46 protein-coding genes and 2 tRNA genes (2 of these 48 cut by a window edge) are annotated in these 57,671 nt (G+C 70.6%); 13 read left to right on the top strand and 35 right to left on the bottom strand.

Annotated elements, in window-relative coordinates:
• The 5 genes in view from D9T14_RS05240 to D9T14_RS05220 are tightly spaced (each overlapping or abutting the next) and all read left to right on the top strand, a layout consistent with a single transcriptional unit that may run on beyond the window.
• Nucleotides 1-484, top strand: the final stretch of a protein-coding gene (locus D9T14_RS05240) for a GDP-L-fucose synthase family protein (RefSeq protein WP_119161231.1). 530 nt of this gene lie to the left of the window's left edge; the window shows 484 of its 1,014 coding nt (coding positions 531-1,014); the start codon falls outside the window, past its left edge; the stop codon is at nucleotides 482-484.
• Nucleotides 481-2,082, top strand: a complete 1,602-nt coding sequence (locus D9T14_RS05235) for a class I adenylate-forming enzyme family protein (protein ID WP_119161230.1) — start codon at nucleotides 481-483, stop codon at nucleotides 2,080-2,082. The genes D9T14_RS05240 and D9T14_RS05235 overlap by 4 nt, the downstream gene beginning before the upstream one ends.
• Nucleotides 2,079-2,489: a holo-ACP synthase gene (locus D9T14_RS05230; RefSeq protein ID WP_119161229.1), complete on the top strand. Its 411-nt coding sequence runs from the start codon at nucleotides 2,079-2,081 to the stop codon at nucleotides 2,487-2,489. Before D9T14_RS05235 ends, D9T14_RS05230 begins: the two co-directional genes overlap by 4 nt.
• Entirely contained in the window at nucleotides 2,486-2,728 is a 243-nt protein-coding gene (locus D9T14_RS05225) for a phosphopantetheine-binding protein (RefSeq protein WP_119161228.1), read from the top strand. Before D9T14_RS05230 ends, D9T14_RS05225 begins: the two co-directional genes overlap by 4 nt.
• Nucleotides 2,725-3,630, top strand: a complete 906-nt coding sequence (locus D9T14_RS05220) for a class-II aminoacyl-tRNA synthetase family protein (protein ID WP_119161227.1) — start codon at nucleotides 2,725-2,727, stop codon at nucleotides 3,628-3,630. Before D9T14_RS05225 ends, D9T14_RS05220 begins: the two co-directional genes overlap by 4 nt.
• Before the next feature lie 33 nt (nucleotides 3,631-3,663).
• On the opposite strand, the gene D9T14_RS13285 is transcribed toward D9T14_RS05220, so the two are convergent.
• From D9T14_RS13285 to D9T14_RS05205, 4 genes are all read right to left on the bottom strand, one after another.
• Nucleotides 3,664-4,098, bottom strand: a complete 435-nt coding sequence (locus D9T14_RS13285; RefSeq protein WP_126464239.1) for a hypothetical protein — start codon at nucleotides 4,096-4,098, stop codon at nucleotides 3,664-3,666.
• Complete coding sequence (locus D9T14_RS05215) at nucleotides 4,091-4,501, bottom strand: helix-turn-helix domain-containing protein (RefSeq protein ID WP_182482048.1); 411 nt, start codon at nucleotides 4,499-4,501, stop codon at nucleotides 4,091-4,093. The genes D9T14_RS13285 and D9T14_RS05215 overlap by 8 nt, the downstream gene beginning before the upstream one ends.
• Nucleotides 4,502-5,203: 702 nt before the next feature.
• Nucleotides 5,204-9,103 (bottom strand): ATP-dependent RNA helicase HrpA, encoded by a 3,900-nt coding sequence (gene hrpA, locus D9T14_RS05210; RefSeq protein WP_119161225.1) that lies wholly within the window; start codon nucleotides 9,101-9,103, stop codon nucleotides 5,204-5,206.
• Between the two features lie 59 nt (nucleotides 9,104-9,162).
• Nucleotides 9,163-10,116 carry an AEC family transporter gene (locus tag D9T14_RS05205; RefSeq protein WP_119161224.1) on the bottom strand — a complete coding sequence of 318 codons (954 nt, stop codon included), beginning with the start codon at nucleotides 10,114-10,116 and terminating at the stop codon, nucleotides 9,163-9,165.
• A gap of 131 nt (nucleotides 10,117-10,247) precedes the next feature.
• On the opposite strand from D9T14_RS05205, the gene D9T14_RS05200 reads away from it, so the two are divergent.
• Nucleotides 10,248-11,198: a sugar-binding transcriptional regulator gene (locus D9T14_RS05200; RefSeq protein WP_119161223.1), complete on the top strand. Its 951-nt coding sequence runs from the start codon at nucleotides 10,248-10,250 to the stop codon at nucleotides 11,196-11,198.
• 14 nt (nucleotides 11,199-11,212) lie between these two features.
• Here D9T14_RS05200 and D9T14_RS05195 read toward each other — a convergent pair whose 3' ends face one another.
• From D9T14_RS05195 to glpA, 3 genes are read right to left on the bottom strand one after another with little or no spacing between them, the layout of a single operon-like run.
• On the bottom strand, nucleotides 11,213-12,574 hold the full coding sequence (locus D9T14_RS05195) for an anaerobic glycerol-3-phosphate dehydrogenase subunit C (RefSeq protein WP_119161222.1): 1,362 nt from the start codon (nucleotides 12,572-12,574) through the stop codon (nucleotides 11,213-11,215).
• Nucleotides 12,574-13,872 (bottom strand): glycerol-3-phosphate dehydrogenase subunit GlpB, encoded by a 1,299-nt coding sequence (gene glpB, locus D9T14_RS05190; RefSeq protein WP_119161221.1) that lies wholly within the window; start codon nucleotides 13,870-13,872, stop codon nucleotides 12,574-12,576. Before glpB ends, D9T14_RS05195 begins: the two co-directional genes overlap by 1 nt.
• Entirely contained in the window at nucleotides 13,869-15,527 is a 1,659-nt protein-coding gene (gene glpA, locus D9T14_RS05185) for an anaerobic glycerol-3-phosphate dehydrogenase subunit GlpA (protein WP_119161220.1), read from the bottom strand. The genes glpB and glpA overlap by 4 nt, the downstream gene beginning before the upstream one ends.
• A gap of 272 nt (nucleotides 15,528-15,799) precedes the next feature.
• On the opposite strand from glpA, the gene D9T14_RS05180 reads away from it, so the two are divergent.
• On the top strand, nucleotides 15,800-16,714 hold the full coding sequence (locus D9T14_RS05180) for a patatin-like phospholipase family protein (RefSeq protein WP_232012283.1): 915 nt from the start codon (nucleotides 15,800-15,802) through the stop codon (nucleotides 16,712-16,714).
• A 187-nt stretch (nucleotides 16,715-16,901) separates the two neighbouring features.
• Here the strand turns inward: D9T14_RS05180 and D9T14_RS05175 are convergent, their stop codons facing one another.
• The 3 genes from D9T14_RS05175 to D9T14_RS05165 all read right to left on the bottom strand — a co-directional run bounded on the left by D9T14_RS05175 (nucleotide 16,902) and on the right by D9T14_RS05165 (nucleotide 21,296).
• Entirely contained in the window at nucleotides 16,902-19,775 is a 2,874-nt protein-coding gene (locus D9T14_RS05175; RefSeq protein ID WP_119161219.1) for a vitamin B12-dependent ribonucleotide reductase, read from the bottom strand.
• 130 nt (nucleotides 19,776-19,905) lie between these two features.
• A complete protein-coding gene (gene nrdR / locus D9T14_RS05170) occupies nucleotides 19,906-20,376 on the bottom strand; it encodes a transcriptional regulator NrdR (RefSeq protein ID WP_119161218.1) in 471 nt (156 codons plus the stop codon).
• Between the two features lie 371 nt (nucleotides 20,377-20,747).
• Nucleotides 20,748-21,296: a hypothetical protein gene (locus D9T14_RS05165; protein ID WP_119161217.1), complete on the bottom strand. Its 549-nt coding sequence runs from the start codon at nucleotides 21,294-21,296 to the stop codon at nucleotides 20,748-20,750.
• A gap of 475 nt (nucleotides 21,297-21,771) precedes the next feature.
• On the opposite strand from D9T14_RS05165, the gene lexA reads away from it, so the two are divergent.
• A complete protein-coding gene (gene lexA / locus D9T14_RS05160; protein ID WP_119161216.1) occupies nucleotides 21,772-22,572 on the top strand; it encodes a transcriptional repressor LexA in 801 nt (266 codons plus the stop codon).
• Nucleotides 22,573-22,584: 12 nt separating this feature from the next.
• Here the strand turns inward: lexA and D9T14_RS05155 are convergent, their stop codons facing one another.
• From D9T14_RS05155 to recA, 8 genes are all read right to left on the bottom strand, one after another.
• Nucleotides 22,585-24,537: an ATP-dependent DNA helicase gene (locus tag D9T14_RS05155; protein WP_119161280.1), complete on the bottom strand. Its 1,953-nt coding sequence runs from the start codon at nucleotides 24,535-24,537 to the stop codon at nucleotides 22,585-22,587.
• A 128-nt stretch (nucleotides 24,538-24,665) separates the two neighbouring features.
• On the bottom strand, nucleotides 24,666-26,075 hold the full coding sequence (gene hflX, locus D9T14_RS05150) for a GTPase HflX (protein WP_119161215.1): 1,410 nt from the start codon (nucleotides 26,073-26,075) through the stop codon (nucleotides 24,666-24,668).
• Nucleotides 26,072-26,947: a diaminopimelate epimerase gene (dapF, locus tag D9T14_RS05145; RefSeq protein WP_119161214.1), complete on the bottom strand. Its 876-nt coding sequence runs from the start codon at nucleotides 26,945-26,947 to the stop codon at nucleotides 26,072-26,074. Before dapF ends, hflX begins: the two co-directional genes overlap by 4 nt.
• A gap of 64 nt (nucleotides 26,948-27,011) precedes the next feature.
• Complete coding sequence (miaA, locus tag D9T14_RS05140; RefSeq protein WP_119161213.1) at nucleotides 27,012-27,944, bottom strand: tRNA (adenosine(37)-N6)-dimethylallyltransferase MiaA; 933 nt, start codon at nucleotides 27,942-27,944, stop codon at nucleotides 27,012-27,014.
• Nucleotides 27,941-29,449 carry a tRNA (N6-isopentenyl adenosine(37)-C2)-methylthiotransferase MiaB gene (gene miaB / locus D9T14_RS05135; protein ID WP_119161212.1) on the bottom strand — a complete coding sequence of 503 codons (1,509 nt, stop codon included), beginning with the start codon at nucleotides 29,447-29,449 and terminating at the stop codon, nucleotides 27,941-27,943. Before miaB ends, miaA begins: the two co-directional genes overlap by 4 nt.
• Before the next feature lie 433 nt (nucleotides 29,450-29,882).
• Nucleotides 29,883-31,604 carry a ribonuclease Y gene (gene rny, locus D9T14_RS05130; RefSeq protein ID WP_119161211.1) on the bottom strand — a complete coding sequence of 574 codons (1,722 nt, stop codon included), beginning with the start codon at nucleotides 31,602-31,604 and terminating at the stop codon, nucleotides 29,883-29,885.
• Nucleotides 31,605-31,808: 204 nt separating this feature from the next.
• Nucleotides 31,809-32,339: a regulatory protein RecX gene (locus D9T14_RS05125; RefSeq protein ID WP_170175724.1), complete on the bottom strand. Its 531-nt coding sequence runs from the start codon at nucleotides 32,337-32,339 to the stop codon at nucleotides 31,809-31,811.
• A gap of 5 nt (nucleotides 32,340-32,344) precedes the next feature.
• A complete protein-coding gene (gene recA, locus D9T14_RS05120; protein WP_119161209.1) occupies nucleotides 32,345-33,403 on the bottom strand; it encodes a recombinase RecA in 1,059 nt (352 codons plus the stop codon).
• Between the two features lie 209 nt (nucleotides 33,404-33,612).
• On the opposite strand from recA, the gene D9T14_RS05115 reads away from it, so the two are divergent.
• Both D9T14_RS05115 and D9T14_RS05110 read left to right on the top strand, forming a co-directional pair.
• The gene (locus tag D9T14_RS05115; protein ID WP_119161208.1) at nucleotides 33,613-33,807 is read left to right on the top strand and encodes a DUF3046 domain-containing protein; all 195 of its coding nucleotides are present in this window, start codon (nucleotides 33,613-33,615) and stop codon (nucleotides 33,805-33,807) included.
• A 44-nt stretch (nucleotides 33,808-33,851) separates the two neighbouring features.
• On the top strand, nucleotides 33,852-38,483 hold the full coding sequence (locus tag D9T14_RS05110) for an Lhr family ATP-dependent helicase (protein ID WP_119161207.1): 4,632 nt from the start codon (nucleotides 33,852-33,854) through the stop codon (nucleotides 38,481-38,483).
• 95 nt (nucleotides 38,484-38,578) lie between these two features.
• Here D9T14_RS05110 and D9T14_RS05105 read toward each other — a convergent pair whose 3' ends face one another.
• From D9T14_RS05105 to leuC, 10 genes are all read right to left on the bottom strand, one after another.
• Nucleotides 38,579-38,878, bottom strand: coding sequence for a helix-turn-helix domain-containing protein (locus D9T14_RS05105; RefSeq protein ID WP_119161206.1), 300 nt, complete (start codon nucleotides 38,876-38,878; stop codon nucleotides 38,579-38,581).
• A gap of 142 nt (nucleotides 38,879-39,020) precedes the next feature.
• Nucleotides 39,021-39,509: a CinA family protein gene (locus tag D9T14_RS05100; protein ID WP_119161205.1), complete on the bottom strand. Its 489-nt coding sequence runs from the start codon at nucleotides 39,507-39,509 to the stop codon at nucleotides 39,021-39,023.
• A gap of 16 nt (nucleotides 39,510-39,525) precedes the next feature.
• Nucleotides 39,526-40,161, bottom strand: a complete 636-nt coding sequence (gene pgsA, locus D9T14_RS05095) for a CDP-diacylglycerol--glycerol-3-phosphate 3-phosphatidyltransferase (protein ID WP_119161204.1) — start codon at nucleotides 40,159-40,161, stop codon at nucleotides 39,526-39,528.
• Entirely contained in the window at nucleotides 40,158-41,636 is a 1,479-nt protein-coding gene (gene rimO, locus D9T14_RS05090) for a 30S ribosomal protein S12 methylthiotransferase RimO (RefSeq protein WP_119161203.1), read from the bottom strand. Before rimO ends, pgsA begins: the two co-directional genes overlap by 4 nt.
• Before the next feature lie 92 nt (nucleotides 41,637-41,728).
• Nucleotides 41,729-44,323, bottom strand: coding sequence for a DNA translocase FtsK (locus tag D9T14_RS05085; RefSeq protein WP_119161202.1), 2,595 nt, complete (start codon nucleotides 44,321-44,323; stop codon nucleotides 41,729-41,731).
• A gap of 63 nt (nucleotides 44,324-44,386) precedes the next feature.
• Nucleotides 44,387-45,367, bottom strand: coding sequence for a thiamine-phosphate kinase (locus tag D9T14_RS05080; RefSeq protein WP_119161201.1), 981 nt, complete (start codon nucleotides 45,365-45,367; stop codon nucleotides 44,387-44,389).
• A 64-nt stretch (nucleotides 45,368-45,431) separates the two neighbouring features.
• The gene (locus D9T14_RS05075; RefSeq protein ID WP_119161200.1) at nucleotides 45,432-46,553 is read right to left on the bottom strand and encodes a D-alanine--D-alanine ligase family protein; all 1,122 of its coding nucleotides are present in this window, start codon (nucleotides 46,551-46,553) and stop codon (nucleotides 45,432-45,434) included.
• 79 nt (nucleotides 46,554-46,632) lie between these two features.
• Nucleotides 46,633-47,421 (bottom strand): lysophospholipid acyltransferase family protein, encoded by a 789-nt coding sequence (locus D9T14_RS05070; RefSeq protein WP_119161199.1) that lies wholly within the window; start codon nucleotides 47,419-47,421, stop codon nucleotides 46,633-46,635.
• A 51-nt stretch (nucleotides 47,422-47,472) separates the two neighbouring features.
• On the bottom strand, nucleotides 47,473-48,117 hold the full coding sequence (gene leuD / locus D9T14_RS05065) for a 3-isopropylmalate dehydratase small subunit (protein WP_119161198.1): 645 nt from the start codon (nucleotides 48,115-48,117) through the stop codon (nucleotides 47,473-47,475).
• A 15-nt stretch (nucleotides 48,118-48,132) separates the two neighbouring features.
• Nucleotides 48,133-49,533: a 3-isopropylmalate dehydratase large subunit gene (leuC, locus tag D9T14_RS05060; protein ID WP_119161197.1), complete on the bottom strand. Its 1,401-nt coding sequence runs from the start codon at nucleotides 49,531-49,533 to the stop codon at nucleotides 48,133-48,135.
• A 53-nt stretch (nucleotides 49,534-49,586) separates the two neighbouring features.
• Here leuC and D9T14_RS05055 point away from each other — a divergent pair, with 53 nt between their 5' ends.
• Nucleotides 49,587-50,312 (top strand): IclR family transcriptional regulator, encoded by a 726-nt coding sequence (locus D9T14_RS05055; protein ID WP_119161196.1) that lies wholly within the window; start codon nucleotides 49,587-49,589, stop codon nucleotides 50,310-50,312.
• Between the two features lie 18 nt (nucleotides 50,313-50,330).
• On the opposite strand, the gene D9T14_RS05050 is transcribed toward D9T14_RS05055, so the two are convergent.
• The 7 genes from D9T14_RS05050 to D9T14_RS05020 form a co-directional block, all read right to left on the bottom strand.
• A complete protein-coding gene (locus D9T14_RS05050; RefSeq protein WP_119161195.1) occupies nucleotides 50,331-50,900 on the bottom strand; it encodes a DUF2284 domain-containing protein in 570 nt (189 codons plus the stop codon).
• A gap of 92 nt (nucleotides 50,901-50,992) precedes the next feature.
• Nucleotides 50,993-51,068, bottom strand: a tRNA-Glu gene (locus D9T14_RS05045).
• Nucleotides 51,069-51,165: 97 nt separating this feature from the next.
• Nucleotides 51,166-51,240 (bottom strand) — tRNA-Gln (locus D9T14_RS05040).
• Nucleotides 51,241-51,305: 65 nt separating this feature from the next.
• Nucleotides 51,306-52,283 carry a CPBP family intramembrane glutamic endopeptidase gene (locus D9T14_RS05035; protein WP_119161194.1) on the bottom strand — a complete coding sequence of 326 codons (978 nt, stop codon included), beginning with the start codon at nucleotides 52,281-52,283 and terminating at the stop codon, nucleotides 51,306-51,308.
• Nucleotides 52,284-52,372: 89 nt separating this feature from the next.
• Entirely contained in the window at nucleotides 52,373-53,215 is an 843-nt protein-coding gene (locus tag D9T14_RS05030) for a fumarylacetoacetate hydrolase family protein (protein ID WP_119161193.1), read from the bottom strand.
• A 93-nt stretch (nucleotides 53,216-53,308) separates the two neighbouring features.
• A complete protein-coding gene (gene cimA, locus D9T14_RS05025) occupies nucleotides 53,309-54,910 on the bottom strand; it encodes a citramalate synthase (protein ID WP_119161192.1) in 1,602 nt (533 codons plus the stop codon).
• 49 nt (nucleotides 54,911-54,959) lie between these two features.
• The gene (locus D9T14_RS05020) at nucleotides 54,960-56,045 is read right to left on the bottom strand and encodes a branched-chain amino acid aminotransferase (protein WP_119161191.1); all 1,086 of its coding nucleotides are present in this window, start codon (nucleotides 56,043-56,045) and stop codon (nucleotides 54,960-54,962) included.
• Nucleotides 56,046-56,215: 170 nt separating this feature from the next.
• Between D9T14_RS05020 and D9T14_RS05015 the strand changes: the two genes are divergently transcribed.
• Both D9T14_RS05015 and D9T14_RS05010 read left to right on the top strand, forming a co-directional pair.
• Nucleotides 56,216-57,274, top strand: a complete 1,059-nt coding sequence (locus D9T14_RS05015) for a 3-isopropylmalate dehydrogenase (protein ID WP_119161190.1) — start codon at nucleotides 56,216-56,218, stop codon at nucleotides 57,272-57,274.
• A 40-nt stretch (nucleotides 57,275-57,314) separates the two neighbouring features.
• Nucleotides 57,315-57,671: the 5' portion of a metallopeptidase family protein gene (locus D9T14_RS05010; protein ID WP_119161189.1), read on the top strand. 81 nt of this gene lie beyond the right edge of the window; 357 of the gene's 438 nt are visible here — the first part of the coding sequence; its start codon is at nucleotides 57,315-57,317; its stop codon lies off the right edge, out of view.

Below are 57,671 nucleotides of genomic sequence, written 5' to 3'. Positions count from 1 at the left end.
GTACGGCCCGGGCGACAACTTCGCGCTCGTCGGCTCGCACGTGCTCCCGGCCATGATCCGCCGCTACGACGAGGCCGTCACCAGTGGCGCCACGAGCGTCACGAACTGGGGCACCGGAAGGCCCCGCCGCGAGTTCCTGCACGTCGACGACATGGCCGACGCCTGCCTGTACCTCATGGACCACTACGACGGTCCCAGCCAGGTCAACGTGGGCACCGGCAGGGACTGCACCATCGCCGAGCTCGCCGAGCTCGTGGCCGAGGCGACCGGCTACACCGGAGAGGTCGTCTGGGACGACTCCAAGCCGGACGGCACCCCGCAGAAACTGCTCGACGTGAGCCTGCTGACCGGCATGGGCTGGCGGCCCCGCTACGACCTGCGTGAGGGCGTCGCCGACACGGTCGCCTGGTACCGGGACCACCGGCAGAGCTTCCGCGACCTCGACGCGGAGAACCAGGAGCGGGCCGGCGAGGGGCGGGCATGATCAACGGCCCATGGGTCGACCGCTACCCGCCGGGAATCGCCCACGTGCTGCCACCGGTCACCGATGACGTCGTGACCCATCTCGGGCTGACGGACATCGATCCCGACCGGGTCGTGCTGCGCAGCGGCGGGCGCGCCCTCAGCTACGGCCGGCTCGGCGAGGCGTATCCGCGCCTCGCCGCCGGCCTGGTCGCCGAGGGGGTGCGGCCCGGTGACCGGGTCGCCGTCATCGCCGAAATCGTCCCCGAGCATCTCATCGCGCTGCTGGCTGCCCTGCGCATCGGCGCGGTGGTCGTCGAGCACGACGTGGCGGCAACCGCCCACGAACTGGCAGGCCTCTTCGAGAACCACGGCGCCCGCTTCGCGGTCGTCGAGGCCGGGCTCGCCGACCGGCTGCCGGACGGCGTGCGGGCCGTCGCCATCGACGGGGCCTCGCCGGCCGGGAACAGCCCGGACTGGCACCGGCTGCTCACGTACGGGCCGCTCGCCGCGGATCATCCCAGGCCGGCGCCCGAGGACACCGCTGCGCTGCTGTACACCTCCGGGACGACCGGCAGGCCCAAGGGGGTGCCGGTCACGCACCGGATGATCGGCCACGCGCTGGACCAGAACCTCAACTTCTTCCGCAACCAGGGCCGCGGTGACGGCGTGCACTACCTGACGCTGCCGCTCCACCACGTCTTCGCGCTCACCGACCAGCTGTTCAGCGGGTTGTCCCGCGCCGTCGAACTCGTCGGCTTCCGGAAGGGGGACGTCGCCGCGGTCCTGGCGGCCGCGGCCGAGCGCCCGCCCCGCAAGATGTCCACGGTCCCGCCGCTGCTGGACGCGATCGCGGCCGGGGCGGCCAGGGCCGGTGTGCGTTTCGACGATCTCTACGTCGCCACCGGCGGCCTGCCCCAGTCCCAGCGCACCGTCGAGGCGTGGCTGCGGGTCAGCAACTGCCCGCCCGCCAACGGCTGGGGCATGACCGAGTCCTGCGGTTACGGGCTCATGCCGCTGCCCGATCCCGAGCAGGTGCCGGCCGGCAGCTGCGGGGTGCCGCTGCCCGGCCTGGACGTGCGGGTCTGCGACCCGGCCGATCCGGCACGTGAGCTCGGCCCGGGCGAGCAGGGCGAGTTGCAGCTGCGCGGGCCCCTGGTCTTCGGCGGCTACTGGAACGACCCGCGGGCCACGGCCGAGGCCTTCACCGCCGACGGCTTCCTGCGCACGGGTGACCTGGTGAGCATGGACGAGCAGGGTTTCTTCTACGTCCACGGGCGGCTGAAGGAGATCATCTCGATCCAGGGCGAGAACCTCTCCCCCGTCGAGGTGGAGCGAGTGCTCGAGACCGTGCCGGGCATCGGACGGGCCTTCGTCTACGCCCGTGAGACGACACCGGGCGTCAACATCCTCCTAGCCGCCTTCACGGCCTCCCCCGACGCGGAGGCCGATCCGGCAGCCGCCCTGGCCCTGTGTGCCGAGCGGCTCACGGCGTACAAGGTGCCGATGCGCCTGACCCGGGTCGACGCCCTGCCGCTGACCCCGGCCGGCAAACTGCGGCGTGACGTCGACGGTCAGGCCTGGACCCGCGAGCACCGGGTGAGGACGGTGGCACGATGAGCATCGGCATCGACATGGTCGAGATCTGCGAGGTCGCGGACGCCCTTGAGCGTCACGGCAGGCATTACCTCGACCGGGTCTACGCGCAGGCCGAGCAGGCCGAGACGGCGCCGATGAGCCCGCGGCGCATGCGCGAGTACCTGGCCGGGCGTTTCGCGGCGAAGGAGGCCGTCCTCAAGGCGCTGCGGCCGCCGCCCAGCGCGGCCGCGGCGCTGACGCAGATCGTGGTGACCGGTGTCGGAGGGCCGCCCCGGGTCGAACTCACCGGGAACCTGCTCGCCTGGTGGCGGTCATCAGGGCACGGGCCGGTCGAGGTGTCCATCAGCCACGCGGGCGCTGCGGCAGTGGCCGTGGCCAGAACGGATGAGGGGCCGGCGGGCCCGAGAACAGACAGGGATGAGCAATGAGCGGTACGGAACGGACGGTACGTGAGGCGCTTGCCGCGGTGGGCAACCTGGACGAGGACGCGATGAGCCTCGCCGCGGACGCCTCGCTGGCAGACGCGGGACTGACCTCGCACGCGGCGGTCAGCCTGCTGCTGGAGATCGAGGACCGGCTCGACATCGAGTTCCCGCCCGAGCAGATGACACCGGAGACCATGGCCTCCATCAGCGCCATCACGGCCCGGATCGAGGCGCTGTCATGAGCCTGGTCGCCGGCGAGGCCGAGCTGCGCGAGGCACTGCGCGACGCCGGACACCTGCTCCCCGGTCCCCGCCCGGGGATCGACGGCCACGGCCCGGAGTTCGAGGCCGTCGTCGACGGGATCTGGCGCGCCTACTTCGACAAGGCGCCCGCCGGGACCCCGGTCATGGCCTTCGGCCCGCTCATCGACGCGGCCCAGTTCACCGCCACGGACTACCCGCGCTCGTTCCCGCACCTGGTCGGCGAGGTCGAGGTCTTCGGCGGCGGTGACGCCGAGCACCGTGCCCTCGTCCGGGACGTCGACGCCGGCGCCGACTGGACCGGACACTTCACCCCGAGCGGCATGACGCTCGTCCCGGCCACCTGCGAGAACGTCTACCCGCGTTACGCGGGCACGCTCGCCGGCCCGGTGATCGTCGCCTGCCGCAGCTGGTGCTTCCGCCACGAGCCCAGCGAGGACCCGATGCGCATGGTGAGTTTCCGGATCTGCGAGTACGTCTACCTCGGGTCGGCCGAGGGGGCCGAGTCCTTCCGCGCCGACTGGCTGGAGCTGCTCATGGGGTTCTTCGGCGAGCTCGGCCTGGACGTCGCCAGCGACCGGGCGAACGATCCCTTCTTCGGGCGGATCGGCGTCATGCTGGCGGCCAACCAGCGCCGCTCCGGCATGAAGAACGAGATCAGCATCGCCCTCTACCCGGACCGCCGTACGGCGATCTCGAGCGCGAACGCGCACCGCACGCACTTCGCCGACAGCTTCGGCATCCGCCAGACCGACGGCGAACCCGCCCACACCGCCTGCGCGGGCTTCGGCATCGAACGGGTCGCGATCGCCCTGTTCGCCACGCACGGCATGCGCACAGTGGACTGGCCCGCCCCGGTGCGCAGGATGCTGCAGCTGAACTGAACCAGACGACGACCAGTTCTTCAATCGTCCAACTCACCCAATGTCGTCAAGGAGCTCTTCATCAACCACCTCAGACGTGGCGTTCTGTACTCGGAACGGTATGCGCCTGAACTGCCCGCCGAGCGTACACGAAACAAAATAATGATCATTTTCAACTCGCCCTTCGGGGAATGGGGGCAGGGGCAGAGCTATTGGTACAGTCACCAGCCCATCACCTTGAGCGTCACCGTTGAATGCCAGTTTGGCTTCTAACAGTACTTTGTCATCCCATGTCACAATAGCAAGCTCGGCGGGTTCGTTGACCACATCAGCCAGCGACCCGACATAAACTCCGGCAAGATACCATCTACCAGGACCGGGGTAGACGCTCAGGCCACCGCCAACAATTGTTACCTCGCCGCCAGTGTCCTGAGCATAAGAACACAACATGAGATCCAGAGAAGAATCAAAGGCGAAGTTATCAGGCAATGCTAACACCTCGATGAATCACCTGCTTCTTCGATGAGAGCACTGGGACACCAAAGGCCTTGGGGTTGAGACGTTGCACGGGCTCGGGCTGAGATCGTGCGCCGTGGGGCGCATCCAGCGTGAGCCGCTCATGGGTGTCACGATCAACGAGCTCCATCCGCACGTCATAGCCGAGTTGATAGAGGGTCGCCGCGAGTTTGCGGATCGTCATGTTCGAGCGGCCGTCAAGACGTTGCGTGATAGCACCCGGTGTGACCCCGCACCGCTCGGCAAGTTCAGCCCGTGATACGCCCTTCCGCTCCATTGCCAATGCAATCAGCTCACCAACATCGCCAACAACAGACTCCTCTGCGTACACCGCATCGTACTCGGGATCACCATGACCCCAGTAGTAATCAGTCACACCAGTCATTGAACAATGTCCTCGCCTTCCTTATTTCTTTGACCACCTGCCGGTCCTTTGGTTTCTTCGATCCGTGCGTCAAATAAATGTGACTACCAGCCCTGATCCCATAGATCCGATAGCCGGGACCATTGTCAATTTTTATCTCGACAACCTTGGGACGATCGGAACTGTTAAGCACTCGATACTGATCAGGTGTCCGCAATTTTCCCAGCCGAGCAAGCGAGTTGAATCTTTTCTCAAACTTTGCCCTCTCGCGCAAACCCAAGGATTCGAGCAACTTTACGACTTCATTTGTCCCTGCCACCTCGATCGCCCAGACGGTCAACTCGGCCCCCTGAGCAAGCCTCGCTCGGGGACCATCCCTGTTCGATGCTTTAGCCATATCTAAACACTCTCGGGTTCTCCGCACAAGTCCGATCCAGCAGTTCCACGTCTGCTTCAGCTTCCGGCTTCATCAACTCGTCCAGCTAGTCAGCGAGGTAGCCGCAGCCTGCTGGCTCAGCATCTGACCGATGGGCCAGCAGGCGTCAGGGGGTCGGGAAACGCCAACAGCGTAAACAATCCCGCCACCAAGGCTCACCTTACTACGCAGAAGGATCGTCCGCGTCATGCTGTTCGTCGGCGCCCCAACACTGGGAAGAAAGCCTGCTTCTTCGCCAAGTGCAGCGGCTGACCCGTCGGTGCCCGTCTCCGGCTCGATCATCCCTGGTCGGCGGCCCGGGCGATGGCCCGGCGGATGCGCTTGGGCGAGACCGTCTGGCTCGTGCCGAGGCGCTGGGCGAACAGCTGCACCCGGTACTCCTCGAGCAGGAAGCCGATGTCGTCGATTCGCCGGCTCAGCGGCCCCGGCGGCTGGGCCTCGCACAGCTCGTCGTACTCGGCGGCGAGTTCGTCGAACCCGGCCATCAGGTCCTCGTCCCTGGCCGGGTCGGCACGGGCCGAGTCCAGGCGCATCGAGGCGGCCTGCAGATAGCGGGGCAGGTGCTGGTACCAGGGGTCGGTGGTGAACGAGATGAAGCCGGGGAACACCAGGTTCTCCAGCTGGGCCGTCACGTCCTCGGCGGTGGCGGCGGGCGAGCCGGGCAGATCGGCGCGGATCTGGCGGGCCCAGCCGATCGCGGCAGCGGCCGTGGCGACGACGTCTCGCATGACGTCGGCCTGCTCGGCGCGCACCTGGGCCGCCAGCGCGGTGAACTGCGCCTCGTCCCGCACCTGGGCCGGATCGGCGTGGGCGCGGGCGGCCCGGTCGACGGCCTTGAGCCGGGCATCGGCGAGCAGCTCGGGCACGCTCTCGTAGGGGTTGTTGCCGAGCCAGAGCCGCTCCTGCCGGCCGAGATGGGAGACCACCCAGCGCGTCGGGTCGGGGTTGACCAGCACGAGCAGTCGCCTGATGCCGCGCTCGTGCGAGCTCGCGGCGGCCTGCGCCGTGTCGGCCAGGAAGAGGGCGACGGAGTCGCCGTCGTCGCGCAGGGCCGGGTGTCCGACGGCCTGCAGGCCCCCGCGGCGGATCGTCCTGGTCGGCTCGATCGTCCCGAACTCCCAGCCCGTGGCCCCGGTCCGGGCGGTGTCGCGCGAGACCCTGGTGAGGGTGTCCGAGACGCGTTCGGCCAGGTCCTGCTGCAATGCGGCGAGATCCTTGTCCTGCCGGGCCACCCGGTCCTTCTCGACGACCTGGAAGCGCACGCGCAGGTGTTCGGGGACGGCGCCGGGATCCCACTGGCCGGGTTCGACGACGACGCCGGTCAGGGCGTGCAGGGCCCGGCCGAGCTCGTCGTGGAGGAAGCGCTCGTGGTCGGCCCCGTTGGCCTTGAGCCAGCGCAGTGCGGCACGGGCGTGGTCGGGGGCCGGGACGAAGCTGGTGCGCACCGTCTTGGGCAGGGCCCGGATCAGTTCCGTGGCGAGCTCGGTGCGCAGGCCCGGAACCTGCCAACTGAAGGGCTCCGGGCGCAGCTGGTTGAGTTCGGCGAGCCTCACCCGCACGGTCACGCCGTCGGCTCCCGAGCCGGGATCGAAGACGTAGCTGACGGGCAGGCGCAGCTCGCCGACGCGCCAGCTGTCGGGGAAGGCGCCGGCGTCGACACCGTCCGCGTCCTTGCGCACCAGATCGTCCATGGACAGGTCGAGCAGGTGCTGGTCGGGTTCTCGGGACCACCAGCTGTCGAAGGTGGCGCCCGAGTGGACGGTGGCGGGGATACGGGCGTCGTAGAAGTCGAAGATCGTCTGGTCGTCGACGAGCAGGTCGCGGCGCCGGGTGCGTTCCTCCAGTTCGGCGACCTCGTCGCGCATCCGCTGGTTGTGCTCGATGAAGTCGTGCCGGACCCGGCCGCGGGCCGGCTGCCAGCCGTTCTCGACGAGGCCGGTACGGATGAAGATCTCGCGCGCCTCGGCGGGATTGACGCGCCCGTAGTCGACGAGGCGGCCGGACACGAGCGGCACACCGTACAGGGTGGCCCGCTGGCTGGCCAGGACAGCTGCCGAACTGCTCGACCAGTGCGGCTCGGAGTAGCCGTACTTGACGAGCGGTCCGGCGACCGATTCGACCCACTCGGGTTCGATCCGGGCGCAGGTGTGCGCCCACAGGCGGCTCGTCTCGACGAGCTCGACGGCCATGACCAGCGGCGGGTTCTGCTTCGCCAGCGCCGAGCCGGGGCTGATGGCGAACCGGGTGCCCCGGGCCCCGAGGTACTCGCGGGGACCGCGGCCCCTGCGCCGGCCGCGGTGGCGCGCGCCCCCTGCCCCGGTCTCGACCTCGAGCAGGCCGATGTGCGAGAGCAGGCCCGACAGGACCGACTGCAGGACGGCCTCGGTGCTCCCGGGACGGTCGTTGCGTCTCAGGTGCAGGTCGGCGCCGATGCCGGACAGCTGGCTGCGCAGGTCCTGCCATTCGCGCACCCGCAGATGGTTGATGAACTCGGCCCGGCACAGGCGCCGGAACTGGTTCCCCGACAGGCGCCTGCGCTGGGTCCTCAGATAGCACCACAGGCGCCAGATGGCCATGACGTCGCCGCCGGGGCCGACCGTGACCGGCTCGTCGAACTCGCCCTTGCGGCCGGTCTGCGGGGTGTAGCGGGCCGGCCGGCCGTCGGGTTCCGGGGCGGACGCGCCGGAGGGCTCGGTCAGGATCTCGTCGGTGAGGAAACGGCGGTGCAGCCGGTCGGCCTGCTGACGTTTCTCGGCCGGCCGCTCGCGCACGTCCTGCATGGCCAGGGCGGCGGCGATCACCTCGACCTCGCGCAGGCAGCCCCGGCGGGATGCCTCGATGAGCATGCGCCCCAGGCGCGGGTCGACGGGCATCTCGGCGAGCCGGTGGCCGGTGCTGGTCAGACGCGGGGTGCGGCGGTCGGAGCCCTTGAGGGCACCGAGTTCGCCGAGCAGGCGCAGGCCGTCGGCGACCTGCGCGTGATCGGGGGGCTCGACGAACGGGAAGTCGTTGATGTCGCCCAGCTCGGCGCTGGCCATCTTGAGGATGACCGAGGCCAGGTTGGTGCGCAGGATCTCCGGCTCGGTGAACTCGGGGCGCGTCAGATAGTCCTCCTCGGAGTAGAGGCGGATGCAGACGCCGGGTCCGAGCCGCCCGCACCGCCCGGCCCGCTGGTCGGCGCTGGCCCGGCTGACGGGCTCGACGGGCAGACGCTGCACCTTGGTGCGGGCCGAGTACCGGGAGATGCGGGCCAGGCCGGTGTCGATGACGTAGCGGATGCCCGGCACGGTCAGTGAGGTCTCGGCGACATTGGTGGCCAGGACGATGCGCCGGGTGCGGTGCGGGGCGAAGATGCGGCGCTGCTCGGCGGCCGACAGGCGCGAGAACAGCGGGAGCACCTCGGTGCCGGCGCCAAGGCCGGCGTCGTCGAGTGCCGCGGCGGCGTCGGCGATCTCGCGTTCGCCGGACAGGAAGACGAGGACGTCGCCGCTCGGCCCCAGCTCGCGCACGGCCGACACGATGGCGCCGGGCATGTCGGGATCCTCCTGGGCCGGGGGCCGGTAGCGGACCTCGACCGGCCAGGTGCGCCCGGAGACCTCGACGACCGGCGCGGGAGTGCCGTCGGGGGCGGCGAAGTGCTCGGCGAAGCGGACGGTGTCGATCGTCGCCGAGGTGATGATGACCTTCAGCTCGGGCCGGGCGGGCAGCAGCTGCTTGAGGTAGCCGAGCAGGAAGTCGATGTTGAGGCTGCGCTCGTGGGCCTCGTCGATGATGATCGTGTCGTAGCGGCGCAGCTGCCGGTCGTGGTTGATCTCGGCGAGCATGATGCCGTCGGTCATGACCTTGACGCGGGTCTGCTTCGTCGCCGCCCTGGTGAAGCGCACCTGGTAGCCGACGAGTTCGCCGAGCGGCACGCCCAGCTCGTCGGCCATCCGTTCGGCGACGCTACGGGCCGCGATGCGGCGCGGCTGGGTGTGGCCGATGCGGCGGCGCCCCAGCGCCAGGGCGATCTTCGGCAGCTGGGTGGTCTTCCCCGAACCGGTCTCGCCGGCCACGACGACGACCTGGTTGTCCCGCACGAGCTGGGTGATCTCGTCGACGTGCGCACTGATCGGCAGGCTGGGGTCGACCTCGATGAACGGTTCACCGGAGGCCGGGGTCTCGAACGTGTCAGGCATGTCGGGTCAAGCATAGGTGTGCCCCGGAGGCCCGCACAGGTCCTGCCCCGGCGCCGCCGTCAGCCGAGGGCGTGGATGCCGGAGGCATAGCAGGTGATCGCCGGGATCGAGCAGACCGTCGTGATGAAGATGACGTCCCTGGCCAAGGACACGTCGGTGTCGTAGCGGGTGCTGAACACGAAGACGTTCTGGGCGGTCGGCAGGCCGGCCATGACCACCACCGCGAGGGTCGTGGCGAGGTCGAGACCGAAGGCGCGGGCCAGCACCCAGGCGGCCACCGGCTGGCCGACGAGTTTGAGCAGGCAGATGAACAGGGTCTCGCCCCTGTTCTCGCGCCCGGGCAGCGGGCCGAGACGCAGCGAGATGCCGAAGCTGATGAGCATGGACGGCACGGCGACACCGCCCAGCAGATCGAGGGTGTCGGCGAGGAGCACCGGGGGCCTCCAGCCGAGCAGATTGGCGGCCAGTCCGAGCAGGACCGCGATCGTCAGCGGGTTGCGGAAGGGCATCGAGACGTTGTGCAGCACCGAGGTGCGCCGGCCGGTGCGCCGGGCGCTGTCGACGTCGAGCAGGCTCAGCCCCAGCGGCTGCAGGATGATCATCTGGGTCATGAGCACCGGAGCCACCCAGCTGGTGTCCTTCATGACATAGGCGGCGATGGGCACGCCCATGTTGTTGGCGTTCACGTAGGCGGCGCAGAAGGTGCCGATGGTCAGGTGGCCGAGACCGGGGCGTTCACCGCTGCTCAGCCGGGTCCGCAGCAGGCTCGCGCCGAGGTAGGCGCCGGCCGAGACGAGGATCGCCAGGACCGAGACGATGACATGGCGGCCGAACACGCGGCCCAGGTCGGCCCTGGACATCATCATGAACATGAGCGGCGGCAGCCCGACGAAGAAGGCGAAGCGGCTGAGCAGCCGCTGGGCCTTCTGGTCGAAGAGCCTCAGGTGGGCCACGAGGACGCCGACGCCGATCACCATCCAGATCGTGGCGAACCCGCTGAGCACGTCACGCACGGGCCGAGCCTACGCCGCCGAGGATCCTTCTCACAGTGCAGGCCGGAGGACGGCACGGCAGGATGAATCCGATCGCTCGTTGAACATAAAATCTTACTGGAAGCTGGTGCCTGGTGGAAGGACGAGCGAGGGTGTCGGATCGTGACGACGAGATGTACCGGGCCGCCGTGCTCTACTACGTGCAGGGCGAGTCGATGGACGCCATCGCCCGCCAGCTCGGTGTCTCGCGTTCGACCGTCTCGCGCAGCCTCAAGCAGGCTCGTGACACCGGTATCGTCCGCATCAGCCTCACCCATCCCCAGGATGCCTCCTCCGACGTCGAACGGGAGTTCGCGGAGCACTTCGGGGTGCAGGCCCAGGTGGTCTCGGTGCGCGAGTCGGTCTCCGACATCGCCCGGCTCGACCGGGTCGCCAAGGTTGCGGCCAACGCCATCGGCGAGGCGATGGAGGACAACACGATCCTCGGCATCGCCTGGGGCACGACGATCGACGCCGTCGCCGCCCACCTGCTGGCCAAGCCGCTGCGGGGCTGCACCCTGGTCCAGCTCAACGGCGCCGCCAACGACTCGACGACCGGGATCGACTACGTGTCGAACATCGCCTCGCGTTTCGCCAGCGCCTTCAACGCGCACTCGGTGCTCTTCCCGGTGCCGGCCTTCTTCGACTACGCGAGCACGCGCGACGCCATGTGGCGCGAGCGATCGATCATGCGGGTGCGGGACACCCAGCGGAAGTGCTCACTGGCGGTCTTCGGCGTCGGCTCGCTGGTCGGCGGCCTGCCCAGCCACGTCTACGAATCGGGCTACTTCGACGAGGAGGATCGCGCCCAGATGGCCCGTGACCGGGTCGTCGGCGACGTCTGCACGGTGCTGCTGCGCCAGAACGGTTCCTGGGCCGACATCGAGATGAACACCCGGGCCTCCGGCCTGACCCCCACCCAGCTGCGCCACATACCCCGCCGGATCGGTGTCGTCGCCGGACGCGCGAAGGCCAGGCCGCTGCTGGCCGCCCTGCGGGCGCAGGTGATGACCGACCTGGTCGTGGACGACCAGACGGCTCGCCAGGTCCTCGCGATGAGCTGAGGGGCCGGCCGGGCTCAGACCTCGGGGCTGCGGATGTCCGACAGACCGTAGGCGGCGTGGATCACATGGATCGGGTGGACGACGGCCATGCCGGTGCCGGCGCGGATCTGCCAGCGGCAGGTCTCCGTGTCGCAGGCGCCGAGCTCGGCGCCGGAGTCCTTGAACTTCTCGAAGAGGGGCCGGCCGATGGCCTGGGCGACCTCGAACTTCTCCTTCTTCAGCCCGTAGGTGCCGGCGATGCCGCAGCAGTTCTCCCCCGACTCCGCCACGGTGATGCCGGGCACGAGTTCCATCAGCCGGACGGCGGGCATGCCCATGCCCTGCCCCTTGAGCTGGCAGGGGGCGTGGTACGGGATCGTCATCTCGATGCGGTCGAAGTCGGTGGGCAGTTCACCGGCGTCGTGCAGATCGAGGAGGAACTCGCTGGTCTCGCGCATGCGCGCACCGATGTCCATGACCGTCGGGTCGTCGACGCCCATGATCTCGTGTGCCTCGTGCTTGACCATGCCGGCGCAGGAGCCGGAGCTCGAGACGACGGGGATGTCCCGGCCGCCCTTGGCCAGGTCACCGGCCAGCTTGACGACTGACGAACGGGCCTGGTCGAACAGCCCGTTCGACTGGCTGGCCAGGCCGCAGCAGCCCTGCCGGGGAACGATGACGGTGTAGCCGAGGTGTTCGAGCACCTCGATGGTCTTCTTGCTCGTCTCGACCTCGAAGTAGGTGCCCGCGCAGCCGGTGAAGAAGATCACCGGTCCACGATCCGGCTGACCGGGGCGGCGGGCCATGGGTCCCTCCCGGTGCCGGAGCCAACCGCGGATCGACTGCGACTGGGCGACCGGCATCGGAGCGTCCCGGTGGACGCCGATGATCTTCTCGACGGCTACGCGCAGCGGCCTGTTCCGCAGCGCCCGGTTGGCGAGCGGGGCGACGGGCGTCAGCAGCCGGCCCTCGAGGCTGGTCTGGGTGATGAGGCGATCGCGCAGCGGCATGTGGCCCTGCTTCATGACCGCGCGGGCCATGGAGTTCATCTCGGCGATCTTGACGCCCTGCGGGCAGTTCAGCGTGCAGATGCCGCAGCTGGAGCAGTAGTCGAGCGTGTGGTCGACGGACTCGCCGTTGCGGAAACGCTCGGCCTGGGGGCCGACGAACTTCGGGCCGGCGAACATCTCGGTGACCCGGGCGACCGGGCACTGGGTCTCGCAGATCGTGCACTTGACGCACTGGTCGAGGGAGAGCCGGTTGAGCTGCTGGACCTCGTAGCTGTTCGGGTTGTTGTTGAGCCGCGGGCTGGCCTTCTTCAGATGGTTCCAGACCGAGAAGGACTCGCCGGACCGGCCGGCATCGCCCTGCCCTCGCTCGGTTGCCGTGGTGCTCATCAGGACTCCTTCAGCTGCTCGATGATCGAATCGGCGGCGCGCACCGCGCTGGCCAGGGCGATCCCCTCGCCGGACTTCTCGTCCCAGCGCTGTGCACCGGCGAGGAAGCCACCGGCCGCGTAGAGGTTCTCGTGGACCGTCTCACCGCTGAGCGGATCGACGACCCGCATCGTCTGGTCGGTGGCGACACCGACCCGGAAGACCGGCTGCTCACCGGCCCAGCCGTCGTTGAGGAGCTCCTCGTCCGGCACGGCCAGTGGCAGCCCGAGGATCGGCTCGTGCAGCGTGCCGTACGAGTCGAGCTCGATGGCGCCGGACTCGAAACCACCGGGGGCGAGCAGGACGTACCGGGCCTCGAGGTGCGTCTCGTGCCCGGCCGTGCCGAGGGTCAGGGAGCGGACCCTGCCCTGGCCGGTCTCGGCGCCGGTGACGCGCGAACCGAGGATCGTCTCGACGCGGTAGGACCTGGCCAGGTCGGTGAGCCTGTCGGCCAGGCGCATGCCCGCGACACCGGGCGGGGGCAGCGGGATCTCGAAGACGGGCCGGCCGAGTCCGTCGGCGATCGACCTGAAGGTCTCGTCGGCCAGGCCCAAGACGTTCGGCACGGCGACGGTCTCACCGCGCCGGGCGACCCTGTTCAGGGCGGACACGAAGTCCCGGCGCCGGTCGGGACGGTCGAGGGCCCGGGCGATGTTGACGGCGTTCGAGTCGGCCTCGGTGCCGCGGCCCGGGAAACTGACCGAGGCGGAGCGGGTCACCAGGCGGCCGCCGCCGGGCAGGTCGATGGTCGCCAGGTTCTGGGCGACGAGTTCGCAGGAGAAGTCCTTGAGCTGGTCGATGCCGACGACCACGACCCGGCTGCCGTCGTGCAGGGCGCCGGGGTCCGACGGGTCGAGGCTCACCGTGCCGGCGGCCATGGAGGCCGGGTACAAGGTGGTGGGGCGCAGGCCGCCGAGAGCCGTCGGCAGCAGCACGTTCGTCTCGATGCCGCCCACCAGGGTCTCGCCGACGAGCTCGCGGAGGAAGCCCACGCCGACGCGGATGGGTTCGACGCCCAGCAGATTGTACGGGTGGGTGGGGCCGCCGCGACGCTCCTCGAGCGCGCAGAACTCACCCAGCTCTGCGAGCGGGTGTGCGACCAGGCTCGGGCGGTAGCCGAGCACGTCGATCGTGCCCTGCCCGAGTTGCAGACCACCGCGCCCCAGGTGCACGAGCGTGGTGTGCAGCCCGGCCCGGCGCAGCCGCAGCGCGGCGGTCAGGCCGGCCAGACCGGCACCGACGACGATGACATCCCTCATGCCGGAACCTCCTGCTCGTCACCGACCACGGCCCCGGCACGGGCCTGGTCGCGTTCGTCGATCTCGGTGCCCACCGGGTACGGCTCGACCGGGTCGACCTGGCCCGGGGCGTGGTCGATGTCGAGGGTGCCGCGGGCGATCCACTCGTCCAGGGCCGCCTGGCGCAGCTGGCCGCCGGCCAGGATCGGCCACAGCCCGATCCAGCGGTGCTTGAGGAAGCCGCGCAGCTCTGCGGTGGCCTGCACGCTGCTGCGCGCGCCCGTCGCGCACATGAGGCCGGCCGCGCGGGTCGAGCAGAAACCGCCCTGGCAGGGCCCCATGCCCAGACGCAGCCGACGCCGCAGGTCGTCGAGGGTGGCCGCCGGGTCCTCGGCGAGCAGGTCGAGGAACATCGACCTGCTCATGAGCTCGCACTCGCAGATGATCTGGTCGTCGCGGCGGTCCTTCTCCCGGTCCGCCAGGCGGTGCGTCACTGTGTAGGTCGGTGTGTCCTTGGCCGCGGGGACGGGCTCGTCGGCGGTCCGGCAGGTCCTGGCCTCACCCATCTGCTCGCACATGAGGTCGACGATGCGTTCGGCCATGAGGCGGTAGGTGGTGAGCTTGCCGCCGGTGATGGTGAGCATGCCCTTCAGGCCGTCACGGCTCGCATGGTCGAGCACCGACATGCCCCGGCTCATGTGGCGCGTGTCGGAGGCCGAGACGCGGGTGTCCTTGACCAGCGGCCGGGCCCCAGCCCAGGCGTGCACGGCGCGGGCCCGGCGGAATCCCGGCACGAGGGCCTCGCCGGCGTCGAGCATCTGCTGCACCTCGGCGCGCGGGATCGGCAGCTTGTCGGGATCGGTGGCCTTCACGTCGGTCGTGCCGATGATGGACACCGTGTGCACGGGGACGAGGATGTCGCCGTCGGCGGGCTTGATGCAGCGGTTGATGACCGTGTTCACCAGGCGGTGGTTCATCGCGATCATGATGCCCCGGCCGGGCACGACGTCGACGTCCTCACAGCCCGCCAGGGCGGCGACCCGACCCGCCCAGGGGCCGGCTGCGTTCATGACGAAACGGCAGGCGATCCGCCGGTGGCCGCCGGCCTTGACGTCGCGGACGGTGACGCCGGCGACACGGTCACCATCGCGATGGATTGCGGTGACCTCGTGGTAGGGCAGGACGCGCGCACCGTACTCGCGGGCCGACTCGGCCGCGCCGCGGACCATCGCCCAGCCGTCGACGGTGCCGTCGAGCACGGCGAAGGCCCGTTTGATGCCGGGGTTGAGGCGGGGCTCGCGGGCGAGGGCCTGGGCGACGGTGATCTCCTCGGCCGGCACGTGGGCGCTGGCCGCGGCGGCGAGGAAACCGTCGGAGTACTCCTCGGAGTCGTCCGGGGTGACGACGAACAGGCCACCGGTCTGCTCGACGGCGTTCGCATGGATCCGGGTGACGATCCTGTTCTCCTCGGCGCACTCGCGCGCCGACTCCGGGTCGGAGACCACGTAGCGCCCTCCGGAGTGGAGCAGGCCGTGGTAGCGGGCGGTGGTGCCCTGGGCCAGGTCGGCCCGGTCGACGAGAACCACGCTCAGGCCCCGCATCGCGACGTCGCGGGCGACTCCCGCGCCGGTCGCGCCGCCGCCGATGACGACGACGTCGACGGTCAGATCAGCCATACGAACCTCCAAGCAGCTCCGGTTGGCACGGTGTACGCACGACAGGTTAGTGGGGCGGGCCCGCACACTCTCGCCCGGGCGCCCGTTTGTGCACGATCCCGGTCCGTAATTGCACCGATGCGCGCCGCCCGGGCCCCGCAGCGGACCGGCGCGCGGAAGCGGGCAGAGGCGTTCCCGGAACGCGGCGGTCCCCGGCGGCGGACCGGCGCAGGAGCCGTGTCCGCTGATCAGATGCCCTGCGCCGATCCGATGGGGGCTGGGACAATGGGCGGGTGACAGATCCCCAGGGCGCCTCCGGCGCGCCGAGCAGCAATGTGACCGATACCGCGCTCATCTTCGAGGGCGGCGGCATGCGGGTCAGTTACACCAGTGCGCTGGTCGCCGAGCTGATCCGGGCCGAGGTCTTCGTCGACTGGGTCGCCGGCATCTCCGCAGGGTCCAGCAACACGGCGAACTACCTGTCGCGCGACCCGGCCAGGGCCCGGGCGAGTTTCGTCGACCTGGCGGCCGACCCGCACTTCGGCGGGTTCGACACGCTCGTGCAGGGCAAGGGCTGGTTCAACGCCGAGTACATCTACCAACGCACCGGCGGGCCGGGGCAGGCGCTGCCCTTCGACTTCGCGACCTACCGCGCGAACCCGGCCCAGCCGAACTTCGGCGCGTTCCGCTGCGACACCGGCGAGCAGGTCTGGTTCACCAAGGCCGACACGCCCACCATGGACGACCTCATGGTGCGGGTACGGGCCTCCTCGACGATGCCAGGGCTCATGCCGACCGTCACGATCGGGGGCCTGGACTACGTCGACGGCGCGCTCGGCCCTGACGGCGGCATCGGGCTCGACCGGGCCCAGGCTGCGGGCTTCGACAGGTTCCTGGTGGTCCTCACCCGTGACCGCGGCTACGTCAAGCCGCCTCCCAGCCGTACGCAGGCGGCGCTCTACCGTGCCCTCTTCCGCAAGTACCCGGCAGTGGTCGATGCCCTCATGCACCGCCACGAGGGTTACAACGCGGTCCGGGAGGAGCTGTTCGAACTCGAGGCCGCCGGCCGGGCCTTCCTGTTCGTCCCCGACACCATGCCGGTCGACAACGGTGAACGCGACGTGGCGCGCCTGGCCGCCAGCCATGCCGCCGGCCGGGCGCAGGCCCGCCGCGAGTTGCCGGCGATCAAGGAGTTCCTGGGGCTGTGAGCCGTCAGGGCCAGGCAGGAGCCGGCCCGGGCCGGCCAGAGCCCGAGCCCGGGAGCCGACTGCCCGGGGATCCAGCCGGACGCCTCGAACAGCCGTGGCACGGGAGCCGGGACGTCTCGGCCGGTTCGGGGACCCGGCGCGCCAGGAGCCGGGAACCCGGGTTCCCGGCTCCTGGTTCGTCTCCGGATCAGCTGCAGCCGCTGGTGGACCCGCAGCCCTCGCAGACGTAGCAGGAGCCGCTGGGGCGCATCTTCGTGCCGCAGGTCATGCACAGCGGCGCGTCGAACGCGGTGCCCGTGATCTTCTCCATCATCTCCGTCGTCGTGTGCGGCGCACCGGGCCGGACGGGGAACGGCGGGTCGATGAGGCTGGGCTGGCGGGCGCCACCGGCATCCACCTCGAGGTCGTCCCCGGCATCGTTCTTGAGCTGCTCGCTCTCGGGCAGCTCGGCCTCCTCCTCCTCTGACAGATAGGAGCCGGTCTCGACGTAGTGGGCTCGCTCCGCGGCGGTGTAGATGCCGAGCTCGGCGCGCTCGTCGAAGTCGAGGTAGTCCAGGGCCAGACGGCGGAAGACGTAGTCGAGGATCGACTGGGCGATGCGCACGTCCGGGTCGTCGGTCATGCCGGCGGGCTCGAACTTCAGGTTGGTGAACTTCTGGACGAAGCCCTCGAGCGGCACGCCGTACTGCAGGCCGATGGAGACGGCGATCGAGAAGGCGTCCATGACACCGGCGAGGGTGGAACCCTGCTTGCCGAGCTTGAGGAAGATCTCACCCAGCTTGCCGTTCTCGTAGGCGCCGGTGGTGATGTAGCCCTCGGCTCCGGCCACCGAGAAACTGGTGGTGCGTCCGGCACGGCTCTTGGGCAGGCGACGGCGGCGAGGGCGGTACTCGACACGGACCTCCGGCTTGGGCGCCTCGGTCTCGGACTTCTTGTTGTCGTCCTTGCCCTCGGAACCGGCGCTCAGCGGCTGACCGACCTTGCAGTTGTCGCGGTAGACGGCCAGCGCCTTCAGGCCGAGCTTCCAGCCCTGCCGGTAGACCTCGGCGATGTCCTCGACAGTGGCGCTCTCGGGCATGTTGACCGTCTTGGAGATGGCGCCCGAGATGAAGGGCTGAACGGCGGCCATCATGCGCACATGGCCCATCGGCTCGATGGCGCGCACGCCCATGGCGGTGTCGAAGACCTCGTAGTGCTCCTGGGCCAGGCCGGGGGCACCCACGACATTGCCGTTGTCGGCCACGTAGCCGACGATCTCGTCGACGGCGGCCTCGTCGTAGCCGAGGTTCTTCAGGGCGCGGGAGACGGTGCCGTTGACGATCTGCATCGAGGAGCCGCCGACGAGCTTCTTGAACTTGACCAGGGAGAAGTCCGGTTCGATGCCGGTGGTGTCGCAGTCCATCATGAAGCCGATGGTGCCGGTCGGGGCCAGCACCGAGGCCTGGGCGTTGCGGTAGCCGTTCTTGGCGCCGAGTTCGGCGGCAGCGGCCCACTGGGCGGTGGCGGCCTCGTGGATCTCGCCGTCGAGGGCGGTGAAGGGACGAATCCGGCTGCTGGCCTCGCCGTGCTTGGCGATGACTCCCAGGTGGGCCTCGGCGTTGGGCGCGTAGCCGTTGTACGGGCCGACGACGGCCGCCAGCTCGGCGCTGCGGCGGTAGGCGGCAGCGGTCATCAGCGAGGTGATGGCCGCGGCCAGGGTACGGCCGCCCTCGGAGTCATAGCCCTTGCCGAGGGCCATGAGCAGGGCGCCGAGATTTGCGTAGCCGATGCCCAGCTGGCGGTAGTTCCGGGTGGTCTCGGCGATGGCCTCGGTCGGGAAGTCCGCGAAGCAGATCGAGATGTCCATGGCGGTGATGATCACCTCGACGGCCTTCGCGAACAGCTCGGTGTCGAAGGTGTCGTCCTCGCGCAGGAACTTGAGCAGGTTGAGGCTGGCCAGGTTGCAGGAGGAGTTGTCCAGGCTCATGTACTCAGAGCAGGGATTCGAGGCATTGATCCGGCCGGAGGCCGGGTTGGTGTGCCAGGCGTTGATCGTGTCGTCGTACTGGATGCCCGGGTCGGCGCACTCCCAGGCGGCCTGGGCGATCTTGCCGAAGAGCTCACGGGCGTCGACCTGCTCGATGATCTCGCCGGTGGTGCGGGCACGCAGCCCGAACCTCGTGCCGGCCTCGACGGCCTGCATGAAGGCGTCGGAGACGCGCACCGAGTTGTTGGCGTTCTGGTACTGCACCGAGGTGATGTCGGCGCCCCCCAGGTCCATGTCGAAGCCCGCGTCGCGCAGGGCGCGGATCTTGTCCTCCTCGCGCGCCTTGGTCTCGATGAACTCCTCGATGTCGGGGTGGTCGACGTCGAGGACGACCATCTTGGCGGCCCGGCGGGTGGCGCCACCGGACTTGATGGTGCCGGCCGAGGCGTCCGCGCCGCGCATGAAGCTGACGGGACCGGATGCGGTGCCGCCGCTGGAGCGCAGCAGCTCCTTCGACGAGCGGATCCGGGAGAGGTTGAGGCCGGCGCCCGAGCCGCCCTTGAAGATCATGCCCTCCTCGCGGTACCAGTTCAGGATCGACTCCATGGAGTCGTCGACCGAGAGGATGAAGCAGGCGCTGACCTGCTGCGGGCTCTCGGTGCCGACGTTGAACCACACCGGGGAGTTGAAGGAGAAGTACTGGTGCAGGAGCAGCCAGGTGAGCTCCTCGCCGAAGACCTGGGCGTCCTCGTCCGAGGCGAAGTAGCCACGGGTCCGGCCGGTCTCGGTGTAGGTGTTCACCACGCGGTCGATGAGCTGGCGCAGGCTCGACTCGCGCTTGTCGGTGCCGACCGCGCCACGGAAGTACTTGGTGGTGACGATGGTGGAGGCGTTGACGCTCCAGAAGTCGGGGAACTCGACGTCCTTCTGCTGGAAGACGGTCTCGCCGGTCTTCCAGTTGGTCTGCACCACGTCACGCCGCTGCCAGGTGACCTCGTCGTAGGGATGCACACCAGCCGTGCTGAAGGTGCGCTCAACCGTGAGGCCGGCGGACTTCTTGTCGCTGGTCTCGGTCGTGGCCACAGTCTGTGTCATCGTTCCCTCTCCGTATGGGTTCTCGGTCGGTACCGCCCGACATCTCATTGTGTTTCTCAGCTCACTATTCGGTTGTCGTGGTGTGAGAGCGCGCGGGATCCCGGGCAACGGGTCCTGGCGCACCCGAGGTTCAGTCGTCGATGGTCTGCTGCTCCTGCTCGGCCGCCCGCAACTTGGCGATCTCGGCCTCGAAGTCGTCCACGCACTGGAAGTGCTGGTAGACGCTGGCGAACCGAAGATAGGCGACGGCGTCGAGTCGGCTCAGCGGCCCGAGGATCGCCACGCCCACCTGATCGGACGGGATCTCGGCCATGCCGCTGGCCCGCAGCGACTCCTCGACCTGCTGGCCGAGCCGCGCCAGCTGGGTCTCGGTGACGGGCCTGCCCTTGCATGCCTTGCGAACCCCGCTGATCACCTTGTCCCGGTTGAAGGGCTCCACGACTCCGGACTTCTTGACGACCACGAGTTGCATCCGTTCGATCGTCGTGAAACGCCGCTCGCAGGCCAGGCACTGCCGGCGCCTGCGGATGCTCGCGCCACCCTCGGCGACCCGCGAGTCGAGGACACGGGAGTCACAGTTGTGGCAGTACGGGCAGCGCATGCCTTCAACCCCTCGTCTGGATCGAACAGCCCGTGAACGTCCACACCACCTTGTGGATGTCCCGTGGAGCCCTGTGGGCATCCTGTGGACAAGAACCACAACCTGTGGACGAACAACAGACGTGTAACTACTAGATGTGGGTACACCGTACACCCTCTGACCGGGCCACCGGAGACCCGCGGCCCACCCGACCCGGACGGCCTTCTCACCGGAACAGGCGCCGCCGAGCGCCCATCACCCCGCGAGCACCGCAGCACCCCTGGTCAGCACGCACGAGACGAACAGCGGGAATCCCCCCGGGAGACGCGGCGACAGAATCGGGAAATCATGCCCGACGCGAACGCGTCTCGGCGCGTCGCACCACAGCCGGGTCAGCGCCCCCGGTCCACCTGGACGGCAACAGACCCGGCCTCGACCGGCTCATCGGGGATCGCGAGGAACGAGTGCACCACTCCCCCGAGGCCCAGCACGACCGCTGCGACGAAGCACGTCACAATGACGGCGGCACCGCGCTCGGTCAGGCGCCACCCGCCGCAAGCCCCAGCGGACACGACGCGCCCGGTTCCCCGCGGAGCCGCCGGAACGCGGCGGGGAGCGGCGCAGGCCGCTGCCAGCAACTCGGCGCTGAGCACCTGGACGTGCTCGGCATCATCGACCGGTTCACGACCCGGCCCCCGGGACGCCTCGTCCCCGCAGAGCCGACACGAGCGGGCCCCGCCCTCCAGCCGGATCGGGATCAGCGAGACCCCGGGCCGGCCAGCAGGACGGGCCGCGGGCGGAACGGGCTGGTGAGGCCGAGCGGGGACGGCCGGTTGCACCGGACGGCCGAGCGAACCGTGCACGGCGCCGCGCACGCCCGACCCGGCCGGGATGGTGACGGACTCCTGAGCGCCGCGCACGGCACTGATGACCTGATCCATGTCGACCTCCTGCCAGTGGTGAACTCTTCCGCCCGAGAGACCCAGCACTCTTCGAACATCTGTTCGAGACAACAGAATAGTACATCTGTTCGAGATGTCCAGGGCTCCCGGACCCCATCCCGAATGAGACCCGCCGGTCAGATCCGGACAGCACGAGTGAAGCAGCCGGCACTGACATTTCCCGGCCGCGATGCGGCGCCGGCAGCGGACCGGGGCCTCTGACACCCACGCATGGGCACCGTTCGGACCCGCACCCGCCCGTCGAGCCGCTGTCCGCACGTTCTGGTCACACTCATCCACCGCGGCCAGGAAAGCCGCCTTCGATCCCTCGCACGACACGGTCCTCGCAACCCTCAGCAATCTCAGGTCGCCGCGAGGACCACTCGAACCCGTCACGCACGACCCGGGTCATCCCACCGACACGCGAACTCGAACAGTCGTTTGATTCCGGGCTGTCGGGGCGTAGCATTCGGCCATGGGCACACCACGCCATCCCTCCGCAGCCGGGGCTCCCCGCAAGGCCGGCCGGCCGAGCAAGGAGCGCATCGACGCGGAGTTGAGGGCGAGCAGCCCCAGGCGCCAGGTCAACCGCTCCATCGCCCCCGGCGAGGAGCGGACGGCGGCTCCCGATCTGGATCAGCTGAGCCGGCGTCAGCGCCTCATCCTCGACTACATCCGCACCAGCGTCGACGTCCGGGGCTACCCGCCGAGCATCCGCGAGATGGGTGAGGCGGTCGGCCTGACCAGTCCCTCGAGCGTCGCCCACCAGCTCAGGGTGCTGGAGTCACGGGGCTTCCTGCGCCGCGACCCGAAACGCCCCCGGGCTCTCGAAGTCGTCCTGCCGCGATCCGACGAGTCCGGCGAGGCGTTCGACCCCACCGACCTGGGTGATGCCTTCCCCGAGGCCGTCAACGTCCCCCTGGTCGGGGCCATCGCGGCGGGGACACCGATCCTGGCCACCGAGCAGGTCGAGCAGGTCATGCCCCTGCCACGCGATCTGGTCGGCTCGGGCACGGTCTTCCTGCTCGAGGTGCACGGCGACTCGATGGTCGAGGCCGCGATCTGCGACGGCGACTACGTCGTCGTCCGCCAGCAGCCCACTGCGGACAACGGCGACTTCGTCGCCGCCATGATCGACGACGAGGCCACGGTCAAGGAGTTTCGCCGCGCCGACGGCCACGTCCGGCTGCTCCCGCACAACGAGGGCTACGAACCGATCGACGGCGACCAGGCCACCATCCTCGGCAGGATCGTCGCGGTGCTGCGCCGCCTCTGAGCCGGCGCCGTCTCAGCCGCTGCCGGCGAGCCTGCGCAGCGCCCCGAGCGTGCGCTCCAGATCCGTCGTCGTCCAGAACTCCGGCAGCGAGCTGCGCAGGTACGAGGCGTACCGGGCCGAGACCAGGCGAGGGTCCAGGACGGCCACGACGCCCCTGTCGTCGGCCCGCCTGATCAGCCGCCCGGCGCCCTGGGCCAGCCGCAGGGCGGCGTGCGAGGCTGCGATCCGCATGAAACCGTTGCCGCCCGCCCTCGTGACGGCCTGCTGGCGGGCCTGGGCGAGCGGATCGTCGGGTCGCGGGAACGGGATGCGGTCGATGACGACGAGCCGGCAGGTGTCACCGGGCGCGTCGATGCCCTGCCACAGCGACATGGTGCCGAACAGGCTGGTCACCGGTTCGGCAACGAAACGGCGGGTGAGTTCGGGCAGCTGCGCATCGCCCTGGCACAGGACCGTCAGCCCGGGCAGTTCCCGGCGTACGTGACGGGCCGCGGCCTCCGCGGCGCGCCGGGAGCTGAACAGCCCCAGCGCGTGACCGCCGCTGGCCCGGACGAGTTCGGTGAGCTGGGTGAGCGCGTCCTCCCCGATTCCTTCGCGGCCCGGCCGGGCCAGGTCCGCGGCGACGTACAGGATGGCCTGCCTGGCGTAGTCGAAGGGCGAGCCGACGTCGATGCCCCGCCAGGGCAGCCAGGCGCCCGGGTCCTCCTGGGAACCGGCGTCGCCGGGGACCTCGTCGGTGCCGAGGCGTTCGGCGGAACGCAGTCCGGTCTGCTGCGCCATGGCCTCGAAGGAGCCGCCGAGGGTGAGCGTGGCGCTGGTCAGCACGGTCGTGGCCCGGGCCAGGACGGCGCCGCGCAGCAGGCCGGCGACCGACAGCGGGGCGACGGTGAGCCAGCGGCCGGAACGCTCCCGCTCGCTGACCCAGGTGACGTCGTCCTCGGACAGGGCGGCCATCCGTTCGGCGGTCTCGAAGATCTCCAGGGCGGCCGCGGACGTGGCGATGCGCTCCGGTTCCTGCTGGGACCTGGACCCGCTCTGGGCCAGTTGTCGTCCGGCCCGGCGAGCCGTGTCGCGGACACGTCCGATCGTCTCGGCGAGGCCCGTGCTCGCCGGGGTGAGCCTGCCCGGTTCGGTGTCCTCGAGTGCCCCGCGCAGGGCATCGGCCGTCTCGAGCAGCTCGAGGGCGGTCTCGTCGTCGAGCCAGTCGGCGCCCCGACGGGCCACGCGCTCGACGTGCTGGGGACCGAGTTCGGCGCTGGCGGCCCCGGTGACCCGGTCGGTGAGTTCGTGGGCCTCGTCGACGATGACGGCGTCGTACTCGCCCAGCACGTTGCTGGAGCTCATCGCGTCGATGGCCAGCAGGGCATGGTTGGTGATCACGAGATCCACGTGACGCGCCCTGGCCCGGGCCGTCTCGACGAAACACTCGTCATGGAAGGGGCAGCGCGTCCCGAGGCACTCGCGGGAGCCGATGGAGACCTGCGCCCAGGCCCGCGCGGAGTGGGCCGGCGCGTCGTCCCGGTCGGCCAGGCCGCCTTCAGCGGCCTGTTCCTCGACCCAGGTGCGCAGGGCGAGGACCTCGGCCCCCAGTTCGGTCTCGGCGCCTCGCCGGGCGCCGTGGGCGGCCCCGGTCAGGTCCTCGGCGCTGAGCAGGCTCGACTGGCCCGGGGCCGCACCCCCGCGGGCCCGCATGAGGCAGGCGTGGTTGGCGCGTCCCTTGACGACGGCGGCCGTTGGCCGGCTGCCGGTCACCTCGGCGACCGCGCGCGCCGCGTCGGGCACGTCCTTGCCGGCCAGCTGGCTCTGCAGGGCAAGGGTTGCGGTGGCGACGACGATCCTGGCGCCCTGGGTCTGGGCGTGCACGAGCGCGGGCGCCAGGTAACCGAGCGACTTGCCGGTGCCGGTACCGGCCTGGACGAGCAGCTGGGTGTGCTCGGTGAGGGCCCGGGCGACGGCGTCGGCCATCGCCCGCTGCCCCGGGCGCGCCGATCCCCCGATGGCCGCGACGGCGGCATCGAGGACGCGGGCGTGCAGAGGCTGGGTCACCGGCACAGCCTATGTCGCCCGCGCCCCCGGCCGGTACCGGTGGCGGCTCACCGTGGCAGCGCGAATCCGGCGAGTTCGGCGGCCAGATCGGCGTGCACCCTGGCGACGAGTCGGGTGCCGTCCTGGAGATACTCGTCGGACTCGATCTCGCCGAAGCGGTGGACCCGGTCGACGAGGTCTCCGCGGTCCCAGGGGATGAGCACGTCGACCCGCTCGTGCGGCACGGGCAACCGCGACTCCACGGCGGCCCGCAGCTGCTCCACGCCGTCTCCGGTGCGCGCGCTGACCAGGACGGCATCGGGGTACTCGGCCCGGAGCCGGGCGAGGACGTCCGGGTCGGCCAGGTCGGTCTTGTTGACGACGAGAAGTTCGGGCCGCTGCCCCGCGCCGATGTCGGTGAGGACCCCTCGGACGGCCTGGATCTGGCCTTCCGGATCGGGGTCGGAACCGTCGACGACGTGGACGAGCAGATCGGCCTGCACCGACTCCTCGAGGGTGGAACGGAATGCCTCGACCAGGTCGGTCGGCAGATGCCTCACGAAGCCCACGGTGTCGGTCATCGTGTAGACGCGCCCGTCGGCGGCCCTGCAGCGCCGCGTCGTCGGGTCGAGGGTGGCGAACAGCGCGTCCTCGACGAGCACGCCGGCGCCGGTCAGCCGGTTGAGCAGCGAACTCTTGCCGGCGTTCGTGTAGCCGACGATGGCGGCCGAGGGTATGCGGTTGCGGCGGCGGTCCGCACGGCCGATGGCTCGGGTGGCGTCCATGTCGCGCAGTTTGCGGCGCAGCAGCGCGATGCGCGTGTTGATGCGGCGCCGGTCGGTCTCGAGCTTGGTCTCGCCGGGGCCGCGGCCGCCGATGCCGAGCCCCGAGGCGGCGCGGCCGCCCACCTGGCGCGAGAGCGAGTCGCCCCAGCCGCGCAGGCGCTGCTTGAGATAGCTGAGCTGGGCCAGCTCGACCTGGGTCCGGCCCTCGACGCTGCGAGCGTGCTGGGCGAAGATGTCGAGGATGAGCGCGGTACGGTCGACCACCTTGACCCCCACCCGGTCCTCGAGATTGCGCAGCTGGGCCGGGCTCAGCTCGCCGTCGGCGATGACCGTGTCGGCGCCGGTCGCGACGACGATCTCACGCAGCTCGTCGACCTTGCCCGAACCCAGGTAGGTGGCGGCATCGGGGCGGGAACGACGCTGGATGAGGCCCTCGAGCACCTGGGAGCCGGCGGTCTCGGCGAGCGCCTTGAGTTCACCCAGGGCGTTCTGCGCCTCCACGGCCGTCCCGGTTGTCCACACGCTGATGAGGACGACCCGTTCCAGCCGCAGCCGGCGGTACTCGACCTCGCTCTCGTCCTGAAGCTCGGTGGACATCCCGGGGACGCGGGTGAGCGCCATGCGGTCGGCGAGGTCCTGCTGGTCGCCGTCGTACCCGCTCTCGCCCGGGAGGAACGGACCGCTGCCCGTCATGACCGCTCCGGCCGGGTCCTGGGGCCCGCGGTGACCAGGTGATCGGCGCGGTCGGGGACGAGGACCTCGCCGCGGGCGATGATGACGGCCGGACCGATGAGCTCGGCCCGGTCACCGTCGAGGACCACCTCGAGCCGGCCGCCGGGCACGGTGACCGTGAACCGGCCTGCCAGTGCGCCGTGGGCGCTGGCCTGGGCTGCGGCGGTGGCGGCGACGCCGGTGCCGCACGAGAGGGTCTCGCCGGATCCGCGCTCGTGGACGCGCATCGACAGGTCGTGCTCGTCGTTGGCGTGGACGAACTCGACGTTGGCCCCGGACGGGAAGACGTCCGGGTCGAGCTGCGGGGCCCGGGTCAGGTCCAGCTGCGCCAGGTCGACGTCGTCGTCGAGCAGGACGACGGCGTGCGGGTTGCCGACGTCCACGACAGTGGCCTCGTGACGGACGCCGTCGAGGCTCACCCAGGTGGGCTGGGCGCCGACCCGGACGGCGCCCAGCTGCGCGCACAGGCGTCCGTCGGGCAGCTCGCGCACCCCGCGCAGCCCGGCGCGCGTGGCGATGACGAGGTCGTTGGAGTCGGCGAGCCCCTCCTCCATGAGGAACCGTCCGAAGACGCGCAGACCGTTGCCGCACATCTCGGCGAGTGAGCCGTCGGCGTTGCGGTAGTCCATGAACCACAGGTCCGCGTCCCCGTCCCACTCGGGCACGTGAGCGGCCTTGATGGCGCGGATGACGCCGTCAGCGCCGATACCGCCGTGGCGGTCGCACAGGAAGCGCACCTGCTCGGCGGTCAGCGGGACGGAGCCGGTGCGGTCCTTGAGCAGGACGAAGTCGTTGTGCGTGCCGTGCCCCTTGGCGAAACCCCAGGTGTCCATGTGACTCATTCTCCCACCCCGGTCCAGGCCGGCGGCTCCCCCGCAACGGCCGCCGCGGGAGCCCTCAGCCCCGGTCCGTGTGGCGCAGCTCGGCTGCGATCCTCTGCGCCAGCCCGGGCTCGGTGGCCGGCAGCCATGTGATGCGCGGGTCGCGGCGGAACCAGGCGAGCTGTTTGCGGGCGAAGCGCCTGGTGCCGTCGATGGTCGACTCGATCGCCTGCTCGTCGTCGATGCGCCCGTCGAGAAGGTCGAGCACCTGCCGGTAGCCGAGGGCCCGGCTGGCCGTGGCGCCCTCGCGCAGGCCGGCGTCGGCCAGCAGCCGGGTCTCCTCGACCAGGCCCTGGTCGAACATGGCGTGGACGCGGGCGGCGATGCGTTCGTCCATGAGATCGCGGTCGAGTTCCAGGCCGTACTGGTGGACGTTCTCGAGCAGATAACGCGGCTCGGGCAGGTGCGGGTTGTAGTGACCGGTCAGTTCGATGACCTCCAGGGCCCTGACGATGCGCCGGCCGTTGCCCGGCAGGATCGCCCGGGCGGCCTCGGGAGCGGTGGCGGCCAGGACCTCGTGCAGGCCTGCCGCGCCGAGCCGTTCGAGCTCGGCCTCCCAGCGGGCCCGCACCCGGGGGTCGGTGCCGGGGAACTCGAAGTCGTCGACGACCGCACGGGCGTACAGGCTGGAGCCGCCGACCAGGATCGGCAGGATGCCCTGGTCGCGCAGCTCCGCGATCAGGGTGCGGGCCATGGCCTGGAATGCCGCGACGGTGCTCGTCTCGCGCACGTCGAGGACGTCGATGAGGTGATGGGGGATGCCGCCGCGTTCAGCCGGTGAGGGCTTGGCCGTTCCGATGTCCATGCCCCGGTAGAGGGCCATGGAGTCGGCGTTGACGATCTGAGCGGGGCGGCCCTCCTGGAGGAGCAGGCGGGCCAGGGCGACGGCCAGGGCTGACTTGCCCGAAGCGGTCGGGCCGATGATGACGACCAGCGGTACGGTACTCATGCGCGTGGCACGGCCGGCAGTCCCAGGCCGATGCCGGTGGGCGTGGCCTCGGGATCGTGACGGGCGGCCCAGGCGTCACCGCCGCGGGTGCGCCGCAGATTGCGCAGGGGGGCGTCGGCGACCAGGTAGTGGGGGGCGCCGCGGGTGATCTCGACCTCGGCGATGTCACCGGGGCGGGGGCGCTGAGCCGGGTCGGCGGGTACGGCGACGTGGACGAGCCGGTTGTCGCGGGCGCGCCCGGACATGCGCTCGCGCTCGTCGTCCTTACGCCCCTCGCCGGTGGCGAACATGACCTCGACCGTGCGTTGCTCGAAGGTCCTGTTCTGCTCCCAGCTGATCTTCTCCTGCAGTTCGATGAGGCGCTCGTAGCGCTCCTGGACGATCCGTGGGGGCACCTGGTCGGGGCGTGCCCCGGCCGGTGTGCCGGGGCGCACCGAGTACTGGAAGGTGAAGGCGTTGGCGAAGCGGGAGCGGCGCACCACGTCCATGGTGGCCTCGAAGTCCTCGTCGGTCTCGCCGGGGAAGCCGACGATGATGTCGGTGCTGATCGCGGCGTCGGGCATGGCGGCGCGGACCCGGTCGAGGATGCCCAGGAACTTCGTGGCGCGGTAGGAGCGCCGCATGTCCCTGAGCACCCGGTCAGACCCGGACTGCAGAGGCATGTGCAGCTGGTGCATGACGTTCGGCGTGGCGGCCATGGCCTCGATGACGTCGTCGGTGAAGGCTGCCGGGTGCGGGCTGGTGAACCGTACCCGCTCCAGTCCCGCGACGTCGCCGCAGGCGCGCAGGAGCTTGGCGAAGGCGGCGCGATCGCCGAACTGCACGCCATAGGAGTTCACGTTCTGCCCGAGCAGGGTGATCTCCTGGACGCCCTGGCCGACGAGCATCTCGATCTCGGCCAGGATCTCGCCGGGGCGGCGGTCGGTCTCCTTGCCGCGCAGTGCGGGGACGATGCAGAAGGTGCACGTGTTGTTGCAGCCGACGCTGATCGACACCCATGCCGAGTACGCGGACTCGCGACGGGTCGGCAGATTGGACGGGAAGGTCTGCAGGGCCTCGGTGATCTCCACCTGGCTGGCCCGCTCGATCCGGGAGCGCTCCAGCAGGATCGGCAGGGAGCCGATGTTGTTGGTGCCGAAGACGACATCGACCCAGGGGGCCCGGTCGGTGATCACGTCGCGGTCCTTCTGGGCCATGCAGCCGCCCACGGCGATCTGCATCCCGGGGCGCCTGGCCTTGATGGGGGCCATGTGGCCGAGGTTGCCGTAGAGCCTGTTGTCCGCGTTCTCGCGGACGGCGCAGGTGTTGAAGACGACGACGTCGGCCTCGGCCAGCTCACCGTGCACCGGCTCCGGCGCGCGCACGTAGCCGGCGTCCTCGAGCAGGCCGGCGATGCGTTCGGAGTCGTGCGCATTCATCTGGCAGCCGTAGGTGATCACCTGGTAGGTGCGCGGGGCCCCTGCCCTGGGGACGGGGCTGGCTGCGGTGTCGTCGAGCGTGTCCATGGCGGGTCCATGGTACGCGGCCGGGCGCGCCGCACCCCAGGACCGGACCGGAGCCGACCGAACCCGAGCCGACCGCGCGGAGCAGGCCGGCGGGCGCCCCGGCCCGGGTCTGGGCGGCGTTCGCCACGGGCGCGAGCAGCCCTCTCCTCACTCCGCTCCCCGGGCCGCGCGGGGAGAAGCGAACCCAAAGCCGCAGTATGGAATGACACTGCCTCCGCTCCCCGGGCCGCGCGGGGAGAAGCCGGCATGCGACCGGTGACGAGGTCCTGCTCCGAGGCCGGGCGGGAGCAGCCCGCGCAGCCCTCGGTGCTCGGCACCGCCCGGCGCCGGACCGCGGACGTGTGAGGCGACCGGCAGACCTGGAAGTCGAATGTTCCCTCCGACACGCCGGGCCGCGGTCGTGTGGGGCGGCCGGCCCGGGGACAGCGAGGCATCAGTGGGCGAGCCGGGTCGCCCGGGTCTCCCTCACCACGGTGATCCTGATGGTGCCGGGGTAGGTCAGTTCCTCCTCGACCTCGTGCGCGATGGTCTCGGCGAGTTCGATGCTCCCGGCCTCGTCGACGGTCTCGGGCAGGACCATGACGCGGACCTCCCGCCCCGCCTGCATGGCGAAGACCTTGTCGACGCCCTCGTGGGAACCGGCGATCTCCTCCAGACGCTCGAGGCGCTGGACATATGCCTCCAGGCTCTCGCGGCGCGCGCCGGGCCGTGACCCGGAGATGGCGTCGGCGGTCTGGGCGATGACGGCCTCGACGCAGTCCGGCTCGATCTCCTGGTGGTGGGAGCCGACGGCGTTGACGACCGCATCCGACTCGCCGTGACGGCGCAGCAGGTCAGCGCCCTCGAGGGCGTGCGAACCCGCCCCGTCGGTGACGACGGCCTTGCCGATGTCGTGCAGGAAGGCCGCGCGCTTGCAGCTGTCGACGTCCAGCCCGAGTTCGGCCGCGATGGAACCGGCGATCCGGCCGCACTCGAGCATGTGGTCCAGGACGTTCTGTCCGTAACTGGTGCGGTAGCGCAGGGCACCGATCGTCGGGTGGAGATCGGGGTCGATGTCTGCGAACCCCAGGTCGAGGCAGGCCTGCTCCCCCAGCCGACGGCATCCGGCCATGACCTGTTCGGTGCAGCGCCCGTGGACCTCCTCGATGCGCGCCGGGTGAATGCGGCCGTCGGCGATGAGCTCGGCCATGGTGACCCGGGCGATCTCGCGGCGGACCGGGTCGAAGCAGCTGAGCAGCACCGAACCGGGGGTGTCGTCGACCATGACGTTGACGCCGGTGATCTGTTCGAAGGCGCGGATGTTGCGCCCCTCACGGCCGATGATGCGACCCTTCATCTCGTCGTTGGGCACCTCGACGGTCGTGACGACGGCACCGCTGGTGACCTCGGAGGCGATGCGCTGGATGGTCGTGGTGATGATGCCGCGGGCGATCCGGTCCGCGTCGGCCTGGGCGTCGGCCTCGATGCGCCGGGCCCGGAGGGCAGCCGTGCGGCGGGCGGCCTGCTCGGCCTGGGCGATCAGTTCTGCCCGTGCCTGCGCAGCGCTGAGGCCGCTGACCCGTTCGAGCTCGGCGGTGATGGACTCACGCTCGGTCTCCAGGGCACTCCTGTCCCGTTCGAGCTGCTCCTGCCTGGCGTCGAGCCGGTCGGCGCGGGACTGCGCGGTGGCGCGTTCTGCCCCTAGCTGGTTCTCCCGCTCGTCGAGACGGCGGCCCCGTTCCCGGAGCGTCTCCTCGCGGGCGGCCAGCTCCGAGCTCAGCCGGCTGATCTCGGCCTTGAGCTGTTCGGCCTCGTCCTTGGCCCCCTGGGCCCTGCCGCTGAGTTCCATGACCGATCGTTCCCGCTCCGACAGCTCGGCGAGCCTGTCCCGGAGTTCCCGTTCGGCCTGGTCGGCACGGGCGCGGGCCGCCTCGGTCTCGCGGCGCAGGGCCTCCAGCTCCGCGGCCCGGGTCTCGAGCGCCCTGAGCCGCTCGGCCAGTTCACCCGCCTGCGGTTCGGGCCCGGAATCGGCCCGGCCACCACCGGTGTCCCGTCCGGGCCCCTGTGACGCCTGTTCGTCGCCCGGGCCCGACCGGAGAACGCCCAGCGTCCGCACGAGAAGGATTCCCAGGACGGCGACGAGCAGCGCGAGCACGATGAGAATCGCTGACGTCATCTTCGCCTCACTGAGGAGTCGTTGTCCTGCGGGCCCGCCGCCCGCCCATCACGGCAGGCAGGATAGCCCCGTCCCGGTAACCGGCGCGCCGAGGGGCCGCCGGGTGCGGGGGGTCATGTCCATGATGCTCGCCCGGGACCTCGTTCCCGTCAGCTCGTCGGCGGTTCCATGACGCACGGCGGTCAAGGAGCTCGGCCGGGCTCCTCAGTCGTCCAGCTCTGCGAGCGCCCGGTCGACGGCATCGAAGGAGACCGAGGGGGCGTAACCCCTGCGGGCCAGGGCGGCAGCGAGCCGCCGGTACGCGATCGGGCGGTCCAGCCCTCTCATGGCGCGGGCCTTCGAGCGGGCCAGGGCCAGCGCGGTCTCGGCCTCGCCGTCCTGGTCACTGGCGGAGAGTGTCTCTGCGATGATCTCAGCGCTGACGCGCTTGGCCTGCAGTTCCCGGGCGATGGCGCTGAGGGACAGTTTGCGGGAGCGACGGCGCGACTGCGCCCAGGCGAGGGCGAAACGCCGGTCGTCCACGAGACCAACGGCCTCGAGACGGTCGAGCAGTTCATCGGCAACGCCCTGGTCACAGCCGCGCCGCCTCACCAGGTACTCGCTGAGTTCGCCTCGTGAGTAGTCGCGCTGCTCAAGGCGGCGCAGGGCGATCTCCCGGGCGATCTCGACCGGATCGGCGTCGGCCTCGTCACGATCGGGGTCGTCGCTCCGCTGCGGAACAGGGCCGCCGGTCACCGCGCTCAGCCCTCCGCCGGCTCGCGCAGCTCACCGGTCTCGGGGTCGACGTTCTCGGGCACGTCGGGATCGGGGGCCAGCCCCAGTGCGACGCGGATCCTGCCATCGATCTCGTCGGCGACCTCGGGATGGGCGATGAGGAAGGTGCGGGCGTTCTCCTTGCCCTGACCGAGCTGATCGCTGCCATAGGTGAACCAGGCCCCCGCCTTGCGGATGATGCCGGCGTCCACGCCCATGTCGAGCAGGCTGCCCTCGCGGCTGATGCCCTTGCCGTAGAGGATGTCGAACTCGGCACGCTTGAACGGCGGCGCGACCTTGTTCTTGACGACCTTGACGCGGGTGCGGTTGCCGACGACCTCGCCGCCGTCCTTGAGGGACTCGATGCGGCGCACGTCGAGGCGGACCGAGGCGTAGAACTTCAGGGCACGCCCGCCGGTGGTGGTCTCGGGATTGCCGAACATGACGCCGATCTTCTCGCGCAGCTGGTTGATGAAGATGGCTGTCGTATTGGCGTTCTTGAGGGCACCGGTCATCTTGCGGAGGGCCTGACTCATCAGCCGGGCCTGCAGGCCGACGTGGCTGTCACCCATCTCGCCCTCGATCTCGGCACGTGGGGTCAGGGCTGCGACGGAGTCGACGACGATCAGTGCCAGCGCACCCGAACGGACCAGGGTGTCGGCGATCTCGAGAGCCTGCTCGCCGTTGTCGGGCTGGCTGACGAGCAGCGCATCGGTGTCGACGCCGAGGGCATGGGCATAGGTGGGGTCGAGAGCGTGCTCCGCGTCGATGAAGGCGCAGATGCCGCCCTCGGCCTGAGCGCTGGCGATCGCGTGCAGGGCGACCGTCGTCTTGCCGCTGGACTCGGGGCCGTAGATCTCGACGATCCGGCCGCGCGGGAGCCCACCGATGCCCAGCGCGATGTCGAGCGCCACCGAGCCGGTGGGGATGCTCTCCATCTGCTGGGCCCCCTGGTCCCCCAGACGCATGACGGAACCCTTGCCGTGGGCCTTCTCGATCTGCGCGAGCGCGGCCTCGAGTGCCTTCTGCCGGTCTGCAACGGCCATGTCTGTCTTCCTCTCCTCACGTCGGGGCGAGCCGACGGGTTCTCTCGACGCCTGTGACTGTAGGGACGGGGTCCGACAATTCTCCGCTGCACCCCGGGCTGTGGACAGCCGGGGCTCGCGGGCAGGTAGATCGTCCACACACACTCTATACGAACACCCGTTCGAAGACCAGCGTCCGGCCGTCGCTCTCGTCGGGCTAGGCTGGCCGCGTGCGTGAGACCGAGTTCTGGCGGCGGATGGTGCGCCACCTGGGGGCGGACTACGCCCGGGTGTGGGCCGACCAGACCGTGCTCACCGACCTCGACAACCGTACCGCCAGTGAGGCCCTGGCGGCCGGTGTCCCGTTCAAGACGGTGTGGCGCGCGGTGTGGGCCTTCCTCGAGCTGCCGGAACGGGAGAGGTAGCTCCCCCTACGAGAACTGTCGGTGCCGCGCGCAAGACTTGTGCCATGACGGAACCAGAAGCCACGCCGGCCGGACCCCTCGCCGGGTTCGGCCCCGCCACGCGCGCCTGGTTCGGTTCCGTCTTCGAGGCCCCCACCAGGGCCCAGGCCGCCGCATGGGCCGCCATCGGCTCGGGGGCGCACGCACTCGTCATCGCGCCCACCGGTTCGGGCAAGACGCTCGCCGCCTTCCTGCACAGCCTCGACCGTCTCTCCAGGGAGGCGTCGGCCAGGCAGCGCATTGCGGCGCCCGTCGACGAGGCGGGCGCACGACCCGGTGGCCTCGACGACGCGCCGGCCGCCGGCCGGGGCGTCCGCGTGCTCTACGTCTCACCGCTGAAGGCCCTCGCCGTCGACGTCGAGCGCAATCTCGCCGCGCCGCTGCGCGGCATCGCGACGACGGCCGAGCGGCTCGGCCTGCCCGCGCCCGAGGTCTCGGTCGCGGTCCGCTCCGGTGACACGCCCGCCAAGGACCGCCGGGGGCTCATCGCCCATCCCCCGCAGATCCTCATCACCACGCCCGAGTCCCTCTTCCTCATGCTGTCGGGCAAGGCGGCGGGCACCCTGCGCGGCCTCGACACGGTGATCGTCGACGAGATCCACTCGTTGGCCGGTACCAAGCGCGGCGCGCACCTGGCGCTGAGCCTGGAGCGCCTGTCGGCGATGCAGCGCAACGGCGACTTCCAGCGCATCGGCCTGTCGGCCACCGTCCGCCCGCCCGAGCGGGTCGCGCAGTTCCTGGGCGGCGACCGCCCCGTGCAGATCATCGACCCCCCGGCCGCCAAGGCCCGTGAGCTGCGCATCGAGGTGCCGGTCGAGGACATGACGCAGCTGCGGGTCGAGAAGCCCGCCGGGGACCAGGGGGCCGGGACGGTGCGTCAGTCGATGTGGCCGCCGATCGAACGGCGGATCCTCGACCTGGTGCACGCGCACCGCTCCACCATCTGCTTCGTCAACTCACGCCAGAGCGCCGAACGGCTCACGGCCCATCTCAACGAGCTGCACGCGGCCGATCTCGGGGTGCCCGACGAGGACGTCGAGCCGCCGGCCCAGCTGATGATCGCCTCGGCCGTCTCGAAGGGCATGGACGACACCCGGGTCCCGGTCATCGCCTGCGCCCACCACGGTTCGATCAGCAAGACGCGCCGGGCCCAGATCGAGGATGACCTCAAGGCCGGGCGACTGGCCTGCGTCGTGGCCACCAGCTCGCTGGAGCTGGGCATCGACATGGGCGCCGTCGACCTCGTCATCCAGGTGCAGGCGCCCCCGTCGGTCTCCAGCGGTCTGCAGCGCATCGGCCGCGCAGGCCACCGGGTCGGTGCGGTCTCGCAGGGCATGATGTTCCCCACCTCGCGCGGCGATGTGCTGCAGTGCACCGTCGTCGCCGAACGCATGGACGCCGGCCTCATCGAACAGACCCCGGCCCTGCGCAATCCGCTCGACGTGCTCGCCCAGCAGATCGTCTCCGCCTGCCTGGCCGGGCCGGTGACGGCCGACGAGCTGTACGCCCTCGTGCGCAGGGCCCGGCCGTACACCGCCCTGCCCCGCTCGGCGTTCGACTCGGTCCTCGACATGCTCGCCGGCCAGTACCCGAGCGAGGACTTCGCCGAGCTGCGCCCGCGCGTCCACTGGGACCGGCTGAGCGGCTCGGTGGAGGCCCTGCCAGGCGCGAAACGGCTCGTCACAACCAGCGGCGGCACGATCCCCGACCGCGGCCTGTACGGCGTCTTCCTCATGGGCACCGAGAACGCCTCCGGCCGGCACGTGCCGGGCCGCCGGGTCGGCGAGCTCGACGAGGAGATGGTCTTCGAGTCCCGTGTGGGGGACGTCTTCACCCTCGGCACGAGCAGCTGGCGCATCGAGGAGATCACCCCCTCGCAGGTCATCGTCACGCCCGCGCCGGGCCGGCCCGGCCGGCTCCCCTTCTGGCACGGCGACTCGCTGTCGCGCTCGGCCGAGCTGGGTCGGGCGATCGGGGCGCGCATCCGCGAGCTCGGTTCCGCCGAGCGCGCCGCGGCCCTCGCCCGGCTCGGGGCCGGCGGCCTCGACCCGAACGCCAGCAGCAATCTCATGACCTACCTCGACGAGCAGCGCGAGGCCACCGGCGTCCTGCCGGACGACCGCACGATCGTCGTCGAACGGTTCCGCGACGAGATCGGCGACTGGCGCCTGTGCGTGCACAGCGCGCTGGGCATGAGCGTCCTCGCGCCGTGGGCGCTCGCGATCCGGGCCGGGCTCGCCGACCGCTACGGCGTCGAGACGCACGTGAACGCGACGAACGACGGCATCATCATCCAGCTGCCCGACGTCGATTCGGCACCGCCCGACTCCTCCCTGCTGGTGATCGGGGCCGGGGACGTCGAGTCCGTCGTCACCGAGCAGGTCTTCGGCTCGGCCCTGTTCGCCGCCCGGTTCCGCGAGTGCGCTGCCCGCGCCCTGCTCCTGCCGCGCAGGAGCCCCGGCCGGCGTTCGCCGCTGTGGCAGCAGCGGCACAAGGCGGCACAGCTGCTGGCCGTGGCGGCCGGCTACCGCGAGTTCCCCATCGTCGTCGAGGCGATGCGCGAGTGCCTGCAGGACGCCTTCGACCTGCCGGCGCTGGTGCAGCTGATGGACGCCGTCGCGGCCCGACGGGTGCGCCTGGTCGACGTCGAGACGGCCCAGGCCTCGCCCTTCGCACGCCACATGCTCTTCGGCTACGTCGGTGAGTTCGTGTACGACAGCGACCAGCCGCTGGCCGAGCGGCGCCTCGCCGCCCTCAGCCTCGACACCGGCATGCTCGCGGAGCTCCTGGGGCGCGAGGGTGTCGCTGAGCTCATCGACGAGGACGTCGCTGCGGCCTACGAGGCGCAGCTGCAGTACCTCGCCGCCGAGCGCCGGGCCTCGGACGCCGAGCAGCTGTGGGAGCAGATCCGCACGGCCGGGCCGTTCACCCTCGCCGAGTGCGCGGCCCGCAGCCTGACCGATCCGGAACCGTGGATCGACGAGCTGGTCGGCGCGCATCGGCTGGCTCTGGTACGTATCGACGGCACGCCCATGTACTGCGTCGACACCGATGCGGGGCTGTTGCGTGACGCCCTGGGCGTGCCCGTGCCCGCCGGCATCGGGGCCGGCGAGGTACGGGAGGGCCCGCAGGCGCTCGCCGACCTGGCAGTCCGCTGGGCCCGGCGGCACGCCGCCGTCACGGCGGCCTCGTTCGCCCGCCGCTACGGCCTGTCCGAGGCGACGGCGGCGCGGGTGATGACCCGTCTCAGTGATGACGGCACCCTGGTGGCCGGAACGGTCCTGGAGCCGGGTGACGGCGGGCTGGGGGCCCTGACCGGGGAGGGGCCGCAGTACGTCCACCACAATGTCCTGACCGTGCTCAAACGACGCACCCTGGCCGGGCTCCGCGCCCAGGTCGAACCCGTCGAGCAGCGTCAGTTCGCCCGTTTTCTCGACTCCTGGCAGCAGCTGCCCGGCCCGGGCGAGGCTCCGGGCGGGGACGCCGAGTCGGTCCAGCTGCTGCTCACCGCGGTCGACGCCCTGGCCGGCTACCGGATCCCGGTCTCGATGCTCGAGACCGTCGTCCTGCCCGCCCGCGTCCCCGGCTATCGGCCGGCCCTGCTCGACCAGCTCCTAGGCTCGGGGCAGGTGACCTGGAGCGGCGCGGGCGCCATCGGCACGAACGACGGCTGGGTGTGCCTGTGGCCGGCCGATCTGTCCCCCACCGAGCAGGACGGGCGCGCCGGGCTCAGCGCGCTGGCCGGTCGCGTGCTCAGCCGCCTCGATGCCGGCGGGGCATGGCGCAGCGCCGATTTCACCGACGCGGACACGAGCCTCGCCGCTGTCCAGGACGCCCTCTGGGAACTCGTCTGGGCCGGCCTGGCCACCTCGGACGGTTTCGGGCCGCTGCGTGAGCTCAGCACCCGCGGCACGGTCAGGCGCCCCAGGCCGGCCGCACCGCGGCGCCGGCTCATGAGGCCGCGCCCGGCGCGGGCCACGGCGCCCGTGCCGGGGGCCCGCTGGTCACGGGTGGCGACCACCGGACGCACCCCCCAGGCCCTTCTCGAGCACATCGACACCGAGCTGGCCCGCTATGGCGTCCTCACCAGGGGCAGTGCCCTGACCGAGCCCGCCACGAGCACCTTCTCGCAGGTCTACCGGGTGCTCAGCACCCTCGAGGAGTCCGGTGCGGTGCGCCGCGGCTACTTCGTCGAGGGGCTGGGCGGCGCCCAGTTCGCGGTGCCGGGGGCGGTCGACGAACTGCGTCGTGCCCCGACGGCCCCGATGCGGCTGCTCGCCGCCTGCGATCCGGCGAATCCCTACGGCGCGGGTCTCGAGTGGCCCGGGACGAACGCCCACCGCCCGTCCCGGAAGGCCGGAGCGCTCGTCGTCCTCGACGACGGGGCCCCGGTCGTCTACCTGGAACGCGGGGTCCACACGCTCGTCACCTTCGACGGCACCGGGCCGGAGGCGATCGGCCGCGCCCTGTCACTGGTCGGCGAACTGGTCGACGCCGGGCGTCTCGCACAGGTGACGATCGACCGCATCGACGGCCGTGGTGCCCTTGAGGCCGGGGAGCTGCGCGGCGCCCTCGAGAGCGCGGGTTTCGTGATGACCCCGCGGGGTTACCGGCGCCGGCGTTCGGCACCGGGCTGAACAGTCCCCGGGCCGGAGCACGCCAGGGGCCGCCGACCGATCATTCGGTCGGCGGCCCCTGGCTCAGGCATGGCGCAGCGGATCGGCCGCACCGTTCACAGCGCGGCCGGCACCTGGCGGTTGCGCTGGGCGCCGAGGTCCTCGCCGTTCTCGATCTCGGCGACGAGCAGCTTCTCGCTGACGCGGCGGAAGATCTCGGACATCGGTACGTGAAGGGCCTCGCAGATCGAGAAGAGCAGCTCGCTCGAGGCCTCCTTCTGGCCACGCTCGACCTCGGAGAGATAGCCGAGGCTCACGCGGGCGGACAGCGAGACGTCACGCAGGGTGCGCCCTTGGCCCATACGGTGTTCACGAAGAGCCTCGCCAAGCAGTTCACGTACCAGCAGCGGTTTCACAGTGTCTCCCCTCAGGCCCGCGGAGCCACCCTCGTGGCAGCCACTCCAATGGTCACGTCCGGTTTAACGCCCTCCTGCTCCGATTCATTCCCGCTCAGCGAACATCGCATGACCCCAGTGCGCTCCGGGTGAGGCCCGGGTGCTATGCGAGTGCCCCGGCGGCCAGTTGCAGGGCCCGCCGGACGGCGGCCCGCCTGATCCTGGCGCGCCCGCCGCCCAGCACCAGCCGGTGCGCTCGCGTACCGGCCGGGGTGCGGATGCCGATCCACACGGTTCCCGGGGCGGTTCCGTCCTGACCGGACGGCCCGGCGGTGCCGGTGGCCGAGATGGCCACGTCCGCCCCGCAGGCCCGCGCCGCACCGCAGGCCATCTCGAGGGCGGTGCGTTCGTTGATGACGCCGTGCCCGGCGATGAACCCGGCATCGACGCCGGCCAGGAGCGTCTTGAGCTCGCTGGCGTAGGTGATCAGTCCCCCGCGGAAGACGTCGGAGGCACCGGGCACGCTGGTCAGCGCCCACCCGATGCCACCCCCCGTGATGGACTCGCAGGTGGCCAGCCCCAGACCACGGCGCCGGCAGAGCTCGAGCAGCTGCTCGGCGGCCGCGCGGGTGGGCTCGTCCAGATCGCTCATCGGGTCACGCCCGCTGTCAGTGCCGAGCGCTGTAGTCGATGGGATGGCCGGCCCGGATGGCGTCACGGCGCAGCCGGTAGGCATCGAAGACGTAGTCGATGCCGGTCAGCACGGTGAGCGCGAAGGCCGCCCACATGACGAACCAGCGCAGCGCCCAGAACCAGGTGACGCTGTCGGGCACCCAGGCCAGGAACATGGCCAGCGCGACGCCCTGCAGGGTCGTCTTCAGCTTGCCGCCCTTCTTTGCGGCCATGACGCCGTACTTGAGCACCCGGAACCGCATGAGGGTGATGCCCCACTCGCGCGCCAGGATGATGACGGTGATCGGCCAGGCCAGTTCACCGATGATCGACAACCCTACGAAGGCCATTCCGGTGAGGGCCTTGTCGGCCACCGAATCCCAGATCTTGCCGAAGTTGGTGACCTGGTTGTACTTGCGGGCGATCTTGCCGTCGGCCAGATCGGTGAGGATGGCAACGACGAAGACCACCGTCGCCCAGACCCGCCAGGGGTGGCTGTGCGGATGGGTCAGCAGCACGACCCCCAGGACCGGCACGAAGATCAGGCGCAGGATCGTCAGGATGTTCGGGATGTTCCAGGCGAAGGCCAGCGTCGTGTCCGGTCCGGACTCGGTCACCTCAGGCTTGCTCATGCGCGCTGCGCCCCCTGCCCCGGCTCGTTGTGCAGACCCGTGCCGGAACCGGCCACGGGCTCGGCGACCAAATCGGCGCCGTCCGATGCCACAACCGTAGCCGCAACGAGCTCACCGACACGAACTGGCGCACCGGAGGGGCCGATGCGGAGCGTGGTGACGCCGTCGACCTCTGGGCCCTGGTGGGCCGCCCGGCCCTCGGCGAACTCATGGCCGGTGCTCTCGACGAGCACGCTGACCCGCTCGCCGATCCGTTCGGCGGCGCGCTGGTTGACGAGTTCATCGGCCAGGTCACTGATGCGCCGGTGCCGGCAGGCGATCTCGTCCTCGTCGACGTGACCGTCGAGTTTCTCGGCCGCGGTGCCCTCCTCGTCCGAGTAGGAGAAGACCCCGATGACATCCATGCGGGCCTCGGACAGGAAATCGGCGAGCACGCCGATGTCCTCGGCGGTCTCGCCGGGGAAGCCGACGATCACATTGGTACGGAAACCGGCCTGCGGCGCCCCCGACCGGATCCGCCCGATGAGGTCGAGGAAGCTCTCCGGGTCGCCGTAGCGGCGCATGCGGCGCAGCACTGCCGGTGCGGCGTGCTGGAAACTGATGTCGAAGTAGGGCACGACCTTGTCGGTGCCGAGCATCACGTCGAGGAGGCCGGGGCGCAGCTCGGCCGGTTGCAGATAGCTGACCCGGATCCGCTCCAGCCCGTCGATCCTCGACAGCTCGCCCAGCAGTTTCTCGAGCGCTCGGCGGTCACCCAGGTCCTTGCCGTAGCTGGACGAGTTCTCCGAGACGAGCATGAGCTCGCGCACCCCCTGCTCGACGAGCCAGCGGGCCTCGGTGACGAGCTCGTCGGGCTCGCGGGAGAGATAGGCACCGCGGAACCCCGGGATGGCGCAGAAGGCGCAGCGCCGATCGCAGCCCGAGGCGATCTTCAACGGTGCCCAGGGCTCGTCGCCGAGACGACGGCGCAGTAGCCGCGGCCCCGACGCCGGGAGCAGGTGCTCGGGCGGCTCCACCGGGTTGCGGGACGCCGCCGCCTGCTGACGGTCGACGGGGGTGATCGGCAGCAGCCGGCGTCGGTCCTGACGGGGCTCCGGGGGCTCGAGGCGATCCCCCGCCAGGAGCCTGCGCAACCGGTCGGCGATGACGGTGTAGTCGTCGAAACCGAGCACCGCGTCGGCCTCGGGGAGGGCCTCGGCCAGCTCGCGGCCGTAGCGCTGGGCCAGGCAGCCGACCGCGACGACGGCCTTGGCCCGGCCATCCGTCTTGTGGTCGGCGACGGCAAGGATCGTGTCGATGGAGTCCTTCTTGGCCTGCTCGATGAACCCGCAGGTGTTGACCATCAGCGCGTCGGCCTGCTCGGGATCGTCGACGAGGGTGAGCCCGCCCGCCTCGAGACGTGCGGCGAGTTCCTCGGAGTCCACGTCGTTACGGGCGCAACCGAGACTGATGAGGTGAACCGTGGTCTGGGCCATGATGCCCCAGTATCGCCCGCAGCACCCCACTCGCGCGAGGCGCCCCTCTGGCTCGCCGGCCCCCGGGACGGGCGCCGCGCCCGGGGAGCGGTTCAGGCCGCCTCGCCCGACAAGGAGGTGAGCACGTCGTCGAGGTCGTCGGGTTTGACGAGCACGTCGCGGGGCTTGGAGCCCTCCGAGGGGCCGACGACGCCGCGCGTCTCGAGGATGTCCATGATGCGTCCGGCCTTGGCGAAGCCGATGCGCAGCTTGCGCTGGAGCATCGAGGTGGACCCGAGCTGGAGTTCCACGACCTGCCGACAGGCCTCCAGGACCAGGTCGAGGTCGTCTCCGATGTCCTCGGCGACCTTCTTCTCGCTGGCCGCCGGGACCGTCACGTCGTTGCGGTACTGGGGTTCCAGCTGCGCCTTGACGTGCTCGACGATTTCGCGGACCTCGTTCTCGGTGACCCAGCTGCCCTGGACGCGTTTCGGGTTGGCCGCGCCCATCGGCAGGAACAGGCCGTCGCCCTGGCCGACGAGACGCTCGGCGCCGGTCTGGTCGAGGATGACCCGTGAATCGGTGGCCGAGCTCGTGGCGAAGGCCAGTCGGGAGGGAATGTTGGCCTTGATGAGGCCGGTGACCACATCGACCGATGGGCGCTGGGTGGCGAGCACCAGGTGGATGCCGGCGGCACGGGCCAGCTGGGTGATCCGGACGATCGACTCCTCCACGTCGCGCGGGGCGACCATCATGAGGTCGCTCAGCTCGTCGACGACCACGAGCAGGTACGGGTACGGCGCGAGTTCCCGCTCGGAGCCGGGCGGCAGCTGCACCTGGCCGGCGCGCACCGCCTTGTTGAAGTCGTCGATGTGCCGGAATCCGAAGGCGGCCAGGTCGTCGTAGCGGTGGTCCATCTCCTGCACGACCCATTCGAGGGCCTGGGCCGCCTTCTTCGGGTTCGTGATGATGGGCGTGACCAGGTGCGGGATGCCCTCGTACTGGTTGAGTTCCACGCGCTTGGGGTCGACGAGGATCATGCGGACCTCGTCGGGTGTGGCGCGGACCATGATCGAGGTGATCATCGAGTTCACGAAACTCGACTTGCCCGAGCCGGTGGCGCCCGCGACGAGCAGGTGCGGCATCTTGGCGATGTTCGCCAGGACGACCCGGCCCTCGACGTCCTTGCCGAGGCCGACGATGAGCGGCCTGTCGCTGTTGCGGGCCTGGGGGCTGCGCAGGACGTCGCCGAGCGAGACGACCTCCTTGTCCTTGTTCGGGATCTCGATGCCGATGGCGGATTTGCCGGGGATCGGCGACAGGATCGTCACGTCGGGTGAGGCGACCGCGTAGGCGATGTTGCGCTGCAGCGCAGTGACCTTCTCGACCTTGACACCGGCACCGAGCTCCACCTCGTACTGGGTGACCGTCGGGCCGCGCGTGTAGCCGGTCACCTGGGCGTCGATGCCGAACTCGCCGAACACGGACTGCAGGGCGTCGACGAGTTCGTCGGAGGCCGCCGTCCGTGCCCTGGGGGCCGATCCGGGCTTGAGCAGGCCGAGGTCGGGCAGCGTGTACTGCACGTCGCCGGACAGCTGCAGCTGCTCGACGCGCGAGGGCATCTGAGCGTGCTCGGGCGCGGGCAGACCGGTCTCGTCCTCGTCGCTGTGGGCACGATCCCGAGATCCGGCGGCCGGCAGCGGCAGCGAGTGCTGTTCCGGCTCGGTGGCGGGTTCCTCGACGGCGGTCTTCGCCGCGGGCCCGGGATCGGCGAAGGCCTCCGCGTCGAAGACCTCCTCGGGCTCGGCGGCGGGCTGCCGGGGCTTCTTCTGCTTGCGGGCCCGTGGCCCGTGCTCCTCGATGATCGGGGTGTCGTAGGCCTCGTCGACGCCGTACTTGAGGGCCTTGCGTTCCTGGCGGGCGGCCATGGCCCTGTCGCGGCGGTCCTGGGCGCCCGAGAACGCGTCCCGGAGCTGGTCGACGATCTCGTAGATCGGCTTGCCGACGATGACGAGCAGGCCGAACAGGGCGACGAAGAACAGCAGCACGCCGGCCAGCCAGGCGGGCATGAGCTGGTTGAGCATGGAGCTGGAGATGTAGCCGATGATGCCGCCGTGGGCGCGCATCCGGTCCGCGGCGGAGGGATCGGGCAGCGGCGACTCGGTGATGTTGACCAGGCCCAGCAGGCCCATGAGGAAGAGCGTCCAGCCGACGACCTGGCGTCCGGCGGGGCCGTTGGCCTCGGGGTCGCGCAGCGTGCGCCACGCCATGGCGCCGAGCAGGAAGGGCAGGGCGAAGCTGACGGCGCCGAAGATGGTGCTGCAGACGATGCGGATGCCGTGGCCGAACGCGCCGGGTACGCCGAACCAGAACTCGGCGGCGACGACGATGGCCAGGACCAGCAGCCCCAGTCCTGCACCGTCGCGGCGCAGGGCGGGGTCGATGTCCCGGGCGGATCGGCCGATCCGGCGCACCCCGGAGCCGAGTGCACTCGCGATGCCCGACCAGACCACACCGAGCGCGTGGAACAGCGGGTTCGGGCGCGAGGCAGTACTCCGCGCCCTGCCCTTGGAGGACCTGGCGCGGGTGGACTTGGACTTACTGCCCCCGCCAGTGCGCGCACCCGCAGCCCGGCTCGTCGTCTTCGGGGAACGCTTCGAGCCGTTGTGGGCGCCGGACCGCGACGGGGAAGACACGCGGCTCGCCATGGCGCTCAGGGTACTCGCTGCCCCGGGCAGCTGCCAGCCCACGCGCCGGTCGGCGGCACGGGCTCAGGACCTGAAGTGCTCCCAGCCGCCGCTGTCGGCCACCCACGCGCCACCATCCACGGTCACCCTGGGCGTGCCGTTCTCCTCGGCCTCGCGCACCAGCCCGATCTCGACCCATTCGGAGGGCACCGTCCCGGGCGGGAAGGTCGCGGCGAGCGCATGGTCCTCTCCCCCGGTCAGGACGAATCCGAGGGGATCCTTCCCGGTCGCCGCGGCGACGGCCTGGACCGGATCGGGCACCTCGAAGGCGTCCGATCGCAGGTCGATGCGCACGCCCGAGGCCTCGGCGATGTGGCCCAGGTCGGCGATGAGGCCGTCCGAGACGTCGAGCATCGCGGTGGCGCCGGCCAGGGCGGCCTGCCGACCGGCCCCGTAGGGCACCAGGGGGACTCGCTGGGAGTCGACGGCGGCGCGGGGGCTGCGGAAACCGCGCCCGAGCGCCGCCAGACCCGCCGCGGCCCAGCCGAGACGGCCCCGGTAGGCGACGACGTCACCGGGCCGGGCGCCGTTGCGCAGGACTGGTTCGCGGCCGGCGGTCTGGCCGATGGCGGTGACGCAGATGGTGACGTCCCGGGCGCCGGTGGTGTCGCCGCCGACGAGGGTCAGCCCGGCGGCATCGGCCTCGGCCCGCAGGCCGGTGGCGAAATCGTGGACCCACTGGACGGGAAGGTCACCCGGCACACCGAGCCCGACGGTCATGACGAGCGGGGTGGCGCCCATGGCCTCGAGGTCGGCGGCGTTGACGGCCGCGGCCTTGCGGCCGATCTCGGTGCCGCTGGACCAGTCGCGGCGGAAGTGCACTCCTTCGACGAGCATGTCGGTGCTCGTCACCGCCGAGCCGTTGATGAGATAGACGGCCGCGTCGTCTCCGGGACCGACCGCGACCGCGGGCGGCATCGACAGACCCCGGACGATGTCGGCGATGATGCCGAACTCGCCGACATCTGCGACGGTGCGGACATGGGATGATGTGCTGCTCGGCATGCGTCAACGCTAGCGTGATCGTCTCCGTGGCTCACGCATGGACCCGCCGCACGTCGCAACGGGCTCAGCGCAGGACCGAGGCGGGGCGGGCCAGCGCCTGGTCGACGAGCGCGTCCACGAGAGCCGGGTACTCGATGCCGGTGGCCCGCCACATGCTCGGGTACATCGAGTACGGGGTGAAGCCGGGCATCGTGTTGATCTCGTTGACCAGCACCTGGCCGTCCGGCTGGACGAACACGTCCACGCGCGCCAGGCCCTCGCAGTCGAGCGCCTCGAAGCAGGCGACGGCGATCTCCCGGACGCGTTCGGCGACGTCGGCGGGCAACTCGGCCGGGACCTGCAGCTCGACCTGCTCCTCGGGCAGGTACTTGGCGTCGAAGTCGTAGAAGCCGTCATCGGTGTGCATGACGATCTCGCCGGGGCGCGAGGCGCGGGGCGCCGAGCCGACGGCGCCGAGCACGCCGCACTCGATCTCCCGGGCGCCGACGACGCCCTGCTCGACGACGACCTTCGGGTCGGCGGCGCGTGCCAGCTCGATCGCCGCGGCGAGCCCGGCCGGATCGGTGACCCGGCTGATGCCGACCGAGGAGCCGCCCCGGGCCGGTTTGACGTAGACGGGATAGCTCAGCGCGGTGTTCACGCGGTCGAGGCAGCCCTGGCGGTCGTCCCGCCACTGGCCGGGTGTGATCGCCACCCACGGCACGAGCGGCACCCCGGCCTGCTCGAAACAAGTGCGCATGAAGGCCTTGTCCATACCGTTGGCACTGCTCGTGACGCCGCAGCCGACGTAGCGCAGACCGAGGATCTCGAAGTAGCCCTGGATGCAACCGTCCTCGCAGTAGGCGCCGTGCATGACCGGGAAGGCCACGTCGATGCGGACCGAGTCGGTCATGCGGTCACCCTCGAGGGTGGCCAGGTGCACTCCGTCCGGCTCCCGCGTCATGATGGCGCGGGGACGGTCACCGTCGACGGACGGCAGCCGGCCGTCCTCGATACGGAAGGATCTGATCTCCTCGGCGCCATAGCGATGCCAGACGCCCTGCGCGTCGATGCCGACACCGTGCACCTCGTAGCGGGACGGGTCGAACGCGCCGAGCACGCCGGCGGCCGTCAGGCACGAGACCTCGTGCTCGCTGGACTGACCGCCGAAGACGACGGCGATCGTGATGCGCTCATCAGCACTCATCGGGGGATTCCCTTCTGCAGGACGGTTCAAGCCTATCGGCCGGGCAGCGACGCCGCGTCGGCTCGGGGCCGTTGACCGCTCAGCGAACGGCCTGTTCGACCGGCACCCGGCAGCCGCGGCCGGGATGCCAGCGCCCGGCCGGCGCCTTCTCGCCCCTGACCAGCTCGACCTGGGCGCAGATGGCGTCCATGATGCGCACGGTGGCCTCACGGACCGCCGCACGATCGTGCTCGCCGCGACCGGCCAGGTCGGACAGGTCGACGGCGGCCCCGGCCCGCACGGTGACCTCGGTGCGTCCGATGAGGTGCGCCCGGCGCTTGTGCCGCGGGGGGACGATGAAGTTCGCGCCCCACTGCCCGAGTGGAACGACGGGGGCGCCGGTGGCCAGCGCCAGCCTGGCGGCCCCGGTGTGACCGGCCATCGGCCACTCGTCCGGATCGTAGGTGAAGGTGCCTTCCGGATAGACCACGACGGCCCGCCCCGCGTCGAGCATCTGGCGGGCCGCGACGAGCGAGTGGGCGGCCCGCGCCGAGCCGCGTTCGACCGGGATCTGCTCGATACCGCGCAGCAGGGCGCCGACGCCGGGAGCGGTGAAGAGATTGGCCCGGGCCAGGAAGTGCGGCCAGCGCCCGGCGTAGACGGTGTAGTGCCCGACGACCACGGGGTCGAGACTGCACAGGTGATTGGGCGCCAGGACGAGGGGCCCGGTGTCGGGAATGTTCTCCTGACCGGCGTAGCGGAGCCGGCACACCGGTGCCAGCAGCGCACTGGCCATGGGCGGCAGCGCCGCGAAGAGGCGCGTCGTGGGCTCGTTGTTGGCCCGCCCCAGCCTGCCCCGGTAGGGGCGGGAGGCCGGGGCACTCAGCACTGGTCTCACCGTGTCAGGCCCCTGGTGCGGTCCCCTGGCAGTCCGCCGGCATCAGCCGCGGACGTCGACGGGCGCGGACGGACCGGTGGCGAGCGACTGGATGAGGTGTTCCGGCGTGGTCGGCTTGAAACGCGGCCGGCGTGCCTCGTAGGCAGCGATGTCCGCCTCGTGCTGCAGGGTGATGGCGATGTCGTCGAGTCCCTCGAGGAGACGATGCCGGGTGTAGTCGTCCAGGTCGAAGCCGTAGGAGCCGTCACCGGCCTCGATGGTGCGGCCGAGGAGGTCGATGGTGAGGGGGCGGCCCGGTTCGTCCTCGCAGAAGGCCCACAGTTCCTCGACGACCTCCTGCGGCACGGTGGCCAGCAGCAGCCCGGCCTTGCCGCAGTTGCCCCGGAAGATGTCCCCGAAGCGTGACCCGATGACCGCCCGGAAACCGTAGTTCTGCAGGGCCCAGACGGCGTGCTCGCGGGAACTGCCGGTGCCGAAGTCGGGCCCGGCCACGAGGATCGAACCCTTCTTCCAGGCCGGCTGGTTGAGGACGAAGCCGGGATCGTCGCGCCATGCGCTGAACAGGCCGTCCTCGAAGCCGGTGCGCTGGATGCGCTTGAGGTAGACCGCCGGAATGATCTGGTCGGTGTCCACATTGGACCGGCGCAGCGGGACCGGGACACCGGTGTGCGTCGTGAACTTCTCCATGTCGGCTGCTCTCCTTCAGTCCAGGTCCGCCGGGGTCGACAGATGGCCGGCGACGGCGGTCGCCGCGGCGACCGCCGGGCTCACCAGGTGGGTACGGCCGCCCTTGCCCTGGCGGCCCTCGAAGTTGCGGTTCGAGGTGGACGCGCTGCGCTGGCCGGGGTTCAGCTTGTCGGGGTTCATGCCCAGGCACATCGAGCAGCCGGCGAAGCGCCATTCCGCGCCGGCCTCGGTGAAGACCCGGTCGAGGCCCTCCTCCATCGCCTGCTGACGCACCGCGGCCGAGCCGGGCACGACGAGCATGCGAACCGAGTCGGCGATCCTCCGTCCCCTGATGACCTCGGCCGCGGCCCGCAGGTCCTCGATGCGTCCGTTCGTGCACGAGCCCAGGAAGACCGTGTCGACGGCGATGTCGCGCATCGGGGTGCCCGCCGTGAGGTCCATGTACTCCAGGGCGCGGGCGGCAGCGGCGCGGGCCGATTCGTCCTCGAAGTCCTCGGGGAAGGGAACCCGGTCGTCCAGGGGGACGCCCTGACCGGGATTGGTTCCCCAGGTGACGAAGGGGCTCAACGCGGAGGCGTCCAGGTGGACCTCCTTGTCGTAGACGGCGTCCGGGTCGGAGGGCAACGACCGCCAGTACTCGAGGGCCTCATCCCAGGCGGCGCCCGTGGGGGCGTGCGGGCGGCCCTTGAGGTAGGCGAAGGTGGTCTCGTCGGGGGCGACCAGGCCTGCCTTGGCGCCCCACTCGATCGACATGTTGCAGATCGTCATGCGACCCTCCATCGACATCTTCTCGATGGCCTCGCCCCGGTACTCGACGACGTGACCCTGGCCACCGCCGGTGCCCTCCTGCGCGATGAGGGCGAGGATGACGTCCTTGGGGGTGACACCGGGGCCCGGCTCGCCGTCGATGAACACGCCCATGGTCTTGTGCCGGGCCTGGGGCAGGGTCTGGGTGGCGAGCACGTGCTCGACCTCGCTGGTGCCGATGCCGAACGCCAGGGCGCCGAACGCGCCGTGGGTGGCGGTGTGGGAGTCGCCGCAGACGATCGTCATGCCCGGTTGGGTCAGACCCAGGCTGGGGCCCATGACGTGGACGATGCCCTGTTCCCCATCGCCCAGACGGTGCAGCGGCACGTTGAACTCGGCGCAGTTCTCCCGTAGCGTCTTCACCTGGAGGGCGGAGACCGGGTCGGCGATCGGCTTGAGGATGTCGATCGTGGGGACGTTGTGGTCCTCGGTGCCGATGGTCAGGTCCGGACGGCGTACCGTGCGGCCGGCAAGACGAAGACCCTCGAACGCCTGCGGGCTGGTCACCTCGTGGATGAGGTGCAGGTCGATGTAGAGCAGGTCGGGCTCGCCGTTGCCCGCCCGGACCACGTGGTCATCCCAGATCTTCTCAACGAGAGTTCTTGCCATGGGGGACAGCCTAATCCTTGCCATATCAAAATTCGAGATGGTAGTCTCACTTCATGGACAAATCGAGTGGTGTCGGGGTTCTTGACAAGGCGGCTCTGGTTCTCTCCGCCCTTGAACAGGGGCCGATGACGCTGGCCGAACTCGTCCAGGCCACGAGCCTGGCCAGGCCAACCGCTCACCGACTGGCCGTCGCCCTCGAGCACCATCGTCTCGTCGGGCGCGATCTGCAGGGCCGCTTCGTCCTGGGTCCGCGCCTGGTCGAACTGGCATCGGCAGCCGGTGAGGATCGCCTGCTGGCGACTGCCGGCCCGATCCTCGCCCGACTGCGTGACATCACCGGTGAGTCCGCTCAACTGTACCGCCGCCAGGGCGACATCCGCATCTGCGCCGCCGCGGCAGAACGGCCCAGCGGGCTGCGCGACACGATTCCCGTCGGCGCCCAGCTGACGATGAACGCGGGTTCGGCCGCCCAGGTGCTGCTCGCCTGGGACGAGCCGGAGCGCATCGCCGCGACCCTGCCCAGCGCCAGCTTCTCGGCGATGGCCCTGACGACGGTGCGCCGCCGCGGCTGGGCCCAGTCGGTCGGCGAACGTGAGGCCGGCGTCGCCTCCGTGTCCGCTCCCGTGTGTTCCCCCACGGGCAAGGTCATCGCCGCGGTCTCGGTCTCGGGCCCCATCGAGCGTCTCACCCGCCAGCCCGGCCGCCTGCACGCGCCGGCCGTCATCGCCGCCGGGGAGCGGTTGTCGGAGGTGCTGCGCCGGGCGCACGGCGACGAGTGATCCCAGGGCGCGGTCCGCTCACAGCACCGGCTCGTCGCTCAGCAGACCGACGGTCAGGTGATAGGCCTCGGGCAGGCGTGTCCCGTCGCTCCATTGCATCTGGATGCCGAACAGCTCGCGCACCAGGTGCACGACGTCGCCGCCAATCGACTCGATCGAGTACATGAGGTGCTCTGGGCGGGCGCAGGGCCGCCCGTCGAGGCGGGTGCAGCGCTCGCACAGCTCGCAGGATCCGGCCAGCAGGGGCACCGCCCCGGGATGGCCGGCCCGCAGCACGACGAGACGGTGCCGCAGCCGCCGTTTCTCCCGGGCGAACAGGGCGATGACCTGCGACCGCAGGTCATCGGGGTCGACATGGCGCCCGCGCTGCTCGGCGCCGAAGGTGATGGTACGGGTGATGACGTGGAACCACTGCCGGCTCGTCCAGATGCCCAGCGGATCGAAGTCGAACTCCGGGCAGGCCCAGGTGCGTCCATGGGCCGGGCACCCGCGGCAGTACTCGAGGAACCGCGGCACGTCGACGAACCGCTCGATGCACTGCGCCGTGCCGATCGTGCGCTGCTCGTCGTGGACCGCATAGTCCAGCATGGACCCAGGCTAGGCCGCGGCGGATCGGGCGTTCAACGGAGCCTCCGCACGAGCGGAGGGGCCGGCTCGCAGTGGACCGGCCCCTCGTTCCCTGGTAGCCCCGAGCGGATTCGAACCGCCGTTTCAGCCTTGAGAGGGCCGCGTGCTAGGCCGCTACACAACGGGGCCAGGATCTGTGTTCACTTGTGACCGGGCCTCACCAGCCCCCGAAAGGCTAGCGTCCCGAGAGCCGCGTCTCAAACCGGCCGGGCCGAGAACACTGCTCTGGCTGGGGTACCAGGACTCGAACCTGGACTGACGGAACCAGAATCCGTAGGGCTGCCAATTACCCCATACCCCATCGACTCGGCGGGTCTCCCCGCGTCGGCGACGGACCAGAACTCTAGTGTATGCACGCACCAAGAATCAAACCAGGGTCTGGTCCGTTGCACGACGCACCGCGAGAAGGCGCGCCACGAGCACCATGAGGGCACCGCTGATCACGTACGCGACGAGGTTGAACGCGGTCGTCGACCAGCTGGTCTCGGTGAGCTGGCGGGTCTTGGTGAGCGTGCCGGCGGCGATGGCGTAGCAGAAGCTGCTCACATTGTTGGCGGCGTGCACGGCGATCGAGGCCTCCAGCCCCCCGGTCGCAACGACCATGCCCGCGGCCACCAGACCGAAACCCAGACGGTCGGCGAACAGGGCCGCGTTCTGCGTGCCGTGCATGAGGGCGAAGACCAGTGCACTGGCCCCCACGGCGATCCAGCGGCGCCCGGTGAGCGCACCGACCGCCTGCTGCACGTAGCCGCGGAACAGGAACTCCTCGCCGGCCGCCTGCAGAGGTGAGGTGAGCACGACGAGCAGCACCCACAGCCAGGCGCGGGAGGGCGGGTCGGTGTCCCACTCCCGACCGATGCGGCTGAGCAGATAGACCCCGTTGAGGACGACGAGACCGACCACGACTCCGATCCCGAGCAGGGCCGGACGCAGGCACCCCTGGACCGAGCAGAGCCAGCCCGGGGCGCGCCCGTTGATCCAGCGGGCGACGGCCAGGACGACGAGCGTCACCGCGGCCAGCGCGAGATTGACGACGGCCACGCCCTCGACGACCCCGTAGGAGGCGACGCGCGCATAGCCCTCGGAGAACGAGCCATCGCGCCCGCGGGCGAGCCATGAGACAGCGCTGCCGGCGTACATGAGCAGCGTCGTGACGACCAGGTAACCGAACGCCACCGTGATGAGGCCGAGTGCGGCCCGGGTGCGGCAGCTGGCAGAGCCGTCGATCATCACCTCGGTGTAGCCGGCACCGGCGGCGGGGACACCGGGCCGGACGCCGACGAGGGGCTCGGGGACGGGCGGGGACTGGGACGCGGGACGCCGGCGCACCGGCTGGCCGTTCACCGCCCCGCCGCGCCCATGGACCTGCCGAGTGGCGCGCCGCTGGGCCGCGGGCTGCTGGTGGGACCGCCCCCGACTCCTCCTGCTGCCGCTCACCGGGCCTCGGGCTCGCCGGGATCGAAGCTGTGATCGTCGGCGGCATCGATGACCGGATTGGTCAGGGTGCCGATCGACTCGATCTCGACGCTGACCTGCTGACCGGCTTCCATCGGGCCGACCCCGACGGGGGTACCGGTGAGGATGACGTCACCGGGCAGCAGGGTCGTGAACGCCGAGACGTACGAGATGAGCTCGGCGATGGGGTGGACCATGTCGGCGGTGTTGCCGTCCTGACGCAGCTGACCGTCGACGCTCGTCCGGATGCTCAGGTGCCCTGCACCGGCCAGGTCGACGTGGGCCGCGATCCATGGCCCGAGCGGACAGAAGCTGTCGAATCCCTTGGCTCGCGTCCACTGGCTCTCGGCACGCTGGATGTCACGCGCGGTGACGTCGTTGGCGCAGGTGAAACCGAGGATGACCTCGCCGGCTCGTTCCGGCGGGACCTGGCGGCAGATGCGTCCGATGACGACCGCGAGCTCGCCCTCGTAGTGCAGGTCACCGGTCTCGACCGGCTTGACGATGGGTTCACCGGGACCGATGACGCTCGTATTCGGCTTGAGGAAGAGCAGGGGCTTCTCGTCCACCTCGTTGCCGAGTTCCGCGGCGTGCTCGGCGTAGTTGCGGGCCACCGCCACGACCTTGCTGCGCGGGATCACCGGCGCGAGGAGTCGCACCTCGTCGAGCCGGTGGCGGGCTCCGGTGAAGTTGACGGGGCCGGCGAGCGGGTCACCGCTGATCGTGGCGATCGTGTCCGGGTGCTGGCCGCCGTCGGCCTCCAGTTCAACGATTCCATAGGCCGGATCCGCCCCGGCCGTGGCGAAACGGGCGATACGCATGGGCCCAATCTATCCCGTGGCCCGATGACGAGGGCATGCGCGCGACCCGGCCCCCGCCCGGGACCCGTGCCGCCACGTCGACCCCGCCGCGGTTCAGGTCTCGAGGTCCTGGCCGCAGCCCTTGACCAGCCCGTACACGAAGGCCTCCGTCAGGGCCTCCCAGCTGGCCTCGACGATGTTCTCGCCGACGCCGACGGTTGTCCAGGTGCGCCCGTGGCAGGACGTGTCGATGAGCACCCGCACCGTGGCATCGGAGCCGCGACCGGGCCGGATCAGGCGCACGCGGTAGTCGGCGAGTTCGTAGTCCTTCACCTGCGGATGGACACCGTCGAGCGCACGGCGCAGCGCCTGGCCGAGGGCCTTGACGGGGCCGGTGCCGGCACCGGTGCAGGACCGGTGAGCGCCGTCTGCGATGATCCGGACGACGGCCTCGGCAGGGGCCGTGGCCTCCGGCCCCTCGCCCTGCTGCCCGGTCATGACGCGCCAGCCGAGCACCGTGAAGGGCGGCGTCACGAGTTCGCCGCGCATGCGGCGCACGAGCAGTTCGAAGCTGGCATCGGCGGCCTCGTAGGCATAGCCGCGGGTCTCGCGTTCGTGAACGGCCCGGGCGACCTCACTGACGACGGCCCGGTCCGCCAGGTCGAGGCCGAGCTGGGCGCCGGCGACCTGGATGTTGGCGCGCCCGGTCAGGTCGGAGACGAGCAGCCGCATGTCATTGCCGACGCTGCGGGGATCGACGTGCTGGTGGAGATCGGCGTTGACCCTCATGGCGGCCGCGTGCGGACCCGCCGGGTTGGCGAAGGCGGACTCCCCCACGTAGGGCTGGCGGGGGCAGACCGGCTGAGCCGTGATCTCGCCGACCACCCGCGCCGTCCGCGTCAGTTCCCGCAACTGCTCAGCAGTGACCACCGGCCACCCGTACTTGAGTTGCAGATCGGGGATCAGGGTCGTCACGTCCGTCGTGCCGGCACGGGCACCGTAGCCGTTGACGGCGCCCTGGACGTGGACGGCACCGGCGCCGAGCCCTGCCAGCGAGTTCGCGACGGCGCATCCGCTGTCGTTCTCGCAGCGGATCCCCAGGTCGACGCCGATCGACGTGGTGGCCGAGACCGCGTCGGCGATCCAGTCCGGCAGCATGCCGCCATTCGTGTCGCACAGCACGACGGTGCGGGCACCGGCCTCGGCCGCGGTGCGCACGACCTCGAGGGCGTATGCCGGGTTGCGGGCGAAACCGTCGAAGTAGTGCTCTGCGTCGACGATGACCTGTTTGCCCTCGGCGACCAGATGCCTGACGGTGTCCGAGAGCATCATGAGGTTCTCGTCCAGGCTGGCCCGCAGCCCCTGGCCGACGTGCAGGTCATGAGCGGTGGCAGTGACGGTCACGAAGCGCGTGCCGACGTCCCGTAGCACGGCGATCTGCGGATCATCCGCTGCGACAGTGCCGGGACGGCGCACCGAGCCGATGGCGACGAGGCTGGCGCTGCGCAGCGGCACGCGGGCCGCCCGCGCGAAGAACTCCTTGTCACGCAGGGAGGCCGCCGGCCGGCCCCCTTCGATGAAGGCGACGCCGATGACGTCGATCCGTTCGAGCACGCGGATCCGGTCGTGCAGCGTCAGCGGCACGCCGGCCCGCTGGGCGCTCGCGCTGAGGGTCGTGTCGTACAGCTCCAGCGAGTCCGGGCGCAGCGGAATCATCGTCGACCTGACGGCAGTTCACTCATCGGGGAAGGTACGCGAACCGGACTCAGCAGACCTGCTGCATCCAGCCGCGCGTGTCCTCGACACGGCCGTACTGGATGTCGAGCAGCATGTTGCGCAGGGCGATCGTCTTCCCGCCATCGGCGGGCACGGGCACCTCGTGGCGTCCCTCCTCGTTGACGAGGCTGCCGATGGGGGTGATGACCGCCGCGGTGCCGCAGGCGAACATCTCGCTGATGGTGCCGTCTGCGACTCCGGCGTAGACCTCGGCGATGTCCACGGGGCGCTCGACCGGTTCGAGACCGGCCTCGGGCGCCAGGGCGAGCAGCGAGTCGCGGGTGATGCCCGGCAGGATGTTGCCGTTCAGCGGGGGCGTGACGAGCTTGCCGTCCGAGGTGACGAGGCAGACGTTCATGCCGCCCAGCTCCTCGAGCCAGCGGTGCTCGGCGTTGTCGACGAACATGACCTGGCTGCAGCCCTTGTCGTAGGCCAGTTCCTGGGGCAGGAGGCTGGCCGCGTAGTTGCCTCCGCACTTGGCCTCACCGGTGCCACCGTTGGCGACTCGGCTGTAGTGCGACTCGACCCAGATGTCGACGGGGACGATGCCGCCGGTGAAGTAGACGCCGACCGGGGAGGCGATGACGGCGTAGCGCACCTGGCGGGCCGGGCGGACGCCGAGGTAGGCCTCGCTGGCGATCGAGAATGGCCGCAGGTAGAGGCTCTGCTCGTGCCCGGACGGGACCCAGCCGGCGTCGATCCTGACGAGTTCGCGCACGGAGTTGACGAAGTCCTCGACGGGCAGCTGCGGCAGGGCCACCCGACGGGACGAGTTGGCGAAGCGCTGACCGTTGCTCTCGGGGCGGAACAGCCAGATCGAGCCGTCGGCGTGCCGGTACGCCTTGAGCCCCTCGAAGACCTCCTGCGCGTAGTGGAAGACCGCCCCGGCCGGCGTCAGCGCGTAGTCGTTGACCGGCTCGATCCTGGCGTCCGTCCAGCCCCTCTCCTGGTCCCAGTCGATGACGGCCATGTGATCGGTGAAGTGGGTGCCGAAACCGGGATCCTCGTTGATCGTCGCGATGTCCTGTTCGCTGGTGGGAGCAGGCGTGCGCTGGGTGCTGAACGTGAGTGCCATGGCCAACAGGTTAGTCCGCGAGCACCCCGCCCCGGCAGCGGGTTCACCTGCCGACCGTCGCCCCGGCGGGCGGGACCGCAGGCCCGCCGAATCCCCGGGCACGGGAACCGGGGAGCGGCGCGGATGAGACCGTGAGCCCGGCGTCGTGAGCTGACCTTACTCTTGGGCTCATGACTTCTCATCGTGCATCCCTTGCGGTGATCCCCGGCGACGGCATCGGCCCCGAGGTCGTCGAACAGGCCCTCAAGGTACTCACCGCGGCCTGTGGGGAACAGGCTTTCGACCTCACCCACTACGACCTGGGTGCACAGCACTGGCTCAGGACCGGTGAGGTCCTCGACGACGAGACGCTGGCCGGCCTCGCCCGGCACGATGCGATCGTCCTCGGCGCCGTCGGCGCCGCACCGGGATCCTCGCAGGTGCCCTCGGGCCTGCTCGAACGCGGCCTGCTGCTGAAGCTGCGTTTCTCCTTCGACCAGGACGTCAACCTGCGTCCGGCCCGTCTGTACCCGGGCGTGCCCACCCCGCTGGCCTCATCGGTCCTCGACAAGGGCCCGATCGACTTCGTCGTCGTGCGGGAGGGCACCGAGGGGCTGTACGCGGGCAACGGCGGCACGCTGCGCAAGGGCACGCCCAACGAGGTCGCGACCGAGGTGAGCGTCAACACGGCGTTCGGCGTCGAACGCGTCGTGCGCTATGCCTTCGACCTGGCCGCCACCCGCCGCAAGAAGGTGACGCTCGTGCACAAGCACAATGTGCTGGTCAATGCCGGCGGCCTGTGGCGCAGGGTCGTCGAGGAGGTCGCCCGGGAACGACCCGATGTCGAGCACGACTATCTTCACGTGGACGCCGCGACGATCATGCTCGTCAGTGAGCCGCAGCGCTTCGACGTGATCGTCACCGACAATCTGTTCGGCGACATCCTCACCGATGAGGCCGGCGCCGTGACCGGCGGCATCGGCCTGGCACCCAGCGCCAACATCAACACCGCCGGCGAGTTCCCCTCGATGTTCGAGCCGGTGCACGGTTCCGCCCCGGACATCGCGGGTCGGGGCATCGCCGACCCCACCGCTGCGATCAGCTCGATGGCCCTGCTGCTGCGCCACCTGGGCCGGCCCGCGGACGCCCAGCGCATCGACGACGCGGTGAGTGCCGACATCGCGGCGCACCGCACCACGCCGCGTTCCACGAGCCAGATCGGTGACGCGATCGCGGCCGCACTGGGCTGACCCTGCCGGGTCTGCACGACCGCGCACTAGGCTTGATCCCATGCGCACCAGGGACCGCCACGAGCGGGGCATTCGCGGGCCCATGGCCCTGCCGAATGATCTGACCGATCATCCCTCGCGCGTGCCATCACGACCGCGCCGCCGCGAGTACTTCATGCTCTGCGTCCGTGACGCCATCGCCCGCATCGCCGAGCACTGTCCCGACGTCGTCGACTCCATCGACATCGGCGTCGATGAGGTTCCCGATGCACGGACCCTGTGGCACGACCTGGGTGAGCACGACACCGTGCCCCTCGCCGCGGCGATCGAGTCGCCCCAGAGCCAGCACGCACGCATCGTCATCTACCGCCGTCCGCTGGAGCACCGGGCACTGGACCGGTCCGATCTGTTCCCGCTC

The sequence above is a fragment of the Propionibacterium australiense genome (genome assembly GCF_003666605.1).
GTDB classification, from domain to species: domain Bacteria; phylum Actinomycetota; class Actinomycetes; order Propionibacteriales; family Propionibacteriaceae; genus Propionibacterium; species Propionibacterium australiense.
Note: the sequence above shows the minus strand (reverse complement) of the source record. Positions and strands in the feature narration are given on the sequence as shown.

Bases quoted from the DNA above. Each gene is read 5' to 3' on its own strand.
- nrdR (WP_119161218.1), bottom strand. From the start codon at position 20,376: ATGCGCTGCCCGTACTGCCACAACTGTGACTCCCGTGTCCTCGACTCG.
- leuC (WP_119161197.1), bottom strand. From the start codon at position 49,533: ATGGCAAGAACTCTCGTTGAGAAGATCTGGGATGACCACGTGGTCCGG.
- D9T14_RS05075 (WP_119161200.1), bottom strand. From the start codon at position 46,553: ATGAGTGCTGATGAGCGCATCACGATCGCCGTCGTCTTCGGCGGTCAG.
- rny (WP_119161211.1), bottom strand. From the start codon at position 31,604: ATGACGTCAGCGATTCTCATCGTGCTCGCGCTGCTCGTCGCCGTCCTG.
- D9T14_RS05110 (WP_119161207.1), top strand. From the start codon at position 33,852: ATGACGGAACCAGAAGCCACGCCGGCCGGACCCCTCGCCGGGTTCGGC.
- D9T14_RS05100 (WP_119161205.1), bottom strand. From the start codon at position 39,509: ATGAGCGATCTGGACGAGCCCACCCGCGCGGCCGCCGAGCAGCTGCTC.
- D9T14_RS05080 (WP_119161201.1), bottom strand. From the start codon at position 45,367: ATGCCGAGCAGCACATCATCCCATGTCCGCACCGTCGCAGATGTCGGC.
- miaA (WP_119161213.1), bottom strand. From the start codon at position 27,944: ATGAGTACCGTACCGCTGGTCGTCATCATCGGCCCGACCGCTTCGGGC.
- D9T14_RS05030 (WP_119161193.1), bottom strand. From the start codon at position 53,215: ATGCGTATCGCCCGTTTCGCCACGGCCGGGGCGGATCCGGCCTATGGA.
- D9T14_RS05225 (WP_119161228.1), top strand. From the start codon at position 2,486: ATGAGCGGTACGGAACGGACGGTACGTGAGGCGCTTGCCGCGGTGGGC.
- rimO (WP_119161203.1), bottom strand. From the start codon at position 41,636: ATGGCCCAGACCACGGTTCACCTCATCAGTCTCGGTTGCGCCCGTAAC.
- hrpA (WP_119161225.1), bottom strand. From the start codon at position 9,103: ATGCCTGACACGTTCGAGACCCCGGCCTCCGGTGAACCGTTCATCGAG.
- recA (WP_119161209.1), bottom strand. From the start codon at position 33,403: ATGGCCGTTGCAGACCGGCAGAAGGCACTCGAGGCCGCGCTCGCGCAG.
- D9T14_RS05235 (WP_119161230.1), top strand. From the start codon at position 481: ATGATCAACGGCCCATGGGTCGACCGCTACCCGCCGGGAATCGCCCAC.
- hflX (WP_119161215.1), bottom strand. From the start codon at position 26,075: ATGACGGGCAGCGGTCCGTTCCTCCCGGGCGAGAGCGGGTACGACGGC.
- D9T14_RS05155 (WP_119161280.1), bottom strand. From the start codon at position 24,537: ATGGCCGACGCCGTCGCCCGGGCCCTCACCGAGCACACCCAGCTGCTC.
- glpB (WP_119161221.1), bottom strand. From the start codon at position 13,872: ATGAGGGATGTCATCGTCGTCGGTGCCGGTCTGGCCGGCCTGACCGCC.
- D9T14_RS05050 (WP_119161195.1), bottom strand. From the start codon at position 50,900: ATGCTGGACTATGCGGTCCACGACGAGCAGCGCACGATCGGCACGGCG.
- pgsA (WP_119161204.1), bottom strand. From the start codon at position 40,161: ATGAGCAAGCCTGAGGTGACCGAGTCCGGACCGGACACGACGCTGGCC.
- D9T14_RS05055 (WP_119161196.1), top strand. From the start codon at position 49,587: ATGGACAAATCGAGTGGTGTCGGGGTTCTTGACAAGGCGGCTCTGGTT.
- D9T14_RS05015 (WP_119161190.1), top strand. From the start codon at position 56,216: ATGACTTCTCATCGTGCATCCCTTGCGGTGATCCCCGGCGACGGCATC.
- D9T14_RS05195 (WP_119161222.1), bottom strand. From the start codon at position 12,574: ATGAGCACCACGGCAACCGAGCGAGGGCAGGGCGATGCCGGCCGGTCC.
- leuD (WP_119161198.1), bottom strand. From the start codon at position 48,117: ATGGAGAAGTTCACGACGCACACCGGTGTCCCGGTCCCGCTGCGCCGG.
- D9T14_RS05220 (WP_119161227.1), top strand. From the start codon at position 2,725: ATGAGCCTGGTCGCCGGCGAGGCCGAGCTGCGCGAGGCACTGCGCGAC.
- lexA (WP_119161216.1), top strand. From the start codon at position 21,772: ATGGGCACACCACGCCATCCCTCCGCAGCCGGGGCTCCCCGCAAGGCC.
- dapF (WP_119161214.1), bottom strand. From the start codon at position 26,947: ATGGACACCTGGGGTTTCGCCAAGGGGCACGGCACGCACAACGACTTC.
- miaB (WP_119161212.1), bottom strand. From the start codon at position 29,449: ATGGACACGCTCGACGACACCGCAGCCAGCCCCGTCCCCAGGGCAGGG.
- D9T14_RS05085 (WP_119161202.1), bottom strand. From the start codon at position 44,323: ATGGCGAGCCGCGTGTCTTCCCCGTCGCGGTCCGGCGCCCACAACGGC.
- D9T14_RS05175 (WP_119161219.1), bottom strand. From the start codon at position 19,775: ATGACACAGACTGTGGCCACGACCGAGACCAGCGACAAGAAGTCCGCC.
- D9T14_RS05165 (WP_119161217.1), bottom strand. From the start codon at position 21,296: ATGGATCAGGTCATCAGTGCCGTGCGCGGCGCTCAGGAGTCCGTCACC.
- glpA (WP_119161220.1), bottom strand. From the start codon at position 15,527: ATGGCTGATCTGACCGTCGACGTCGTCGTCATCGGCGGCGGCGCGACC.
- cimA (WP_119161192.1), bottom strand. From the start codon at position 54,910: ATGATTCCGCTGCGCCCGGACTCGCTGGAGCTGTACGACACGACCCTC.
- D9T14_RS05020 (WP_119161191.1), bottom strand. From the start codon at position 56,045: ATGGCACTCACGTTCAGCACCCAGCGCACGCCTGCTCCCACCAGCGAA.
- D9T14_RS05230 (WP_119161229.1), top strand. From the start codon at position 2,079: ATGAGCATCGGCATCGACATGGTCGAGATCTGCGAGGTCGCGGACGCC.